The 54,055-nt window shown below is 63.7% G+C and carries 62 protein-coding genes and 1 riboswitch (2 of these 63 only partly in view); of the genes, 29 read left to right on the top strand and 33 right to left on the bottom strand.

Features of this window, described 5'->3' with window-relative positions; all coding sequences use genetic code 11:
* Positions 1-980, top strand: the 3' portion of a protein-coding gene (locus tag CH283_RS12855) for an MFS transporter (RefSeq protein WP_094638427.1). Its footprint begins 247 nt before the window's first position; only the last 980 of its 1,227 coding nucleotides appear in the window; its start codon lies beyond the left edge, outside the window; it ends in the stop codon at positions 978-980.
* On the opposite strand, the gene CH283_RS28275 is transcribed toward CH283_RS12855, so the two are convergent.
* The 5 genes from CH283_RS28275 to lysX form a co-directional block, all read right to left on the bottom strand.
* On the bottom strand, positions 969-1,226 hold the full coding sequence (locus tag CH283_RS28275; protein ID WP_176460239.1) for a DUF4190 domain-containing protein: 258 nt from the start codon (positions 1,224-1,226) through the stop codon (positions 969-971). The genes CH283_RS12855 and CH283_RS28275 overlap by 12 nt on opposite strands.
* 261 nt (positions 1,227-1,487) lie before the next feature.
* Positions 1,488-1,889 carry a PPOX class F420-dependent oxidoreductase gene (locus CH283_RS12845; RefSeq protein ID WP_094638429.1) on the bottom strand — a complete coding sequence of 134 codons (402 nt, stop codon included), beginning with the start codon at positions 1,887-1,889 and terminating at the stop codon, positions 1,488-1,490.
* Between the two features lie 169 nt (positions 1,890-2,058).
* Positions 2,059-3,063, bottom strand: a complete 1,005-nt coding sequence (locus tag CH283_RS12840; RefSeq protein WP_068045498.1) for a beta-ketoacyl-ACP synthase III — start codon at positions 3,061-3,063, stop codon at positions 2,059-2,061.
* Between the two features lie 100 nt (positions 3,064-3,163).
* Positions 3,164-4,060, bottom strand: a complete 897-nt coding sequence (locus CH283_RS12835; protein WP_176460238.1) for an alpha/beta fold hydrolase — start codon at positions 4,058-4,060, stop codon at positions 3,164-3,166.
* Positions 4,061-4,169: 109 nt separating this feature from the next.
* Positions 4,170-7,442 (bottom strand): bifunctional lysylphosphatidylglycerol synthetase/lysine--tRNA ligase LysX, encoded by a 3,273-nt coding sequence (gene lysX, locus CH283_RS12830; RefSeq protein WP_255183220.1) that lies wholly within the window; start codon positions 7,440-7,442, stop codon positions 4,170-4,172.
* 341 nt (positions 7,443-7,783) lie between these two features.
* Here lysX and CH283_RS12825 point away from each other — a divergent pair, with 341 nt between their 5' ends.
* The gene (locus CH283_RS12825) at positions 7,784-8,767 is read left to right on the top strand and encodes a hypothetical protein (RefSeq protein WP_094638553.1); all 984 of its coding nucleotides are present in this window, start codon (positions 7,784-7,786) and stop codon (positions 8,765-8,767) included.
* On the opposite strand, the gene CH283_RS12820 is transcribed toward CH283_RS12825, so the two are convergent.
* The 4 genes from CH283_RS12820 to CH283_RS12805 all read right to left on the bottom strand — a co-directional run bounded on the left by CH283_RS12820 (position 8,749) and on the right by CH283_RS12805 (position 12,426).
* Entirely contained in the window at positions 8,749-9,303 is a 555-nt protein-coding gene (locus tag CH283_RS12820; RefSeq protein WP_068045493.1) for a GNAT family N-acetyltransferase, read from the bottom strand. The two genes, CH283_RS12825 and CH283_RS12820, sit on opposite strands and share 19 nt — an antisense overlap.
* Positions 9,304-9,453: 150 nt before the next feature.
* The gene (locus CH283_RS12815) at positions 9,454-9,873 is read right to left on the bottom strand and encodes a TIGR03668 family PPOX class F420-dependent oxidoreductase (RefSeq protein ID WP_068045490.1); all 420 of its coding nucleotides are present in this window, start codon (positions 9,871-9,873) and stop codon (positions 9,454-9,456) included.
* Between the two features lie 15 nt (positions 9,874-9,888).
* Complete coding sequence (locus CH283_RS12810) at positions 9,889-11,268, bottom strand: putative bifunctional diguanylate cyclase/phosphodiesterase (protein WP_094638431.1); 1,380 nt, start codon at positions 11,266-11,268, stop codon at positions 9,889-9,891.
* 93 nt (positions 11,269-11,361) lie between these two features.
* Entirely contained in the window at positions 11,362-12,426 is a 1,065-nt protein-coding gene (locus CH283_RS12805; RefSeq protein WP_255183198.1) for a LacI family DNA-binding transcriptional regulator, read from the bottom strand.
* A gap of 47 nt (positions 12,427-12,473) precedes the next feature.
* Here CH283_RS12805 and CH283_RS12800 point away from each other — a divergent pair, with 47 nt between their 5' ends.
* The 4 genes from CH283_RS12800 (at position 12,474) to CH283_RS12785 (ending at position 16,686) form a co-directional block, all read left to right on the top strand.
* On the top strand, positions 12,474-13,673 hold the full coding sequence (locus CH283_RS12800) for an MFS transporter (protein ID WP_094638432.1): 1,200 nt from the start codon (positions 12,474-12,476) through the stop codon (positions 13,671-13,673).
* Between the two features lie 43 nt (positions 13,674-13,716).
* Positions 13,717-13,831, top strand: a riboswitch (cobalamin riboswitch).
* 19 nt (positions 13,832-13,850) lie between these two features.
* The gene (locus CH283_RS12795) at positions 13,851-14,879 is read left to right on the top strand and encodes an ABC transporter substrate-binding protein (RefSeq protein ID WP_094638433.1); all 1,029 of its coding nucleotides are present in this window, start codon (positions 13,851-13,853) and stop codon (positions 14,877-14,879) included.
* Positions 14,876-15,901, top strand: a complete 1,026-nt coding sequence (locus CH283_RS12790) for a FecCD family ABC transporter permease (protein ID WP_094638434.1) — start codon at positions 14,876-14,878, stop codon at positions 15,899-15,901. Before CH283_RS12795 ends, CH283_RS12790 begins: the two co-directional genes overlap by 4 nt.
* Entirely contained in the window at positions 15,898-16,686 is a 789-nt protein-coding gene (locus tag CH283_RS12785; RefSeq protein ID WP_094638435.1) for an ABC transporter ATP-binding protein, read from the top strand. Before CH283_RS12790 ends, CH283_RS12785 begins: the two co-directional genes overlap by 4 nt.
* A gap of 79 nt (positions 16,687-16,765) precedes the next feature.
* Here CH283_RS12785 and CH283_RS12780 read toward each other — a convergent pair whose 3' ends face one another.
* Positions 16,766-17,236 carry a nuclear transport factor 2 family protein gene (locus tag CH283_RS12780; protein ID WP_176460236.1) on the bottom strand — a complete coding sequence of 157 codons (471 nt, stop codon included), beginning with the start codon at positions 17,234-17,236 and terminating at the stop codon, positions 16,766-16,768.
* 60 nt (positions 17,237-17,296) lie between these two features.
* Between CH283_RS12780 and CH283_RS12775 the strand changes: the two genes are divergently transcribed.
* Positions 17,297-17,665 carry a glyoxalase gene (locus CH283_RS12775; RefSeq protein ID WP_094638437.1) on the top strand — a complete coding sequence of 123 codons (369 nt, stop codon included), beginning with the start codon at positions 17,297-17,299 and terminating at the stop codon, positions 17,663-17,665.
* Position 17,666: 1 nt separating this feature from the next.
* Here CH283_RS12775 and CH283_RS12770 read toward each other — a convergent pair whose 3' ends face one another.
* The 3 genes from CH283_RS12770 to CH283_RS12760 form a co-directional block, all read right to left on the bottom strand.
* Complete coding sequence (locus CH283_RS12770) at positions 17,667-18,983, bottom strand: CitMHS family transporter (RefSeq protein ID WP_094638438.1); 1,317 nt, start codon at positions 18,981-18,983, stop codon at positions 17,667-17,669.
* A 3-nt stretch (positions 18,984-18,986) separates the two neighbouring features.
* Positions 18,987-20,096, bottom strand: a complete 1,110-nt coding sequence (locus tag CH283_RS12765) for an isocitrate/isopropylmalate dehydrogenase family protein (RefSeq protein WP_094638439.1) — start codon at positions 20,094-20,096, stop codon at positions 18,987-18,989.
* A gap of 114 nt (positions 20,097-20,210) precedes the next feature.
* Complete coding sequence (locus CH283_RS12760) at positions 20,211-21,113, bottom strand: LysR family transcriptional regulator (protein WP_094638440.1); 903 nt, start codon at positions 21,111-21,113, stop codon at positions 20,211-20,213.
* Positions 21,114-21,218: 105 nt separating this feature from the next.
* On the opposite strand from CH283_RS12760, the gene CH283_RS12755 reads away from it, so the two are divergent.
* Positions 21,219-21,698, top strand: coding sequence for a tetratricopeptide repeat protein (locus CH283_RS12755; RefSeq protein WP_217901105.1), 480 nt, complete (start codon positions 21,219-21,221; stop codon positions 21,696-21,698).
* On the top strand, positions 21,695-22,126 hold the full coding sequence (locus tag CH283_RS12750) for a PPOX class F420-dependent oxidoreductase (RefSeq protein ID WP_094638441.1): 432 nt from the start codon (positions 21,695-21,697) through the stop codon (positions 22,124-22,126). Before CH283_RS12755 ends, CH283_RS12750 begins: the two co-directional genes overlap by 4 nt.
* Positions 22,127-22,233: 107 nt before the next feature.
* Here the strand turns inward: CH283_RS12750 and CH283_RS12745 are convergent, their stop codons facing one another.
* A complete protein-coding gene (locus tag CH283_RS12745) occupies positions 22,234-23,103 on the bottom strand; it encodes an AraC family transcriptional regulator (protein ID WP_094638442.1) in 870 nt (289 codons plus the stop codon).
* Positions 23,104-23,192: 89 nt separating this feature from the next.
* Positions 23,193-24,053: a helix-turn-helix domain-containing protein gene (locus CH283_RS12740; protein ID WP_094638556.1), complete on the bottom strand. Its 861-nt coding sequence runs from the start codon at positions 24,051-24,053 to the stop codon at positions 23,193-23,195.
* Positions 24,054-24,183: 130 nt separating this feature from the next.
* Here CH283_RS12740 and CH283_RS12735 point away from each other — a divergent pair, with 130 nt between their 5' ends.
* Positions 24,184-25,257 (top strand): aldo/keto reductase, encoded by a 1,074-nt coding sequence (locus CH283_RS12735; protein ID WP_094638443.1) that lies wholly within the window; start codon positions 24,184-24,186, stop codon positions 25,255-25,257.
* 7 nt (positions 25,258-25,264) lie between these two features.
* On the opposite strand, the gene CH283_RS12730 is transcribed toward CH283_RS12735, so the two are convergent.
* On the bottom strand, positions 25,265-25,729 hold the full coding sequence (locus tag CH283_RS12730) for a GNAT family N-acetyltransferase (protein ID WP_176460235.1): 465 nt from the start codon (positions 25,727-25,729) through the stop codon (positions 25,265-25,267).
* Positions 25,726-26,094, bottom strand: coding sequence for a cupin domain-containing protein (locus CH283_RS12725; protein ID WP_094638445.1), 369 nt, complete (start codon positions 26,092-26,094; stop codon positions 25,726-25,728). Before CH283_RS12725 ends, CH283_RS12730 begins: the two co-directional genes overlap by 4 nt.
* Positions 26,095-26,353: 259 nt before the next feature.
* Here CH283_RS12725 and CH283_RS12720 point away from each other — a divergent pair, with 259 nt between their 5' ends.
* Positions 26,354-27,079 (top strand): HAD-IA family hydrolase, encoded by a 726-nt coding sequence (locus CH283_RS12720; RefSeq protein WP_094638446.1) that lies wholly within the window; start codon positions 26,354-26,356, stop codon positions 27,077-27,079.
* Positions 27,072-27,314, top strand: a complete 243-nt coding sequence (locus CH283_RS12715) for a hypothetical protein (RefSeq protein WP_094638447.1) — start codon at positions 27,072-27,074, stop codon at positions 27,312-27,314. The genes CH283_RS12720 and CH283_RS12715 overlap by 8 nt, the downstream gene beginning before the upstream one ends.
* A 2-nt stretch (positions 27,315-27,316) precedes the next feature.
* Here the strand turns inward: CH283_RS12715 and CH283_RS12710 are convergent, their stop codons facing one another.
* Genes CH283_RS12710 through CH283_RS12700 form a run of 3 tightly spaced genes read right to left on the bottom strand, consistent with a single transcriptional unit; the run spans position 27,317 to position 29,398 of the window.
* Positions 27,317-27,748: a hypothetical protein gene (locus tag CH283_RS12710; protein ID WP_141215235.1), complete on the bottom strand. Its 432-nt coding sequence runs from the start codon at positions 27,746-27,748 to the stop codon at positions 27,317-27,319.
* A gap of 40 nt (positions 27,749-27,788) precedes the next feature.
* A complete protein-coding gene (locus tag CH283_RS12705) occupies positions 27,789-28,238 on the bottom strand; it encodes a MarR family winged helix-turn-helix transcriptional regulator (protein ID WP_094638449.1) in 450 nt (149 codons plus the stop codon).
* Between the two features lie 29 nt (positions 28,239-28,267).
* Positions 28,268-29,398: a Cmx/CmrA family chloramphenicol efflux MFS transporter gene (locus CH283_RS12700; RefSeq protein ID WP_094638557.1), complete on the bottom strand. Its 1,131-nt coding sequence runs from the start codon at positions 29,396-29,398 to the stop codon at positions 28,268-28,270.
* Between the two features lie 218 nt (positions 29,399-29,616).
* Here CH283_RS12700 and CH283_RS12695 point away from each other — a divergent pair, with 218 nt between their 5' ends.
* A complete protein-coding gene (locus CH283_RS12695; RefSeq protein ID WP_141215234.1) occupies positions 29,617-30,261 on the top strand; it encodes a hypothetical protein in 645 nt (214 codons plus the stop codon).
* A gap of 6 nt (positions 30,262-30,267) precedes the next feature.
* On the opposite strand, the gene CH283_RS12690 is transcribed toward CH283_RS12695, so the two are convergent.
* The 3 genes from CH283_RS12690 to CH283_RS12680 form a co-directional block, all read right to left on the bottom strand.
* A complete protein-coding gene (locus tag CH283_RS12690; protein ID WP_068045421.1) occupies positions 30,268-30,480 on the bottom strand; it encodes an oxidoreductase in 213 nt (70 codons plus the stop codon).
* Between the two features lie 14 nt (positions 30,481-30,494).
* Positions 30,495-31,565 carry a phospho-N-acetylmuramoyl-pentapeptide-transferase gene (gene mraY / locus CH283_RS12685; RefSeq protein ID WP_068045417.1) on the bottom strand — a complete coding sequence of 357 codons (1,071 nt, stop codon included), beginning with the start codon at positions 31,563-31,565 and terminating at the stop codon, positions 30,495-30,497.
* A 116-nt stretch (positions 31,566-31,681) separates the two neighbouring features.
* Complete coding sequence (locus CH283_RS12680; protein WP_255183197.1) at positions 31,682-32,506, bottom strand: helix-turn-helix transcriptional regulator; 825 nt, start codon at positions 32,504-32,506, stop codon at positions 31,682-31,684.
* A 46-nt stretch (positions 32,507-32,552) separates the two neighbouring features.
* Here CH283_RS12680 and CH283_RS12675 point away from each other — a divergent pair, with 46 nt between their 5' ends.
* Both CH283_RS12675 and CH283_RS12670 read left to right on the top strand, forming a co-directional pair.
* Positions 32,553-32,930 carry a VOC family protein gene (locus CH283_RS12675; protein ID WP_094638451.1) on the top strand — a complete coding sequence of 126 codons (378 nt, stop codon included), beginning with the start codon at positions 32,553-32,555 and terminating at the stop codon, positions 32,928-32,930.
* Positions 32,931-32,948: 18 nt separating this feature from the next.
* Positions 32,949-33,335, top strand: a complete 387-nt coding sequence (locus CH283_RS12670) for a VOC family protein (RefSeq protein ID WP_068045411.1) — start codon at positions 32,949-32,951, stop codon at positions 33,333-33,335.
* A gap of 4 nt (positions 33,336-33,339) precedes the next feature.
* Here CH283_RS12670 and CH283_RS12665 read toward each other — a convergent pair whose 3' ends face one another.
* From CH283_RS12665 to CH283_RS12650, 4 genes are all read right to left on the bottom strand, one after another.
* Positions 33,340-33,732: a VOC family protein gene (locus CH283_RS12665; protein WP_094638452.1), complete on the bottom strand. Its 393-nt coding sequence runs from the start codon at positions 33,730-33,732 to the stop codon at positions 33,340-33,342.
* Complete coding sequence (locus CH283_RS12660) at positions 33,729-34,250, bottom strand: mycothiol transferase (protein ID WP_094638453.1); 522 nt, start codon at positions 34,248-34,250, stop codon at positions 33,729-33,731. The genes CH283_RS12665 and CH283_RS12660 overlap by 4 nt, the downstream gene beginning before the upstream one ends.
* Positions 34,251-34,352: 102 nt before the next feature.
* On the bottom strand, positions 34,353-34,706 hold the full coding sequence (locus tag CH283_RS12655; RefSeq protein WP_094638454.1) for a PLD nuclease N-terminal domain-containing protein: 354 nt from the start codon (positions 34,704-34,706) through the stop codon (positions 34,353-34,355).
* Between the two features lie 152 nt (positions 34,707-34,858).
* Complete coding sequence (locus CH283_RS12650; protein WP_094638455.1) at positions 34,859-35,476, bottom strand: LysE/ArgO family amino acid transporter; 618 nt, start codon at positions 35,474-35,476, stop codon at positions 34,859-34,861.
* Between the two features lie 75 nt (positions 35,477-35,551).
* On the opposite strand from CH283_RS12650, the gene CH283_RS12645 reads away from it, so the two are divergent.
* Complete coding sequence (locus CH283_RS12645) at positions 35,552-36,406, top strand: LysR family transcriptional regulator ArgP (protein WP_176460234.1); 855 nt, start codon at positions 35,552-35,554, stop codon at positions 36,404-36,406.
* Between the two features lies 1 nt (position 36,407).
* Here the strand turns inward: CH283_RS12645 and CH283_RS12640 are convergent, their stop codons facing one another.
* Positions 36,408-36,812 (bottom strand): hypothetical protein, encoded by a 405-nt coding sequence (locus tag CH283_RS12640; protein ID WP_094638457.1) that lies wholly within the window; start codon positions 36,810-36,812, stop codon positions 36,408-36,410.
* A gap of 131 nt (positions 36,813-36,943) precedes the next feature.
* Here CH283_RS12640 and CH283_RS12635 point away from each other — a divergent pair, with 131 nt between their 5' ends.
* Positions 36,944-37,270 (top strand): hypothetical protein, encoded by a 327-nt coding sequence (locus tag CH283_RS12635; protein WP_094638458.1) that lies wholly within the window; start codon positions 36,944-36,946, stop codon positions 37,268-37,270.
* Here CH283_RS12635 and lat read toward each other — a convergent pair.
* Positions 37,267-38,595: an L-lysine 6-transaminase gene (gene lat / locus CH283_RS12630; protein ID WP_094638459.1), complete on the bottom strand. Its 1,329-nt coding sequence runs from the start codon at positions 38,593-38,595 to the stop codon at positions 37,267-37,269. The genes CH283_RS12635 and lat overlap by 4 nt on opposite strands.
* A 124-nt stretch (positions 38,596-38,719) precedes the next feature.
* Here lat and amaB point away from each other — a divergent pair, with 124 nt between their 5' ends.
* From amaB to CH283_RS12615, 3 genes are all read left to right on the top strand, one after another.
* Complete coding sequence (amaB, locus tag CH283_RS12625; RefSeq protein ID WP_094638460.1) at positions 38,720-40,255, top strand: L-piperidine-6-carboxylate dehydrogenase; 1,536 nt, start codon at positions 38,720-38,722, stop codon at positions 40,253-40,255.
* Positions 40,256-40,271: 16 nt separating this feature from the next.
* Entirely contained in the window at positions 40,272-41,486 is a 1,215-nt protein-coding gene (locus CH283_RS12620) for a hypothetical protein (RefSeq protein ID WP_141215233.1), read from the top strand.
* 81 nt (positions 41,487-41,567) lie between these two features.
* Positions 41,568-41,999 (top strand): hypothetical protein, encoded by a 432-nt coding sequence (locus CH283_RS12615; RefSeq protein WP_094638462.1) that lies wholly within the window; start codon positions 41,568-41,570, stop codon positions 41,997-41,999.
* Positions 42,000-42,086: 87 nt separating this feature from the next.
* On the opposite strand, the gene CH283_RS12610 is transcribed toward CH283_RS12615, so the two are convergent.
* On the bottom strand, positions 42,087-43,793 hold the full coding sequence (locus CH283_RS12610; RefSeq protein WP_176460256.1) for a cutinase family protein: 1,707 nt from the start codon (positions 43,791-43,793) through the stop codon (positions 42,087-42,089).
* 104 nt (positions 43,794-43,897) lie between these two features.
* On the opposite strand from CH283_RS12610, the gene CH283_RS12605 reads away from it, so the two are divergent.
* Genes CH283_RS12605 through CH283_RS12575 form a run of 7 tightly spaced genes read left to right on the top strand, consistent with a single transcriptional unit; the run spans position 43,898 to position 50,508 of the window.
* Positions 43,898-44,410, top strand: coding sequence for a GNAT family N-acetyltransferase (locus tag CH283_RS12605; protein ID WP_176460233.1), 513 nt, complete (start codon positions 43,898-43,900; stop codon positions 44,408-44,410).
* Positions 44,411-44,436: 26 nt separating this feature from the next.
* A complete protein-coding gene (locus tag CH283_RS12600; protein ID WP_094638465.1) occupies positions 44,437-45,336 on the top strand; it encodes a hypothetical protein in 900 nt (299 codons plus the stop codon).
* Positions 45,333-47,519: a heavy metal translocating P-type ATPase gene (locus tag CH283_RS12595; protein WP_094638466.1), complete on the top strand. Its 2,187-nt coding sequence runs from the start codon at positions 45,333-45,335 to the stop codon at positions 47,517-47,519. Before CH283_RS12600 ends, CH283_RS12595 begins: the two co-directional genes overlap by 4 nt.
* Before the next feature lie 43 nt (positions 47,520-47,562).
* Positions 47,563-47,796 carry an RNA-binding S4 domain-containing protein gene (locus CH283_RS12590; RefSeq protein ID WP_068045369.1) on the top strand — a complete coding sequence of 78 codons (234 nt, stop codon included), beginning with the start codon at positions 47,563-47,565 and terminating at the stop codon, positions 47,794-47,796.
* Positions 47,793-48,530: a class I SAM-dependent methyltransferase gene (locus CH283_RS12585; protein WP_094638467.1), complete on the top strand. Its 738-nt coding sequence runs from the start codon at positions 47,793-47,795 to the stop codon at positions 48,528-48,530. The genes CH283_RS12590 and CH283_RS12585 overlap by 4 nt, the downstream gene beginning before the upstream one ends.
* Positions 48,527-50,044 carry an NAD(P)/FAD-dependent oxidoreductase gene (locus CH283_RS12580; protein ID WP_094638468.1) on the top strand — a complete coding sequence of 506 codons (1,518 nt, stop codon included), beginning with the start codon at positions 48,527-48,529 and terminating at the stop codon, positions 50,042-50,044. The genes CH283_RS12585 and CH283_RS12580 overlap by 4 nt, the downstream gene beginning before the upstream one ends.
* Positions 50,045-50,052: 8 nt before the next feature.
* Positions 50,053-50,508 carry a GNAT family N-acetyltransferase gene (locus CH283_RS12575; protein WP_094638559.1) on the top strand — a complete coding sequence of 152 codons (456 nt, stop codon included), beginning with the start codon at positions 50,053-50,055 and terminating at the stop codon, positions 50,506-50,508.
* Between the two features lie 293 nt (positions 50,509-50,801).
* Here the strand turns inward: CH283_RS12575 and CH283_RS12570 are convergent, their stop codons facing one another.
* Positions 50,802-51,251 (bottom strand): Hsp20/alpha crystallin family protein, encoded by a 450-nt coding sequence (locus CH283_RS12570; RefSeq protein WP_068045348.1) that lies wholly within the window; start codon positions 51,249-51,251, stop codon positions 50,802-50,804.
* A 229-nt stretch (positions 51,252-51,480) separates the two neighbouring features.
* Here CH283_RS12570 and CH283_RS12565 point away from each other — a divergent pair, with 229 nt between their 5' ends.
* Together CH283_RS12565 and CH283_RS12560 are read left to right on the top strand one after the other, a co-directional pair.
* Positions 51,481-51,825: an ArsR/SmtB family transcription factor gene (locus tag CH283_RS12565; protein ID WP_094638469.1), complete on the top strand. Its 345-nt coding sequence runs from the start codon at positions 51,481-51,483 to the stop codon at positions 51,823-51,825.
* Positions 51,822-52,316, top strand: a complete 495-nt coding sequence (locus CH283_RS12560; protein ID WP_094638470.1) for an SRPBCC family protein — start codon at positions 51,822-51,824, stop codon at positions 52,314-52,316. The genes CH283_RS12565 and CH283_RS12560 overlap by 4 nt, the downstream gene beginning before the upstream one ends.
* On the opposite strand, the gene CH283_RS12555 is transcribed toward CH283_RS12560, so the two are convergent.
* Together CH283_RS12555 and CH283_RS12550 are read right to left on the bottom strand one after the other, a co-directional pair.
* Positions 52,286-53,305 carry a DUF5914 domain-containing protein gene (locus CH283_RS12555; protein WP_176460232.1) on the bottom strand — a complete coding sequence of 340 codons (1,020 nt, stop codon included), beginning with the start codon at positions 53,303-53,305 and terminating at the stop codon, positions 52,286-52,288. The genes CH283_RS12560 and CH283_RS12555 overlap by 31 nt on opposite strands.
* 164 nt (positions 53,306-53,469) lie before the next feature.
* Positions 53,470-54,055: the 3' portion of an NAD(P)/FAD-dependent oxidoreductase gene (locus CH283_RS12550; RefSeq protein ID WP_176460231.1), read on the bottom strand. The gene runs 560 nt beyond the window's last position; the window shows 586 of its 1,146 coding nt (coding positions 561-1,146); its start codon lies beyond the right edge, outside the window — the gene reads right to left on this strand; the stop codon is at positions 53,470-53,472.

Here is a 54,055-nt window from a genome sequence, read left to right as displayed (position 1 = left end):
ACCGCATCGGTCGAGTCCGGGCCATGACTGCGTCGATCCTCACCGCCACGACGTTGGGACTGCTGGTTCCGCTCTCGCCCTCGCTCGAAGTGCTGCTGGTCGTTCGATTCTTCGAAGGTGCTGCACTGGGCGGTCTCCCGGCCATCGCGATCGCGTATCTCAGCGAAGAGGTGCACCGAAACCACACCGCGCTGGCGGCGGCGACGTACGTTTCGGGGACGACGCTGGGTGGGCTGCTCGGCCGCATAGTCGCGGGGCCCGTTGCGGAATACACCAACTGGCGTATCGGCACGTTGACGGTCTCGGTGATCGCGGCATTGGCCGCCGCCCTGTTCGTGTGGCTCGCCCCTCGGCCACGAACGACACTGGTGCACAGCCAGATTCGTGACCTACCCGGTCGGTTGTGGGTCAACCTGCGCGAACCGGGGATGGCGGCACTCTACGGCCAGGGATTCCTGCTGATGGGCGGCTTCGTCGCGATCTACAACTACCTCGGATTCCGTTTGGAGGCCGTGCCTTTCGGACTCCCACAGTCCCTGATCAGCTTGATCTTCGTGGCCTACCTCAGCGGTACCGTGTCCTCGCGGGTAGCGGGCAATCTCGCGACGAAGCACGGGAGATCGGTGGTGCTCGCCGGATCGACCGCAACGATGATCGCCGGAGTGGCCCTGACGATGGCGTCGAACCTCGTCGTCATTCTGACCGGCCTGGTGATCCTGACCATGGGATTCTTTGCGGCCCACGCCATTGCGTCGGGATGGACCGGACAGCGCGCCGTGTACGGTCGCGCGCAGGCGACCTCGCTGTACAACCTCTTCTACTACGGCGGATCGTCCGTGGTCGGATGGATCGGCGGCGTCGTGTTCCAGTCCCTGGGTTGGAACGCGTTGGCGCTGTTCGTCATTGCGTTGGCACTCATCGCAGGCGTGTGGGCTGCATGCTTGAACGGCCGACTGGGGCGACCTGTTTCAGAAGGTTGATGCGCTTCCGGCAGCGATGGCAAAGATGATGATCGCTCCCACGATGACGACGAAGAGTGCGATCGACACGTAGCCGACGATGAGACCCGCTGTCGCGAACCCCGACCCACTCTCGCCGGTGCGCTTGATCTGACCACGCGAGATGTGGCCGCACACCACAGCGCAGATCGATGCAAGCAACGGAATGAACGTCAGACCGAGAATGGCCAACAGCAGCGACACGATCGCCAACGTGTTGGTGGACACGGGAGCCTGATACCCGCCCGCATACGGCGCATTCCCGTACTGGGGGTTGGCGTATTGCGGGTTTTGGTATTGCGGGTTTGGAGGGTACTGCGGGCTCTGGTGCTGCGCGTTCGGATCCCGGTACGGAGGGTACTGCTGCGAACCCCCATACGACTCGTCCTTCCTGGACGCGTCGAACGAGTCGCTGCCTTCACCCTGCGGATAGCCCATGGCGGGAGTGTGGCACCTCGAGACAGCCGTCGCAACAGTTCTCTCGCGACGCTACGTACCGAGTTTGCCCCAGCCCACGTACGCGTCGACAGTGACGTAACCGGTCACGCGCGGCTGATCCCGAACCGGATACGGATTGCCGGTGTAATGCGTCGAGATGCGATCGATATCCACCAGATCGGGATCGTCCTGCAACTCGATCGAGCCGTGCACCGTCACGTGCGTGTACCAACTGGCCTCGTCCAACACCGAAATCGAGACCTTCGGATTCGCCCTGATGTGCTCGAGACGCTTCCGAGACGCATCGAAATTGAGCACGACCTTCCCGTCTTCCCACAAATACCACGTGGGTGCGGTGATCGGCGTCCCATCGGCACGAACCACCGCCATGACCGCAGGATTGGCCTTCTTCAACAATTCAACAGCGGCATCGGGCAACGGAGGCTTGGGCATACGACAACTCTACGACTCAACCCCCGCTGCGGTCCTGCTTCAGCCCACACCGCCCCCGAAGTCCACTCGATGTGACATTGACTGCCGAAAAGGCCACTGAATGTCACATCAAGTGCACTGGGGGCTGCGGCTGCACTCGGGAATTGGTGCAGCGCGGGTGGATGTGCGACTACAGGTTGGGGAGTTTGACTACCTGTCCGGCGTAGGAGAGTCCGGCACCGAAGGCGAGTAGCAGTGCGGTATCTCCTGCTTTTGCTTTGCCGGTGCGCAGGAGTTCTTCCATGGCCAGGGGGATCGAGGCTGCCGAGGTGTTGCCGGTTTCGGCGATGTCGTTGGCGACCGGGGTGCCGTCGGCGAGGTTCAGGCTTTTGGCCAGCAGTTCGGTGATGCGGCTGTTGGCCTGGTGGGGGATGAAGGCGTGCAGTTCGTCGGTTTTGATGCCGGCGACGTCGAGTACTCGCTGCGCGGCCTTGCCCATTTCGAATGCGGCCCAGCGGAAGACGGAGATTCCGTTCATCCGGATCCAGGGGCGCTCGAGGCCCTCTTCGGTGATGTAGTCGTACCAGTCGGTTGTCTGGACGATGGCGTCGGATTGCGAGCCGTCGGAGCCCCAGACGGCGGGCCCGATCTCGGTTTCGTCGCTCTGTCCGACGACCACGGCACCGGCGCCGTCGGCGAAGATGAAGCGGGTGGTGCGGTCGTACGGGTCGGTGGTGACGCTGAGCTGTTCAGCACCGATGACGAGCACGTACTTGGAGGTTCCGGCCTTGACCAGGTCCGATGCGACGGCGAGGGAGTAGCAGAAGCCTGCGCAGCCGGCGCAGATGTCGAATGCGGCCGGCCCCTTGGTGCCGAGTCCGTGCGCTACTTTCGCCGCTGCTTGGGGTGTCAGTTCGAGATGCGTCGAGGTGGCGACGATGACGGTGTCGACCTGGTCGGCCGTGATTCCGCTGGCCTCGAGAGCCTTGCGGCCTGCCGCGATGGACATCTCGACGACGTTTTCCTTGGGTTCGGCGAAGCGCCGGTTCTTGATTCCCGAACGCGTCTGGATCCACTCGTCGCTCGAGTCGATGAATTCGCAGATCTCGTCGTTGGTCACGACTCGCTCGGGGCGGTGAACGCCGAGTCCGAGTAGTTTCGACTGTCGTCCCTGCGTCGTGCTGATCGCACCCATCTTCAATTTCCTCTCGTGCTACCGCGCCATCGCCGAGCTTCGGCTCGGGTCTTGGGCTGCGGGCTCGGTGACACACGTTACGTGCGTCGCCGCGAGGGGTTCACACCAGTTCGGTGATGAGGGCCGCGACCTCGGCGGGCTTGTCGATCATGGCGTGGTGGTGGGCGGGCATGACGACGGTGAAGTCGGCACGCAGATACGCGGCGAGCTTGCGTTGAGTTCTGATCCATCTCTTGCCCCACGGAGAGGGTCGTCCGGTGTGTGCGGCCGCAACGATGACGGGCACGACGAGTCGGAACTGCTTGCGAATGCGGTTCAGCTCGACGGCGAGATCCGGGTAGACGACGTCTTCGGTCAGCGCGGCGGCGAGGTAGGTGGGTCGGCGATAGATGTCGTCGACCCAGTCGAATGTCTCCTGCGGCGTGCCGTCGGGCGGCGTCGCCTGATTGAGGACGCGGCGCACGCGCGGTCCGAACAGCTTCTGCACGCCGGTTTTGCTGAGCACGGTTGCGATCAGGTGTGCGGTCTGGATGCGCACGGTCGGCGGGATGAAGCGGCGGGGGTCGGATTCTGCGCTGGAATCGAGCAACAGAATCCCGCGGATGCGCGACGGGTACAACCGGGCGACGGCTTCTGCGTAGAAGCCGGCAATCGAATGACCTGCGACGACGGCCGGCTCGGTGAGTCCGAGTGCGTCGAGGACGCCGACGATCCTGTCCGCCTCCCCGCGGACGGTGGGGGTGGCTCCGGCCGGAAGTGGATCGCTGAGTCCGAACCCGGGGCGGTCGAGAACGACCACGCGATGGTGTGCGCTCAGGATGTCGACGGTGTCGTTCCAGTCGAACCAATTGCTGCCGAGGCCTCCGCAGAGGACGACCGTGGGGCCCGTTCCGCGGACGAACAGATGTAGACGTTGTCCGTCCACCTCGACGTACTGACCGGGAGGATGTTTCACGGGAAACAACGCACTGCGTTCGACTCGATCCCCGCTGTCCATGTCTGGTTCTCCACGATGCTTTGCCGACCTGTCGTCTGTTTCACGCTCCAGTTTCCATCATCTTGCCGGTTTTGCACACCTGCCCTCGCGGACCGGTCGCGCAGGAAGGTCATTGACGCGGCTTGGCCAGCGGAAATGCGAGTGTCTCGCGAATGCTGCCACCGGTGATGAGCATGACGACCCGGTCGACGCCCATGCCCAGACCACCGGTCGGCGGCATTCCGTGCTCTAGTGCCTGCAGGAAGTCCTCGTCCAAGCTCATGGCCTCCTCGTCGCCGCCGGCCGCCAGCAGCGACTGTTCGGTCAGGCGCTGCCGTTGATCGACCGGATCGGTCAGTTCGCTGTACGCGGTCCCCAACTCGACACCCCACGCCACGAGATCCCACTTCTCCGCCACTCCAGGGATACTTCGATGCGGCCTCGTCAACGGCGACATCGACGTCGGGAAGTCCTTGTAGAAGGTGGGGAATTCGGTGTAGTCCTCGACGAGATGCTCGTACATTCCCTGTGCGACGGCTCCTGCATCCCATGTCTTCTCGTACGGAATGTCGTTCTCGTCGCACAGTCGTTGCAGTTCGTCGAGGGGAGTCGACGGTTCGACGGCAACGCCCAACTTCTCCGCGACGGCACCGTGCAGCGTCTTGACGGGCCACTCACCGGAGATGTCGATCTCGATCATCTCCCCGTTCGGACCGTCCGGGCGCAGGACGATCTCACGTCCGTGCGCCGCGACGGCAGCCCGCTGAATCAGCTCGCGGCACAGCACCATTGCGCGTTCGTAGTCGCTGTGGGCCTCGTACGCTTCGAGGATCGTGAACTCGGGATTGTGTTTGAAGTCCGCTCCTTCGTTGCGGAACACCCGCCCTATCTCGAACACCTTCTCCATGCCTCCGACGCACAGGCGCTTGAGATACAGCTCCGGGGCGATGCGCAGGTAGAGATCGAGGTTGTAGGCATTGATGTGGGTGACGAACGGCGCAGCGTTCGCGCCACCGTGCACCTGCTGCAGAATCGGGGTCTCGACTTCCATGTACCCGCGCTCTCCGAGCGAATCACGCAGGGATTTCACCACATTCGAGCGCGCGATCAGCAGAGCACGAGCATCCCGATTGATCGCCAGGTCCACATACCGTTGCCGCACCCGCGCTTCCGGGTCGGTGAGACCGCGATATTTGTCCGGCAGCGGATGCAGGCACTTGGCGTTCATTCGCCAGTCGGTCGCGAGCAGCGAGAGCTCGCCACGCCTGCTGTACCCGATGGCGCCGCTGACCTCGATGAGGTCACCCAGGTCGAAGTCGGCATCGAATTCTTCGATTCTGTCGCCGACGCGTTCGCGGTCGAACAGCACCTGGATGTCGGCCGACCAGTCTCGGATGACGGCGAAGGACACGCTGCCGTAGTCACGGATACGCAGAATGCGTCCGGCGATTCGCACCGTTGTACCCTGCGGCGACGCCACTGCCGCCTCGACCGTGTGGGTCGGGGGGTAGGCGACGGGATAGCCCTCGGTGCCCTCGCGTTCGAGGCGATCGAGCTTCGACATGCGCACGCGCACCTGGTCGGGACGCTTACGCCCCGGTGTCGGCTCGTCCGCGACGCTGTCCGGGCCACTGCCGTCGGGATGAATGTCGTCGGCGTCGGCCAGAGCGGCGGGGACCGCAACGTGGGAACCGGTGTGCTTCGACGCACGTCGGAAGGTCGGCAGGGTCAGGAAGCCTTCGGCGATGGCCGACGCGACGCCGACCTTGGGCAACACTCGATTGTCGGCGAAGCACAGGTAGCGCGGCTCCCATTCCGGCAGATACTTCACGTTCGAGCGATACAGCGCCTCGAGCTGCCACCACCGGGAGAAGAACACCAGCACGCTGCGCCAGATGCGCAGCACCGGTCCGGCACCGATCCGGCTGCCCTCCTCGAACGCCGCGCGGAACACCGCGAAGTTCAGCGAGATCTTGCCGACACCGAAATGATCTGCGCTGGTGGCGAGCTCGGTCACCATCAACTCGATCACCCCGTTGGGCGACGCCGGATCCCGCCGCATCAGATCCAGCGACGCACCGGTACGTCCCCACGGCACCAGCGAGAGAACGCCGATTACCTTCTCACCCTGAACCGCCTGCACCAGAAGACAATCGCCGTCGAGCGGGTCACCCAGCCGGCCCAACGCCATAGAAAAACCGCGCTCGGTCTCGGTATCGCGCCACGCATCCGCGCAGGCAATGATCTCCGACATCTCCTCCGACGAAATATCCCGATGACGACGCACGGTGACCACGACACCCGCTTTGCGAGCCCGGTTGACCGCCTGACGCACGGGGCGCATCTCGCGTCCATTGAGGTTGAAATCTTTGGTTTTGAGGATTGCTTCGTCGCCGAGTTCGAGGACGCTCAGGCCGGCCCGCTTGTATGCGGTGGCCCCGATCTCGCTGGCCCCCATGACAGCTGGGGTCCAGCCGTACTTCTCGGCCAGGTCCAGCCATTCCGAGATGGCATGCGGCCAGGCCTCGGGGTTACCGATCGGGTCACCACTGGCCAGACACACCCCGACCTCGACGCGATACGTCACTGCAGCCTTGCCGCTGGTGGCGAAGATGACGCCCTTGTCGCGGCGGGTGGCGAAGTAGCCGAGGGAATCGTCGGAGCCCCACTTGTCGAGCAGACCTCGCAGGGCGGACTCGTCGCGACCGGTGAGCGCATTGCTCGACCGCTGCGACCTGAACAACGTGACGATCGCCCCCAGCAACGCCAACGCTCCGAACAACCCCAACGCCGTGTTCACGATTCCGTTCGGCCTGCCGTCGAACTGCTCGTTGTCCACCGTCGCCAACGCCGTCACACGATTGAACGCCCACAGGAACGTCTGACTCTCCGGCAACGACCCGGGGAACAACGCAACCAGCGCCCAGCCGATGAGCGTCCCGACGGCCGCTCCGAGGACGAGAACCCCGAGCGCCTTCCACACCGCACCGCGACGCACCCGCGTGTAGAACTCCTTGCGCGCAGCGATCAACACCCCCGTCACGACGACATGGACAGCCAGCGCAACCCACGAGTTGACGTTCCCGTCCTGGATGCCCTCGACGACATTGGTGATCGCCAACAACACCAGATAGACCGTCAGCAACCACCACGCAATGCGCTTACGACTCGCCAACGCTGCAGCCAACAACCCGACGACCAGTGCCCACGACAAACTCGTATCGGGCGCATCGAAGTAGTAGTTGTCCACGTACTCGCGAGGAACATGAACCAGATAACGAAGAGTGGGCGACAGACTCCACAGAAACAACAACACCGCGAACACGCCGAGCACCAGCCCGGCGATATGCGGAACCTCACTCAACCGACCGCGCGCGGGTGGCACGAACGACCGCGGAACCATGGACCCGGACCGCTCCGAGGAAATCGCTGTCGCCGTCATATCTCACTCCCGAAGTCAGAATGCACTTGTGCAAAGTAGACGGTATCCCCGCCAACGCGAGTCAGGTGTCCATTGCCCGCACCCCCGCTCACTCAATGTGACCTTCAGTGGCCTTTTTGCCAGTCAATGGCACATCGAGTGGACCCCGGGTCGAGTGCGGGCAGCGGCTTGCCGAGTGCATTCGATCTCGGTGGGGCACTCCTGGGCGGAGGTTGTCCACAGGGCACCAGTTATCCACAGGGCAATGTGTTCCCCATCGTCGGGTCGGATTCGGGGTGCCTGGATTGTGCATCATCAAGGGCATGAAGCGGGGTGGAGCACGAATCGATGCGAAGGTGATTGCGGCTGCGTCCGATCGCGGTTTCATGAGGACAGCGCATCTCCTCGAGCTCGGGGTGGCGTCGAAGACAATTGTTCGACGCACCCAGCCGGACGGCAGCTGGTCACGGGCACTACCTGGGTTGGTGTTCTTGAAGAATCGCTCGCTGACGCCGATGGAGCGCGCCACCGCGGTGGCAATCTACTGCGGCAAAGATGCTGTCATCAGCGGTCGGGCAGGGTTGGCGTTGCATGGATTGGGCACGTCGGGCTCGTTGGAAGAGACTTTCGCCCTGATTCCCGAGCCGCAACATCGGAAGTCCGTGAGCTTCGCTGTGGTGGAGCGAACGTGGCGAATGCCGACGGCGGAGTTGAAGTCGGGACTCCGCGTTGCGCCGATCGTTCGGTGCTTGTGCGATGCGGTTCGGCGAATGAAGAATGCCGACCAGTGCATGGCGCTGATTGCCAACGTCGTGCAGCGAGGCGCGGCCACCGTGGATGCGATCATGAAGGAGCTAGACGCCGGTAGTACACGAGGAACGGCGATGCCACGACGGGTGTTGCGGGAGTTGGCAGCCGGCGCGCATTCCGTTGCCGAAGCCCAGGCCCAGAAGCTGTACGCGCGCAGTGGACTTCCGCCGATGCAGCACAACGTGGTCGTCCACGACGAGCGGGGAAAGTTTCTGTTGATCGCCGATAATTGGCTCGACGACGTGGCATTGGATTGGGAGATCGATTCGCTGGAGCACCACCTCTCGCCTGCGGCACACAAGGCGACGGTGGCGCGTCGTGAACGAGCGCAGAATGCCGGCCTCATCGTGGTGACACATCTGCCGAGTGATATTCGGGATGATCCGGAACGCGTATTGGCCGACCTTCGGGCGCGCTACGAGCAGGCCAAGGCTCGACCGCGACCGAACGTCACGGTCCGACCGCGAGCGGATCAGGCTTACCGCCGGTCGGGCTGATACACCCAGACCATGTGCTCGCCGGTCTCGGACGCAGCGGTGATCGGTTGATCCTCGATTCTGTCCAGAACGAAGCCAAGCCGTCTGGGTACGGCCTGACTTCTGAGATTCGCTGCATCACAATGAATTTCAACTCGGATGATTCCGTCCAGCCTCAAAGCCTCCCGCATGAGCGCCGCGACGGCCTCGCTGATCACCCCACGTCCCTCGGCCCGGGAGTCGAGCCAGTAGCCCAATTCGATTCCGTGCGGGCCGATTCGGCGATGCATCCCGATCTTGCCCAAAAATGCGCCGCCTTCGAGGTCGAAGATTCCGTAATCGAACATCTTCCCGGCATCCCACTGCTCGACGGCGTCGGCGATACGAGCGAGTTGCGCCGACGTTCGTGCAGCTTCTTCGGTCGCCCACCCCATCCAGGGCGAAAGGTGAACGAGATTGCGGCCGATCACGTCGCCAACAGCACCGGCATCGTCGGACTCCTCGCGACGAATGACGAGGCGATCGGTCACAATCCGTTCGGAAGGCGCGTCGTGCATGGTCAGCAGTGTGTCAACAATGCATCCAACTGGCCATCGAATTTCATTGCACTGTCACCCGCCCGCAGTCCACTCGATGTGCCATTGACGGGCGAAAAGGCCACCGAATGTCACATTGAGTGGTCAAAGGGGGCAGGGGCAGGGGCGGGGTCAGGAAGCCGACCAGGATCGCCAGGACAGTTTGTCGATGATGATGACTGGACCCTCGGGTCTGTTGTTTTTGTATTGACTGTATTTCGCGACCAGGGCGTCGGTGGCCGATGTGCTTTCGGCGCTGGAGGTTTCGGCGATGTGGGCGCTTCCGTCGGCGCGGATCCACCAGAGTTGGGACCAGTCGTCGGTGTAGTGGTCGACGATGAGGCTGACGGCGGGGTCGGCGCGGATGTTGTCGAGGCGCTGGAGTTTTCGGGTTGTTTTGGGTTTCCAGTCGATGGCGGTGTAGATGCGGTCGCCGGTGGGGGCGACGGCGAAGACGATCGGTACCAGGTGTGGTGTGCCGTCGGGGTTGATGGTGGAGAGTTGGGCTCGGGGTGCGTCGGTGAAGCGTTGGACTTCGTTATCGATCTTCACGTTCGGTTCCTCGGGTTATGCGGATTCGCTGTGGGTGCTGTGTCGGGTGATGAATTGTTCGAGTGCCGCAACGGGCATGGGGCGTCCGAGTAGGTGTCCTTGGCCGAAGGTTACGCCCATGTCGGTGCAGACCTGGAGTTGTTCCGGTGTCTCGATTCCCTCGATGACGGTGTCTTTGCCGAGGGTGGTGGTGACGTCGACGAGGGCTGTGCAGAGTGTGGTCATGGCGCGGCGTCGGTGCAGGTTGTCGCTGTCGAGGTGTTGGGTCAGCGATTTGTCGATCTTGAGGGTGTCGACGGGGAGGGTGGCGAGTCGTTCGAGGGAGGAGAAGCCGGAGCCGAAGTCGTCGATGGCGATGAGGACGCCGTGGCGTTGGACGTCGCGCAGTTGGTAGTGGACGGCGTCGAGGTCGTGCAGTGTCTGTGATTCGGAGAGTTCGAGGGCGAGCCGGCCGGGTTGGATGCCGTAGGTGTCGACGATGTCGATGACGTCGGTGGCGAGGCTTCCGGTGGCGAAGTGGGCTGGGCTGATGTTGACGCCCACTTGGAGGTGGATGTTGCGGGTCTGCCAGTCGGCGATGGTGTGCGCGACCTCGGCGAGAATCCACATGCTCAGTGGGACGATGAGGTCGGCGTCCTCGGCGAGGGGGATGAAGGTGTCGGGCATCAGTAGGCCGAGTTCGGGGTGGTTCCATCGGATGAGTGCTTCGGCCCCGACGACCGTTCCTGTCGTGAGCTCGACGATGGGTTGGTAGACCATCGTCAGTTCGCGCTCGACCATGGCGATGCCGCGCAGTCGTTCGATGAGTTCGAGTCGGGTGCGGTTGGTGTGGTGCAGCTCGTCGGTGAAGACGTGGTGTTCGTTGCGTCCGACGGCTTTGGCGGCATGCATTGCTGCGGCGGCGTTGTGAACCAGTTGGGTGGCGCTGATGTCGGTGTCGGTGCTGGAGGCGACTCCGACGCTGGCTGTGAGGGTGAGTTGGCGGTCGCCGAGCTCGAAGGCGGGCTCGAAGATGCTCGCGAAACCGGCGGCCAGGGCGCGCGCGGCTATGGAGTGGGAGCCTCGGGCGATGACGACGAATTCGTCGCCGGTGAGTCGGCCGATGGTGTCGCCGGGGCGGGTGGAGGCAAGGAGGCGATCGGCGATCATGCACAGCAGGTCGTCGCCCTGTGCGGGGCCGAGGGCGTCGTTGAATTCTCGGAATCCGTCGATGTCGACCAGCAGGACACTGAACTGGCGACCCGGGGTGCGTCCTTCGAGCTCGGCGGTGATGAGGGCAAGAATCTCGTCGCGGTTAGGGAGTCCGGTCAACGCGTCGCGCTGGGCCGCAGTTCCGGATGCGGTTCCGGACACAGCGGCGACATGACGGGGCGGCGCGTCGTGCTCTCGGCTCATTGTTCCCCCTCATGGCCGGATAGCCACGAGCGATACTAGCCCACGAGTCTGGTTCAGCGCCATAAACAGGGAACATCCCCTTTTATGGAGCTATTAGATCATGCTCTCCTTGGTTTGTCGGCCATTTGCGCGTCCTGTCGACAATCGTCTTTCGATGCTCCAGATCGCATCGTCCACGGTGTCGCTGAGTCCGAGAACCCACCGGGCCGCCGACCGGCCCTGATCGAACAGCGACTGCGCGACGGTGGTCAATCCGGCGTCGGCAGCGGCGGGGGAGTCGTCCCATCCGGTGACGGCCAGTTGCTCCGGAACGTCGATTCCGGATGCGGCCGCCGCGTCGAGCACTCCGAGGGCAAGTTCGTCGCTCATCACGAGCAATGTGTCGATGGCAGTGTCCTGCAACAACAGTCGCGCTCCTCGGTCGCCTTCTGCGCGGGCGTTGTCGGTGGTGAACAGCGTCGGAACCGTCGACCAGTCGATTCCGAACTGCACACAGGCGTCCCGATAGCCTTCGAGACGGGCTCGGGTCACCGGCATCGAAATGTCCGACGCGTCCGCGCCACGCACGATCGTCGATTCGCGTCGGGTATCAGGCCGGAGAGCGACGATGGCAGGGCGAGATCGGCTGTTCAACGCGACGGTGGCAATGGTTTCGGCTGCCGCTCGGTCGTCGATGGTGATCCAGTTCAGGCCGGGATGGTCGGGCCCGCCCTGGATGCACGTCGGCCTGCCGGTGTCGACGAGCACGTCGAGCAGGGGGTCGTCCGTCTCGGTGGTCCACACGACGTACCCGTCGACCTGTGCGTCTCGGATGCGTGCATTGTCGGTGTCGCGGTGCAGGTTCGGCAGCATGACCAGCGCGGTGTCCGCGTCCAGACATGCTTCGGCGATACCGGACAGAAAACGTCGAGCCTGGGGATCCTCGAATGCATAGGTGAGCTTCTCGCCGAGGACGACGCCGATGCTGTTGTGCCTTCCGCTGCGCAGCGACCGGGCCGTGCGGTTGGGACCGGCGTATCCGAGGGTGGCGGCTGCCTCGTACACCCGATCGCGTGTGGCCGCCGATACCCGGCTCGGTCGGTTGTAGGTGTACGAGACGCTCATGGTGGACACGCCCGCGGACGCTGCGACGTCAGCCATGGTCACCCGAGTGTTCACCGGCCCACTGTAGCGCGATGTACGGATTGTGTGTAACGATACACAGCATGTCGTCGCCGCTACCGAAACTGCTGGTGCTCGCCGCAGCCGCATTCATCTACGTCACTGCGGAAACACTGCCCGTGGGGTTGCTCCCCGAAATCTCCGGCGACCTCGGTGTCGGCGAATCCGCCGTTGGTCTCCTGCTGACGTTCTACGCGTACGGCGTTGCCGTGATGACGATGCCGCTGATCCGGTTCGTACGTGAGTGGCCCCGACGGCGTCTCGTCGTCATCACCGTTGCCGCACTGGCACTCTCGCAACTCCTCTCGGCGGTATCGGTCGGATATCCGATGCTGGTGATCTCCCGAATGCTCTGCGCGGCAACGCATGGCGTCTTCTGGGCTGTCGTCGCGCCGGTCGCGGCCTCGCTTGCGCTACCGGGTAAGCAGGGCAAGGCCATCGCGACGGTGTACGCCGGTACCTCGCTGGCATTGGTTGCCGGCAACCCGCTAACCGCTGCCCTGGGCCAATGGTTCGGATGGCGCACGGCCGCAACGATTCTCGGTGTGGTCGCCGCAGCAATCGCGGTGGCGCTCTACTTCGTCCTCCCGGCACTACCGGTCACCCGGGCGGCTTCGGAGACGAAAAAGACACCGCGGGTGCTCGACGGCACCCTGGCCGTTCTGTGCGGAGTGACGTTTCTGGCCGTCCTCGGTCATTTCGCCGCGTACACCTACTTCTCGGTGATCGTCGACCGTGCCATCGGGTCGGCCGGCACCACTCTGACTCTGATGTTGATGTTGTACGGGCTGTTCGGAGTGATCGGAATCTGGGTGATCGGCAGAACCTACGACCGGTGGCCTCGGTACTCGACCATCGCCGCCCTGGGCGCAGTGACCGCTGCGATTGCAGTTCTCTGGTGCGCCCTGATCGGAGCGCCGGGCAGCTTGGCCGTGTTCGCCGTCGGCGCGATCGCCTTGTGGGGACTGGCCTTCACCACCCTCCCGGTGTGCATCCAATCGGCAGTGGTCAGAGCGGCGCCGGCCGATGCGGACAAGGCGTCGGCGATCTATGTCGTTGCCTTCCAGTTGGCGATCGCCACGGGAGCCCTGGTGGGCGGCGTGGTGATCGACCTCAGCGGCATCGTGGCCGTCACGGCTGCTGCGACGGTGCTCGTCGCCGCCGCGATGATCGTAGTCGTGTTGGCACGCACCACCTTTCCGCGCAGCTACGCCCAGGAGCCGGTGGGCGCAGCGACACGCTGACCGTCGAGGTCCCCCGCACGATAGGGTCAGCATGCGACGAACGAGGGAATCCGGTGCAATTCCGGAGCTGGCGCGCAACGGTGACGGGTGAGAGCTCGAAGTCCGAATGCTCGGACGTCGTGATTCACCTCCATCCGCGGCTCCGCGACACGAGCCCTCAGCAGGAAGCTCTTCACGATGCGCACCACTCTCGCCGTCCTAGGCGCTGTCTCGATCCTCGTTCTCGCCGGTTGTTCGTCCACTGCGACAACCGACGCGGCCACCCCGACCACCGGAAACTATCCGCTGACGATCGACAATTGCGGCCGCGACGTCGTCGTCGACGCCCCGCCTCAGCGTGCGGTGTCGTTGAACCAGGGTTCGACCGAAATTCTTCTTTCGCTCGGCCTCGCCGACCGGATGGTCGGCACCGCCACCTGGACCGACCCCGTCCGCGCAAACCTCGAATCCGAGAACGCGAAGGTGCCCAGGTTGGCGGACAACAAACCCTCGCTCGAGGTGGTGCTCGACGCCGAGCCCGACTTCGTGTCCGCGTCGTTCGGCGGCACTCTCGGGCCCGGAGGAGTAGCCGACAGGGACCAGTTCGAGCAGCTCGGTGTGCCGAGCTACCTCTCTCCCACCGACTGCAACGGCAAGACCGACGACAGTGTCAACTCCGACGGCGCGCGTACGACGCCGCTCGAGATCGAGACCGTCTACCAGGAGATTCGCGACCTCGCAGCCATCTTCGACGTGCGTGATCGCGGCGAACGCTTGGTCGGCGAGCTGCAGGATCGCTTCGCGAAAGCATCAGGAGCCGTCGACGCCTCGGGTGTGACTTTGGCGTACTGGTTCGCCGACACCGATACCCCGTACATGGCCGGATGCTGTGGGTCGTCGGGAATCATCACCGGATCCGTCGGTGCCCAGAACATCTACGCCGACACCACCGACGAATGGCCACAGGTCAATTGGGAGAGTGTCCTCGATCGCGATCCCACCGCGCTCGTTCTCGCCGACCTGAGCCGGCGGAGCATCGCCGGTGATGCTCTCGACAGCAAGATCGCCTTCCTGGAATCGAATTCCGTCACCAGTCGGCTCACCGCCGTCGAGGACAAGCGGTACATCGTCGTCAACGGTGCCGACCTCAACCCATCGATCCGCACGATCGACGGGGTCGAGAAAGTTGCAGCGGCTCTGCAGAACTGGGGCCCGACCACCCCATGAGCCGGACAGATCGCGGATTGCTGATCCCGCTTCTGCTCGGTGGCCTCGTGGTGTTGGTGCTCTCGATCGGCGTGGCCGTGACGATCGGTCCCGCCAGTGTGTCGGTATCCGATGTGTATCGAGTGATACTGGGGCACATCGGGATCGGCACAGCCGGAGTGAGCCGCATCGAGGACGGTATCGTCTGGCAGTTGAGGTTGCCCCGAACATTGCTCGCGGCCATCTGCGGCGCAGGCCTCGCGCTGTGCGGTGCCATCATGCAATCGCTGCTGCGCAACCCGTTGGCCGACCCGTTCGTGCTGGGTATCTCGTCGGGCGCATCCACCGGTGCCGTAGTGGTCGCAGTGCTCGGCGTCGGCGGCGGCGCACTGTCGCTGTCCACCGGGGCGTTCGCCGGAGCGCTGCTGTCGTTCGTCTTGGTGATGCTGCTCGCCGCAGGTGCGGGCGGCGGCAACGACCGCGTCGTACTCGCGGGAGTGGCCGGTACACAACTGTTCTCGGCTCTGACGTCGTTCATCGTCATATCCTCGGCAGATGCCGAACAAACGAGGGGAGTGCTGTTCTGGCTGCTCGGCTCCCTGAGCGGTGCCGACTGGACAGACGTGGCACTGTGCGGCGGTGTGGCACTGCTGGGAATGGTGGTGTGCCTGTTCAACACCTCTGCCCTCGATGCCTTCACTTTCGGGCACGACGCGGCCGCATCGCTCGGCGTTCCGGTGAGATATGTCCGAATTCTGTTGCTGGTCATCACCGCACTGATCACGGCCGCCCTCGTCAGTGCCGCCGGAGCCATCGGATTCGTAGGACTGGTGCTCCCGCATGTTGCCCGCTTCCTCGTCGGCGCGCGCCACCGAAGACTGCTCCCGACGACGGTGGTGATCGGCGCAATCTTCATGGTCTGGGTCGACACGATCGCCCGAACGGTGTTCGCGCCACAGGAAATTCCCGTCGGAGTGGTCACCGCACTCATCGGCGTCCCGGCCTTCGCGCTCATTCTCTTTCGGCTACGGAGGTCCCGATGACACTGCACGCCAAAGACCTTCGGTGGACCCGTGGTGGGCATCCGATTCTCGACGGGATCAGCTTCGCGCCGGAACCCGGCGAGACCATCGGTCTGATCGGCCCCAACGGCTCGGGCAAATCCTCACTGCTGCGCATTCTCGCCGGCATCGTCGCCCCCGACAGCGGCGACGTGCTGCTCGACGGAGACAACCTCCGAACACTGCGTCGACGACGCATCGCCAGACGCGTGGCAATGGTCGACCAACACTCCGACACCGACGTCGACATCAGCGTCCGCGACGTCGTCCGCTTAGGCCGCATCCCACATCACGGCATCCTCGGCGGCGACGCATCCGACGACGACGCCGCCATCGCACGAGCACTCACCGACACCGCCATGGCATCGAAAGCCACCCGACGATGGCACACCCTCTCCGGCGGCGAACGCCAACGAGTCCAGATCGCCCGCGCACTCGCCCAACAACCCACCGAACTACTGCTCGACGAGCCGACCAATCACCTCGACATCCAACATCAACTCGACATCCTCACCCTCGTCGCAGGCCTACCCCTGAGCAGCTACATCGCCCTCCACGACCTCAACCTCGCCGCCATGTTCTGCAACCGCATCATCGTCCTGAACAACGGTGCCATCGTGGCATCGGGAACCCCGAACGAAGTGATCACCGAACACCTGGTGCGCACGGTATACAACGTGCACGCCAGCGTCACGAATGCCGACAATTACCCACAGGTGACCTATCGCCGCCCCACCCCTTCTTCCCCTGGGGTCCACTCGATGTGACATTGACCCCCGAAAAGGCCACTGGATGTCACATCGAGTACCGGCGGAAGTGGTGCACCGAGTCGAATGCCGGGCAAATCTAGAGTTGCCGCAGTTTCTTCTCGAATGCGTCGAGGCGTGTGGTGTCCTCGAAGAAGTCTTCCAGCGAGATGATTTTTCCCCAGCTCGTGCGGACCAGCAGCACGGTGCGGTTGTTGTGGATCTGGGTGCCGTCGGCTGCGTGGGCCTGGTCGTCGAAGCGGGCGAGCAGGGTCATACGCCAGGGTGCGCCGCCGCTGTAGATTTCGGTGATCTGGCCTTTGATTCCGGCAGCGACGAAGTCCTGGAAGAATTTTTCGATGGCCGGGCGGCCGCGGTGTGTGCCCGACCAGCGGCTGTCACCATCGGCGAACTTCAGCACTGCGTCGCGATGGAAGGACGACAGGAGCGGGCGGTAGTTGCCGTTGTTCAGTGCTTCGATGTCTCGCTGCAGCTTGAGTGTCAGCGCTCGCATCAGCAGGAGCTTGAATGCGAAGGCCGTCGAGATGCCGGCCAGAAATCTCAGTTGCATGCCCATACGTTTGCCTACCGTTCACCGGCGTGTCAATCGAGATGGCGGTACGTTCGTTCGATGATTCACCACGTGCAGGTCGCTTGTCCGGCGGGCGGCGAAGACCACGAGCGGGAGTTCTACTCAGGTGCTCTCGGATGGCAGGAGATCGCGAAGCCGCCGCTGTTGGCTGTCCGCGGCGGCTGTTGGTTTCGCGTGCCGGGAGTGGGCGGTCCCGATGGCGAGGTACATGTCGGCATCGAGGACGACTTTCGCTCGGCGCTGAAGGCGCACCCGGCATTCGTCGTCGATGTCGATGCGACTGCGGCGGCGTTGACATCTGCCGGCTACCCAGTGAATTGGGCCGACCCTGAGGAGATCCCCGGCCGACGACGGTTCCATACCAGCGACGGCGTGGGCAATCGGATCGAATTCGTAGCAGCACAGTAATTCACAGACCTACCGTGATGGCACCGGTCAGTATTGCGAAGGCGATATACATCAGCGACGCGGCCAGCACCCACAGGAATGCGAAGCGTTGGAAGTCGCCCAACGAGGCACGCACCAGGCCGAGCAGCACCCACAACGGTGCCGATGCGGGTCCGATCGAGTGGGCCATCTGGCCGATCACCGCAGCGCGAGCCATTTCCTCGGGTGGGATGGAATATTGCGCAGCCGATTCCGCGAGTACCGGCACGATCCCGAAGAAGTAGGCGTCGTTTGCCATGAAGAAGCTCAGCGGGATTCCGATCAGCGCGGCTGCGGCAGGGATCATGCCTTCGGAACCGTCCGGAATCAGTGAGATCAGCGCGTCGGCCATGGCGGTGGTCATACCGGTCTCGGTGAGGATGCCGGTGAATACGCCGGCACCGAGGACCAGTATGACGACGGGGACGGCGTTGGCAGCATGTGATCGGATCACGTCGCCCTGATCGGAGGGCTTGGGGTGGTTGACGATCAGCACGATGATGAAACCGAGCATGAAGAGCACCAGTAGGTCTGCGACTCCCAACACCAGCAGCACCAGCAGGGTGACCGTGAGTGCTGCATTCACCCAGGTTCGCCAGGTTGCCTTCGTCAGGAGCGTTCCATCCGAGCCCTCCTTGTGTGCGCCGGAGGACACGTGCGCGGCAACCTCGGCGATGCGCTCAGGGGAGATCTTCTTGCGTGCGCTGCGGCCCAACAGATATGCGAGCCCGACGATAGCCGCTGACATCAGCAACATTGCCGGCAACATGTGTACGAAGTATTCGGTGGCGTCGATCTGCAAGACGCTGATCGCCCGGGTCGCAGCCCCACCCCACGGGGTGGTGCCGGATATGGTCCCAAGAGCCATCGTCGCAATCGTGGCGATCACCAGCGGATTGATTCCGAGTTTTCGATAGATCGGGAGAAACGCAGAGCAAATGATCATGTACGACGTCGTGCCGTCACCGTCGAGTGCGACGAGAAGTGCGAGAACTGCTGTGCCGACACAGATTTTGACGGGATCTCCACCGGACAATCGGATGATTCCGCGTGAAATGGGGTCGAACAGTTTGGCATCCATCATGATTCCGAAGTACAGAACCGCAAACAGTAGAAGAATTGCGGTGGGAGCGACGGTTTCGATGCCCTCCGCCACCATGTCCGGCAGTGCTGCCCCCTGTCCACTGATCAACAGGACCACGATGGGGATGGTGACGACGGCAACCAGGGCGGTCGCCCATTTCTTGATGACCACCAGCATGAAGGATGCAAGAGAGACGAATCCGAGAAGTGCCAACATGATTCAGCGCTCCGATTCGATGTGCTCGATCACCGCTCGCGTGAAACGCTGGGTGGTTGCGGACCCGTGCAAGTCCGCCGTGCGGGTATCGGGACTGCCAACGGCGCTGTCGACGGCTCGATGAATGGATTGGCCTGCTGCGGTCAATCGTGCGTCGCCGCGTCGTTGTCCTATCCAGTTCAGAAGCATTGCGGCGGAACCGATCAACGACGCCGGATTGGCAATGCCCTGACCCGCAATGTCCGGAGCCGAGCCGTGTTGGGCTTGCGCGACGGCATGCGTGTCACCGACATTGAGTGATGCCGCCAGCCCCAAGCTGCCCGAGAGTTCGGTTGCCTCGTCGGACAGGATGTCCCCGAACATGTTGGTGGTGGCGATGACGTCGAAGGACTCCGGTCGACGGATGAGCAGCGCGGCGACTGCGTCGACCAGGAGCTCTTCGTAGTCGACGTCGGGGAAGTGCTGTCGGACGGCCCTGGCCGCCTCGAGGAACAGTCCGTCGCTCAGCCTGAGGACGTTGGCCTTGTGCACCACAGTGACTTTCGATCGACGAGTCCGTGCCAGCTCGAACGCTCGACGCACGATGCGTTCGGAACCGTGACGAGTCACCTTTCGTATGGCAAGCGCCAGGTCCGCGGTGGGCATGAACTCACCGCCACCAGCAAACATGGTGCGGTCGGCGTAGAAACCTTCGGTGTTCTCCCGGGCGATCACCAGGTCGAAGCTCTTGCCGAGCGGATTCGGCAGGGCCGGGACGGTCCTGGCGGGACGAATGTTGGCGTAGAGATCCAACTTTCGCCTCAAAATTCCCGATGGGTTGACGCCACCCTCCGAAGTCGGCGGGTAGTCCAGGTGCGAGACAGGGCCGAGGATGACGCCGTCGGCTGCACGTGAGAGATCGACGATGGCGTCGGGCATCGTTGTCCCCGATGCGTGAAGCGCGTCGAAACCGATGGTTCCGTCGGTGAAGCAGGCGGTGATCCCGTGTTGTCCGAGAGCTCTTTCGACAACCGCGGCCGTCGCCGCGCTGATTTCGGGACCGATGCCGTCGCCGGCGAGAACCACCAGTTCGACGGTGTTGTCAGGGTCGTGGGCTGGGTGTCCGGTAGTCACGATGTCTCCAGGTGTTCACGTCCGCACCGTTGCGGACTAGGCCACCGTTGTGACCTGTGGCATACCTTGCCGCTTGATCAGCGTGAAGACCAGAGATCATTTCTTACATGTGAATTAAGTAGAATTCACAGCTTGGAAGAGCGTGACGAGCACGGCTCGCATGGCATCCGATGCAGGGGACGGCGTCCGATGTCCGAGGCGGCACAGCAGGATTCGTCGCCGGGACAACTCGTTCAAGGCAATGGACTCGACGCCTTCGCGGAGGTATCGAGTGGTCATGGACGGTGCCACGGTGAGTCCCAGCCCTGCAGCAACCATTGCCTGAGATTCCATGTAGTCGTTGGACTCGACCAATACCTTCGGCTCGAAACCAGCTTTGAGGCAGGCTGATCGGAACATCGTGGTGATGGAGTGCTGCGATGCGCGGACGATCCACTGTTCGTCTTCGAGTGATTCGAGGCGGAGCGGACCTCTGCGCGACCAACCCGCTGGAACCAGAAGGACGGTGGCGTCGTCGGCGATGACTTCGGTCTCGACATCGTCGACCACCATCGGCAATTCCGGGTAGTCCCATGCCAGGGACAGGTCGACTTCACGGCCCAGCAGCATGGCGTGCAGGTCGCGCAGCCTCGACGACCGTATTCGCAGGTCGATACCCGGGTGCGCCGAACGGAATGCGGCCATGACGTCCGGGAGGAGAGACGCAGCGAAGGAAGGGAAGACGCCGAGGGTGATGTTGCCACTGCGCGCGTCGAGCAGATCGTCGAGGTCAGCGCGCAGGGCCGACAATTGCGTGTCGATGGCCGCGGCTCGCCCGGCCACGAGACGACCGGCTTCGGTGAGTCGCACTCCACGCGCATGTCGCTCGAGGACGGGCGTGCCGACGACGGCCTCGAGTCGTTTGACCTGCTGGGACACCGCCGATGGGGTGTACGTGAGCCGTTCGGCCGCGGCCGTCATGGACCCGCAACGGTCGATCTCCACCAGTAGCTTGAGCAGTGACAGCTCCACATCCATCCGTCGAGACTAGGCCGGGTCTGCGACGATGGAGGGCGTGACGACAGCACCTGTTCGAGTAGGTACGGTGCACCCGTTGAACGAGCTGCAGCAGCGGGATGCATCGTGGACCCGCTAGCGGCGTTCTGGCGCGACGCGGACGACTCCGATCCACTGCGGATGCGAATTCAGTTGGACCATCTGCTCGCGATCCCGTTGTACTCGGATGCTCGCGTGCTGTTCGAGCGTGCGTCGCTGGAGGACTTTCTGGGCGACGAAGAGGCGGCGGTGCCGTTGTACGAAGCGTCCCTGTCGGCCGGGCTGGATACAGACAGGGAGCACCAGGCTCGTATCCAACTTGCGAGCTCGTTGCGCAACGTCGGGCGTCCTCACGAAGCAGTGCAGGTGCTGCAGGATGCCGAGTTCTCGAATGAATACGTCGCTGCGCGTGACGCATTCATTGCCCTGGCATTCTGGGACCTGGGAGAACACGAACTCGCACTACGTAACGCGTTGCAGGCAGCGGAACCGGTGCTCGGCAAATATCGGCGAGCAGTCGGGGCTTACGCCGCTGACCTGTCCACTCGACCCGAGGAGAAGCCATGACCGCGAGCGCCTTCGACCCACACGACCTGCTCGAGCAGAGCAGAATCGGCGTGCTCGCCACCATCAAATCCAGCGGAATTCCGCAGCTGTCACCGGTGACGCCGTTCTACGACCGGTCAGCCGGCACCATCACGATTTCGGTCACCGAAGGGCGAGCGAAGACGGCGAATCTACGTCGAGATCCTCGCGCCGCGCTCGAAGTGACCAGTGCCGACGGCACAGCATGGGCGACAGCGGAAGGAACGGTCACCCTCACCGGCCCGGGATCGTCACCCGAGAGCCCCGAAGTCGATGCCCTGGTGGACTACTTCCGCGCCGCCGCCGGCGAGCACCCCGATTGGAACGAATACCGAGCCGTCATGGTCGCCGACCGACGAGTACTGGTGACCATCTCGGTGACACACGTCTACGGCCAATCGATCGCCTGACACCTGATCCAGTCCACTCGATGTGACATTGACCCCCGAAAAGGCCACTGAATGTCACATTGAGTGAACATGGTGGGCCGCGACGAGAGGGGAGGAGCGAGGGACGGCTAGTGGCTTCGTTGGACTGGAATCCAGAGTTCTCCCGCTCCCGAGGTCCAGTCGGGGGAGGCTTCTTTGACGGTCAGGATTTCCGGTCCCGGGGTTGTTTCGTAGGGGTTGGAGGGGAACCATTCGCTGAAGGCGTCGGCCCAGAGTTGTTGGAGTGCGGGGGCGAGTGCGGTGTCGCTGCTCGTCTCGAATACCGCCCAGGTCGATGCGGACACTGAGAGGGTGTCCCAGTCGGATGTTTCAGCCGAAGTGCTTGCAACGGCAAAGTAGTAGTCGAAGAGGCTGCCGTCTTCGCGTTCGGGTTCGAAGCCGTCGCTGACGAAGAGGATGTCAGGAAGTTCGGGCAGGTCTGCCAGTTCGAGTAGTTTTTCCCCGGTTCCAGGGGCGAGGCTCCGGTGAAATTCGGTCATTGCGGTGTTCTCGCCGCGGAACCGCAGTGGGATTCGGGTGGATTTGCCGATGATGTGAAATGCCGGCAGTTCGGTGATGCGGTATCGCATGGTGCTTCGTCCTTCGATGGTCAGGTGAAATGTCACGGCCTGTCTGGAACGAAGGACGGCTCCGGGTCGGCGGGCCTGAGATGGCGTGATGCCGTGCAGGTCTCGGAAGGCGCGGGTGAATGCGTCTGCCGTGTAGCCGTATTTGGTCGCGACGTCGAGCACCGCTGTACCGTCGAGAATGTCTGCTGCTGCCAATGTCATGCGGCGTTGCCGGATGTAGTGCGACAGAGGCAATCCAGCCAGTGCCGAGAACACGCGTCTGAAGTGGTATTCGGATGTCAGCGTGATGCGAGCGAGCTCCCCCGCATCGATCTCGCGGTCGAGATTGTTCTCGATGTGGTCGAGTGCCGCGTTCCATCGTTCGAGCATGTGCCGGTGACCCTTCCTTCGTTCTGTCCCAAACGATAGGAGCACTGCATCACCGGAGTCTCGACTTCCCGTGCCGCGAAAGGTCGGATTCAGATGGTGCGAAGGTGCCGGTGCCGTTGACGAGAGCGCAGGCGGTCGAGTTCATCGATCGCAGACCTTGATTGCGCGTCCGCCGGCCGGTAGACGATCATCCGTAGGTTCGGGTCACCCAAAGGGGTGAGGACATCGAATGTCACAGTGATCGGTCCGACGAGCGGATGACGCATTGGTTTGTCGCCTCGGTTCCGCACAGCTACTTCTCGGGACTGCCAATACCGGGAGAATTCTGCGCTGCCTCGTTCGAGTTCGTCGATCAACGCCGCGAGTTCGGCGTCGTGTGAATGATTCACCCAGGCGGCACGCAGATCGGCGACTGCACCGCGAACGACGTCGTCACGCACCTCGTAGAACCCGTCGAACCTGTTGTCCAGAAAGCACATTCGCAGCACATTCTGGTCGGCGACGGGGCGTCGGTCGATGTCGAGCAGCAGCGCGGCCATCACTTCGTTCGTTGCGAGGATGTCGAGTCGGTGATCGAGCACCATGGCAGGCAAGGGGGCGACATCGTCGATCAGCTGCCGAATGCCTTCGGGCACCTGTTGTGTGGTGGACCGTTCGGGTGCACGATGACCGGCGAGCGTGAACAGGTAGCCGGTCTGATCGGTGGACAGCTTCAATGCATTCGACAGCGACTGCACCACCTGAGCAGACGGTCGAACATCCCGTGCCTGCTCGAGCCGAACGAGATAGTCGACACTCACCCCTGCCAGCGCAGCGACTTCCTCGCGTCGCAGACCCGGTGTTCGGGACGCCCCGATCCGCGGCGGCAGGCCGACTTCCGACGGGGACAGCGCCTCGCGTCGGGCTCGCAGAAATGCCGCCAGCTCGTCTCGGCCCAGCTGCGTACTCACGCGATCCACAGTAGGTCACTGCAACGAGATCAGCCTGGTATCGCCCTTCCCAGGATGATCTCGTCCTTCCCGTCGGTCGACGGGACCGGGACTGTGGACAGGACCGAATCATGAACGAAGGGAGCACCCGATGACGCGCATGGACGAGTACCGACTGCTGGGCCGATCCGGTCTGCGAGTATCACCACTGTCGCTGGGAACCATGACGTTCGGCGACAACTGGGGCTGGGGTGCCGACAAGAAGGCCTCGAAACGCATCTTCGACGCGTATCTCGATTCCGGGGGAAACATGGTCGATACCGCCAATATCTATACCGATGGCCAATCGGAAGAATATCTCGGCGAGTTTCTCCGTGGACGGCGTGATTCGGTCGTCGTAGCGACCAAGTATGCGGCGACGCGTGATCCGTTGGATCCGAATGCCGGTGGGGGTGGCAGAAAGAGTCTTCGAGGGTCCGTCGAAGCGAGCCTGAAGAACCTGGGGACTGACTACATCGATCTGCTCTATTTGCACGCGTGGGACGGTATGACACCGAGCGACGAGATCATCGCGTCGCTCGGCGACCTGGTCCGCTCCGGAAAGGTTCTCTATCTGGGTATTTCGGATACGCCGGCGTGGGAGGTCGCGCGCATGCAGACTGTTGCCGACGTCCGGGGCTGGCCCTCGTTCGCGGCGCTTCAGATGGAATACAGCCTGATCGAACGAACCACCGAACGCGAATTGCTGCCCATGGCAGCAGATCTTGGACTCGGCGTCATTCCCTGGGCACCGCTGGGCGGCGGAGTGCTGACCGGCAAGTACACCGCGGCGGACCTCGCGGTGCCGGGTTCCGATGCGCCGGCGGGTACTCGACGCGATCATGCGAGGTCGAGCGGAACGCTGACTGCGCGGGGGCTCGCGATCGCGGACACGGTTGTCGGGGTCGCTCGCCAACTCGACGTGACTCCTGCTCAGGTGGCGTTGGCGTGGACGCTTCGGCATCCGTCCGTCGTCAGCTCGTTGATCGGCGCACGTACTCCGGAACAGCTGCAGCAGAACATCTCTGCCCTCGACGTCACCTTCGACGAATACCAACTCGACACTCTGCAAGCAGCCAGCGCTGTCGACCTCGGGTTCCCGCACGAGTTCCTGATGCGACCCATGGTGCGCGGCGTCACGACCGGCCGCACTACGGTTCGGCCCCGTCCCATCAGGACCTGGTGACCCGAAATCACTGCCTCGGAGGAGACCGGAAGGTCATGGGATCACCGTCGTCGACCAGTGTGAACCCGGCGCGCTCGAGCACCCGACGCGAGGCGCTGTTCGCCCGGTGAACCTGCGCTGCCATCGGGAGACCATCCGTATGATCCTGCGCAAGAGCGATCAGTTCGCCTGCGTAGCCACGACCCCACTGGTCCGGATCCACCCAGTACCCGACCTCGAAGTGGTCGGACCGTCGAATCAGGCTGAGCAGACCGACGGGGTGTCGATTCTCCTCGGTGCCGATGAACCACCTCGGCACATCCGGCGTTCGGGCGTCCCTCTCGCTCAGGGCGCGCGAGAAGCGCCTACCGAAATAGTCTCTACTCCAGGGCTTTCCGTCACCGACCCAACGGACGACGTCGGGATTCGATGCCATAGAGAACAGGAAGTCGGCGTCGGACTCCACTGCGGGTCGCAACAGAATTCGTGTCACAACTCTCGGATCTGTGAGGTCAGGCTCCCGCCCGCATCGCCGGTGTTGACGGTGCCTGATCGCTCGAACAGAAGTGCAGAGACTTCTTCGACGGCTTTGGGGCAGTGTTCGACGCCCGCTGGGACCACAAAGACGTCACCGGGACCGAGAACGACATCGTGGTCGCGAAGCTGGATGGTCAGTTCTCCGCTGTGGACGAAGAACATCTCGTCGGTGTCGGGGTGTGTGTGCCAGACGAATTCGCCGAGCAGCTTCACCACCTTGACGTCGTAATCGTTGATGCTGGCCAGGCGGTGAGGCTGCCAGGGCTTCTCGATCGTGTTCAGTGCTTCGGCGACGTTGCGCACCTCGTCGCCCTTGCCCATATTCATGGGTTCTGCCTTTCATCATCAGCCGATCGACTGTCACGATGAACTCTACCGTCGATCAGCTCGGATACAGGACCGATCTGAACAGCTCGATAGACTCTGTCGCGCAGTAGATTTGCTTCCCGGTCGGTCAGCGTCCACATCGACAGCCGGATAAGCGAGGGCACATGACGGGCAGTACGATGCTCATGACCTGCAGACGGTATCGGCACGAAGAATCGGCCGCCATCGAATTTTCGCAAGGAGGCCCGGCCACATGAATCTCGCCGACTACGACGTGTTGAGCTTCGATTGCTACGGAACGCTGATCGATTGGGAAACCGGCATCCTCGAGGTGCTCAGGCCATGGGCACAGGAAGCCGGTTCGCCGTTGTCCGACGACGAGCTGCTTGCGGCCTACGGCATCAACGAATCTCAGGCACAGCGTGATTCACCCGCTGCTCTGTACCCCCGGATTCTTGCCGAAGCCTTCGTGCGGACCGGTGACACGCTGGGAATACCTGTCTCGACCGAGTGGGCGGACAGGCTCGGGGCTTCCGTTCCGGACTGGCCGGCATTCGAGGACTCGGCCGACGCGTTGTCGTCCCTCGGCGAAAGCTACAAGCTCGTCATCCTGTCCAATGTGCATCGCGACGGCTTCGCGGGTAGCAACCGCCGCCTCGGCGTGCAGTTCGACGCCATCGTCACCGCCGAGGACGTCAAGGCCTACAAGCCGGCGGACAATCACTTCGACGCGCTCGACGGAGTTCTCGAGACGCTGGGTGTCCCACGATCACGACTGCTCCACGTCGCGCAGAGTCTGTTCCACGATCACGTGCCTGCCAAGCGCCACGGCATCCCGTCGGTGTGGATCGATCGGCGGCACGATCGCCCCGGCTGGGGAGCAACGCCGGAGCCATCCGAGGAACACAATGTCGACATGAAGTTCCCGAGTATGGCCGCTTTCGCAGCAGCGGCCCGCGAGGCCCGCGCGGATGCGTAAGGCCTCCACGTTCATCGGCTTCTCACTCGGGCTGATCGCGTCGATCGGTATCGTTCTGCAGGACGGCGCGCCGCGTCGAGTCAATTACGCATTCGTCGGCGGCGATTCGCAGTACTCGGACTTCCTGGGTATGCCTGGGCAGTTGGCCACCCTCGTCATCGGTTTGCCTGTTCTGGGCGCGGTACTCGGATTGGTTGTTGGCGTGCTGATTACGAGTGCGCGCAGGAGAAACTGACTCTAGGAGTGTTGTCCGCGAACGGTATTCGAGCGTGAAGGGCGACGGCGGAAAACGAGTACGCCGAGTCCCGCCAGTACGACGAGTTGTCCCAGCAGAACCGGCGCTGGAAGAAGCAGCAGATCCCATCCCGACGCCGTGGCCCGCGTCGACCATATGACGACGGCGAATACTCCGGCGCTGGCCGCTATGTGTCCGACGGCCATGAGAACGAATGGAGGCTTCCGCTTCGACGGACGAACCAGCACGCCGAGCCCGACCACGGCACCGAGAAGCGACGTAACGATTGCGACGACGGCCGGCAGTACCACCATGATCTCGAAGAGCGGCCCGGGCTCGATGACCCCGATGGAGGCCAGCTGCACAGCGGCATACAAGGCGATCGACGCCGAGCAGACGACCGAGATGGTCGAGATACCGACGAGTGCTCGCACAGCCGACAGTCTCGCACACGGGACCCGACGCGCCTGATCGTCACCAATGCCAGGCGTCACCTCCGACGTTCTGAATCGTCCGCTGCAACACTCGAATAGTCGTCACGAAATCTTCCTGGCTGATTCCCTGCATGCGTTCGTCCTGCAGCATCTGTTGAACGTCTGCGGCTCGCCGAAATTGTGCTTCACCTTCCGGGGTGAACGCCACGCGCGAATTCGATTCCACGACGAGACCTTTGGCGCGCGCGGACTCGATGGCATCGACGATTGCTTCCGGCGTGTCGTTGTGCCCGATCTTCTCGATGGTCTCGGCGCGATCGGCCCCCGCGGGGTGCAGCGAGATCTGGTGCAGGAGCCACCATTCGGCTTGCGTCAACCCGATTTGGTGTAGCGCGCCGCGGATCCGCGCTCGAATCGCCTCCCCGGCGCGCACGGTCCAGAATCCGATGGGTTGACGCTCGGGCGGTTGCATGGGTTTGTTGGATGTCATGAAATCGAGCCTAAAACCTGAACCGAACTTCAGGTCAAGACCGAGCGCAGGACGAGGGCCGTAGCCACCAAAACGGCGCTGGCGGCGAGTGGCCCGGTCGGTCCGAGTGCCGAGCTGTAGACCACTCCGCCGAGAGCAGGCCCTCCAGCGGCACCGATGTTCAGACTCGCTGTCGCGAACGAACCCGACATCGTCGGTGCGTCGACTGCCGTACGCATCACCTGGCTGACCAGTGTGCTGCCGAGGGCGAACGACAACCCGCCCTGAACGAACGCAAGCAGTAGAACAGCCGTCGGCAACTGCGCCAGGAGGGCGAAGCAGCACCATCCGCCGACAAGTGCTCCGCCGCCGATCGACACTATGCGGGAGGTGTATCGGTCCCCGTACTTTCCGGCGGCCCACACCCCGCACAGAGAGCCGACTCCGAACAATGCAAGCACCAGGGGAACCGATGCCGAACGCAACTCTGCACGTTCGGTGACGACAGGAGCCAAGTAGGTGAACGAACAGAACGTGGCACCGTTGATCAGAGCACACAGGACGAGGACGCGGATCAACGAACGATTCTGCAGCGCAACCCATTCGGTGTTCAGCAAGATGTTCGCTCGATCGTCCTGGTGGCGTGGTGCGGTGATTGCCACGGCGATCAACGCGGGCACCGAGAGAAACGCTATGCCCCATAGAGCCGCACGCCAGTCGAGGAGGGTTCCGACCACCGTGCCGGCGGGCACTCCGACTACCAAGGCGAGAGTTGTGCCGGCAAGGATCGTAGCGACGGCGCGCGAGAGACGGTCGGGTGAGGCCAACGCCGTAACCGTCGCCAAGGTGAGCGCAAGGAAGCCCGCGTTGGCGAATGCTGCGGCGATCCGGGAACCGAATAGCACTGCGTAACTTGTTGTTGTTGCACCGATTACGTGCATGGCTATGAAGACAACCAAGAAGCCAGTCAAGGCCAGGCGGGGAGGTAGGCGTCGTGTGGCAACAGCCATCGTGGGGGCACCGAAAATCATTCCGATGGCGAATGCCGAGGTCAGCATTCCCGCACGGGGGACCGTGGTGTTCAGATCGGTGGCGATATCGGTGAGCAGGCCGGCCAGCATGAACTCGGACGTTCCCTGGGCGAAAACGGCAGTGGCAAGCAAGAATACGAGCGGTGGCATGGAGGATTCTCCGAATGTGAGACGGGTCCAGGACAAGTGGACCGGCACACGGGTGCTCGCCGAACGTGTCGTTATCGAGTGCTTCGGGTTTGTCGAGCTACCGGGGTGCCGGTAGCTCGAATCTGGATGCCTCGGGTGAACTCACCGGCACACCGTAACGCGCGTTCTCTCCCGATGCCACCGAGTTTCCTTCGGATCTCGTGAGTAGAGTCCCGATCGTGGACAGGCCATCCGGTAAAGCGCTCGTGGCAGTGCTGGCCGCAGTCGGTGCCTCGATAGGTGCTGCCGCAGCGGTGGTGTGGCATGTCGCCGTAGTCGATCCGCAGGAACTGGGCGTGACCCACGCCCGCCCGAGTTGGTTTCCCGTGACGCTCTATCTCGTCGCAGCAGGGGTAGCAATCGGTCTCGTGGCTGCCTCGTTCCTCGTCGATTCGGGTCTGCGCATCGTTCAGGATCGTGAACGCAGCCGCGTACACCTGTTCGTGTTGTTGATCGTCGTGGGTGCGGCACTGGGAGCGGGCAGCGCACTCGCCTGGACGCACTGGCCACCGCAACCAACCGAAGCCGCGTCGGACTGGTCGTGGGAGCATCCGTTGAGTATCGAGATCAACTCGCCCCCTGCAGCCGACTTCGGCTGGACAGCGACGGACACCTACATGGCCGAAACTTATGTGACCGACGCGGTGTACGTGCAATATCTCGGCGACGACCTTGTCACATCGACCTTCACTCCCACCATCGGCGATCCGTGGCTGGTGTTTCCGATCGGTGGAGTAGCGATTGCAGCGTTGGCCGCATTGACGCTGTCGCTCAGAGATTTTCGCCTGACCGTGGTGTCGCGTTCGAATCAGGACGCTGTGTAGCGAGTCCTATTCGTCGGTGCGAAGTTCGTCGACCAAGGTGAACAGTCGTCCCAGGTAGTCGCTGTGAAAGACCTCGGTCGCACGGATCTTGGCGTCTCCGTCGAGGCCGAATTGAAGGTTGACGAGCTCGACCCCGATGGCGACGCGTCGAGCATCGAGTTGTTCGAGTTCGGCGGCGAGAGCGTCGACCTTGGCAACAGGCGACAGTTCTTCAGTCATCCCAGAATCGTAGGTCAGCCGACGGCTGCGAGGAATTCGCTGTAGAACAATCCGAGTCCCAGTGCCGACGCGATGGCCGCGAACAGCCACAGCCGGATGATGACCGTCGTCTCGGCCCAGCCGGCCAACTCGAAGTGGTGGTGGATCGGGGCCATTCGGAACGGCCGCTTGCCGGTGCTCTTGAACGACGCGACCTGGATGACGACGGAGGCACTCTCGGCGACGAACAGGGCTCCGAAGACGAGGGCGATCAGTTCGGTCTTGCTCACGATCGACAGGCCGGCGAGCAGTCCGCCGAGGGCGAGTGAGCCGGTGTCGCCCATGAAGATCTTGGCCGGAGCCGCGTTCCACCAGAGGAATCCGATGCAGGCACCCGCGGCCGCGGCGCAGACGACGGCGAGGTCGAGCGGATCGCGTACCTGATAGCACCCGGCGACCGAATTGGTCGCGCAGGACTGCCGGTACTGCCAGAACGTCATCACCGTGTACGCGCCGAGGACGAGCGTCATCGACCCCGCCGCCAAACCGTCGAGCCCATCGGTGAGATTGACCGCGTTGGACCACGCGACGACGAGGAAGACACAGAACAGGACGAAGACGATCGGGGCCATGGTGAAGAACGTGGATTGGCGTACCAGCGACAGTTCGACGTTGCCCGGAGTCAGCCCGTTCCCATTGCGGAACTGCAGCGCCAGTACCGCGAAGATCACTGCCGCACTGATCTGCCCGACGTACTTGCCGGTCGCCTTGAGTCCGAGGCTTCGTTTCATGCGGAGCTTGATGTAGTCGTCGAGGAATCCGACGACGCCGAGTGCCGTCGCGAGACCGAGAATCAACAGCGCCGACGCCGAGGGCCCGTCACCACCCATTGCCACGAGGTGCGAGCCCAGGTAACCGGCCCACAAACCGACGATGATCGCGACGCCGCCCATCGTCGGCGTTCCGCGCTTGGCGTGGTGACTTGCCGGACCTTCGACGCGGATCTCCTGGCCGAAGCCCTGCCGGGTGAACAGTGCGATGAGAAATGGAGTCAACAGAATCGAGACCGCCAACGCGATTCCACCGGCGACGAGAATGTTGATCATGCGTTGAAGCCCACTCTTCCTCTGTGCTGCTGTTCCCCACCACGATGCTTATCGGGCACCGCGAATACTGTGCCAAACGAATCGGCAAAAGTCGCATTGCGTGACGAAGGCGTTACTCACCGCTGGTATGCGCTCGGCGGCATTCCGACCAATTCGGTGAACTCCCGAGTGAAGTGAGCCTGGTCGAACCACCCGTACCGCACGGCCAGGTCTGTCAGCGGACCCGAGTAGCCGTTGTCGAGCTCGCTGAGGGCGTCGTGAATCCGATACCGCCCGAGTACCCACTTGGGCGTCGCGCCGACATAACGCTCGAACAGCCGCTGCAGTCGACGAGTGCCGATGCCACACCGCTGTTCCACCTGGGCGACGCGAACCAGCGTCCGATCTCCGAGCATGGTCGCAATGACGTCCAAGACCACCTCGTACTCCGGCTCGATGTCACGGGCGTAGGGCGTGAGAACCGCGTCGACGACGGTTCGGCAGTGGTCGGCATCGAAATGCCCATCCAGCTCGGCCAGTGCAGCGACGGTTTCGGACCGGAACGGGGTCGGTGGCGCCACCGGGACATCGCGCAGTGTTCTCGCCACGGTTCCGGTGAAACTCGCGTAGCCGCCGGGCCGGAACTTGACGCCGAAGACCCACCCGGACTCGGCGAGGACGACGTCGAAGCGACGCGTGAGGACCCCGGTCACGACCACCGGCTCGACAACGCCCTCGCGGGTCCAACCATGTTCGACGCTCAACGTGCAGGCCGGGTGCGGGAGCGTCGAGCTGTGATGAGTTGTGCCGGGCGGCAGTTCCCACTGCAGCTGCCAGTAGTTCTCGACCCACGGTTCCAACGATTCCGAACACGGTAGCCGTACGAGGTCGACATGCTGCGCCAGCTGATCGGGCCGCAGGACGCCGGACTGGGTGGCTGTCGCGTTTTTCCTATCCGGCACGCGGGTCAGTGTATGAGTCTGGTCCGACACGAGAAGGAGGAACACCATGACCGGAACACCTGTGGCCACTCTGAAGATGGTCACCCTGGATTGCGCCGATCCTCAGGCCAGCGCGGCATTCTGGTCGTCGCTGCTGGGCTGGAGCGTCGTGCATGCGGAGCAGGAGTACGCGATGCTGCAGGGGCCGAGCAGTGCGCTCGGATTCGGCCGCGTCGACGATTATCGACCGCCGCCGTGGCCGAATGCGAACGGCAGCAAACAGTTTCATTGCGATCTTGCTGTCGACGATCTGGACGCCGCGTCGACGGCTGCCGTGGAACTGGGCGCCACGCTGCCCGAGAACCAGCCCGGTGAGACCTGGCGCGTACTCCTGGACCCGGCCGGGCATCCGTTCTGTCTGACGAATGCCGCGAACTGGGGCTGACGGTCTACTCTTTTCGTTGTGAAACCGCGCCTGGCAGGAATCGAAATCATCGTTGCCGACATGGCGTCGGCGCTGGCGTTCTACCGCGTTCTCGGGCTGGATATTCCGGCCGAGGCCGACGGTGAGCAGCACGTGGAAGTCGACCTCGGCGGAGTCCGCCTGCTGTTCGATCTACCGTCGACCATCACCTCGTTCGATCCGTCTTGGACCCCGCCCAGCGGGGGCCATCGCGTTGCGCTCGCGTTCGACTGTGGGACGCCCGACGGGGTGGACGCGGCGTGGGCTGCGGTGACGAAAGCCGGGTACACCGGTCACCTGCAGCCGTGGGATGCGTTCTGGGGACAGCGTTATGCCGTCGTGCACGATCCCGACGGCACCACCGTCGATCTGTACGCGAACGTCTGAGGCGTCAGTTCGACGGAGCGACGATCTGAATCAGGTTTCCGCAGGTGTCGTCGAACACCGCGGTGATCACCGGACCCATCTCGGTGGGCTGCTGAGTGAACCGAACGCCGAGGCCGATGAGCCGATCGTATTCTGCTGCAACACTGTCCACCGCAAACTGTGTGAACGGGATACCGTCCGCGAAAAGAGCGTCCTTGAACGGTGCGGTTGCAGGATGACCGCTGGGCTCGAGCAGCAACTCGGTGCCCTCTGGATCCTGCGGTGAGACGACCGTGAGCCAACGATCGGGGCCACCCATGGCTACATCGTGTTTGACGACGAAGCCCAGTACCTCGGTGTAGAACGTCAGCGCCTTGCTCTGATCGTCGACGAAGACGCTGGTGATGTTGATTCTCATGCCGGTCCCTCACCTCTCGGCCCGCCGGCCAGTTCGACTGCGACGTCGAGGTGGCCGAGGTGACGGGCGTATTCCTGGAGTACATGCAAGCAGATCCAGATCAGCGTCGGCTGCTCGTCGCTGAATCGTCCACCGAGAGCTGCCAATTCGTCCATTCGGTGTGAGTTCAGTATCTCGTCGGTGAGGCGGGCGCCGTCGTCGAGCCTGGCCAGCAGGGTCTCGGCGTCCACGTCGGCCGGCACATGCCATGACCCGTCCTGCTCGTCACCCCACGGCGCGTCCACTGCGCGGCCGAGAAATCCCCAGACGAACCAACGCTGCTCCATGTGCACCAGATGGGTCAGCATCTGCAGCGGAGTCCATCCCGAGGGAACGGCCGTGCTGGTCAGTGCTTCGTCGCTCAGCGAAGTGATGCGTCGAACGAGCTCCCTGCGATAGAAGCGCAGGTACTCGCGAAACAACTCGGCGGGATCAGAAAGGGCGGAGTTCGGCTCGGGAAATGTCGTCAGCTTGGCCATCGCATACCTAGTCGTCGGGTAGTGAGCTGAGTGTCCACAATTCGGCTCGGCAGGCGGAAAACCGTCCGCAGACGAAAATTGTGGACACTGAGCGCTGTTGGCTCATTCGCTCTTACGCTGCTCGCGGGCGATGCGGCGCTGCTCTTCGGCCCGGGCGCGGCAACGGCGTAGGAATTCCTCGTCGCTCGCCTGCGATTGGGCAACGGCGCGTCCGGGTTTGGCGTCGTACTCGGGGTAGGCCGACGAGGTGCGTGGTGCGCCGCTGCCACCCCAGATGCCGCCGTTCTCGGGCCGGCCGACGACGAGCCACGCGATCGATCCGGCGAGCGGCAGAACGATGACGAGCAGCAGCCACACCATTTTCGGAAGGTGGCGGATGCCGGAATCGTCGGCGGTGATGACATCGATCAAGCAGAAGATGGACAGCAGCATGATCAGCAGGCCGAGGTACGGCACGGGAAATCCTCCAGGTTTGTCAGACCGCGCGGTCGGTCTTTCGCGACTATCAGATCACTCGTTGTACCGCGGATCAAGTGCGGGAGTGGAGCCTGCAGGAACGACCCAGAGTGGCGGGAGTGGAGCCTGCAGGAACGACCCAGTAGTTCGGTTCAGCCGAGCACCAGCAGTGCTGCCAGGGTCAGCATCATGATGCCGATGCCGAGGTCGAGTACTCGCCACGCCGCCGGCCTCGCGAACAGTGGACTGAGCACCCGCGATCCGTAGCCGAGCGCGGTGAACCACAGCACGCTGCCCAGCATCGCGCCGGCGGCGAACCACCATCGCAGTTCACCGGGCTGACGGTTCCCGATGGAACCCAGGAACACCACGGTGTCGAGGTAGACGTGAGGATTGAGCCAGGTCAGAGCCAGGCATGTGGCCACGGCGGCGATCAGCGAACCGCCTCCGTGTGCCTCCGCGGTCATGGTGGACGGCGTCCGAGCACGGTTCAGTGCCATCAGGCCGTAGACGAGCAGAAACAGTGCACCGAGAACGGTCACGACACGTAGCGCGACAGGAAACCGGTCGACGAGAACGCCGATTCCTGCCACCCCGGCCAGGATCAGAATCGCATCGGACAGTGCGCACACTGCCACCACCGGCAGTACATGGGCGCGTTGCAAGCCCTTACGCAGCACGAACGCGTTCTGCGCTCCGATGGCGACGATAAGGGAGAGTCCGACGCCCAATCCGGTGAGAGTCGATTGTGCGGCGGCGAGCGAGGTCATGACGGCAACGCTAGGAGCCAGTCGTGATTAGGTCCAGCGAATGTATTTCAGTAATGATCAGCGTAGCTTCATATTATGGAGATCGAGCAGCTCAGAGCTTTGCGGGCCGTGGTCGACGGCGGGACGTTCGAGGCCGCCGCTCGCGCGCTGTACGTGACCCCGTCGGCGGTGAGTCAGCGCATCAAGTCGCTGGAGCAATCCCTCGGTCGGACTCTGGTTCAGCGCAGCAAGCCGGTGGTGGTAACCCAGTCGGGCGTAGCAGTGCTCCGTTTGGCGCGCCAGATCGACACTCTCACCGAGCAGACTCGGGCAGAACTGAGTGACGACGGCGTCGCTGCGCCCATTTCGCTTGCCGTCAATGCGGATTCGTTGGCGACCTGGGTGCTGCCCGCGCTCGCGCCACTGGCGCGCAACACCACCTTCGACCTGCATCGGCAGGACCAGGACCGGACCGCGCAGTTGCTGCACGACGGGATCGTCTCCGCTGCAATAACCTCCGTGGCCGATCCGGTTCGTGGCTGCACCGTTCGACGCCTCGGTGCGATGCGCTACCGGCCCTCGGCCACGCCGGAGTTCATCGATCGGTGGTTCGCCGCTGGAGTGACGGCAGAGGCTTTGCGTTGTGCTCCGGTGGTCGTCTTCGATGCAGACGACCGATTGCAGGACAACTACTTACAGCGCTTCGGTGTCGACCCACACGAGCCGCCGCGTCACCTGGTGCCGGCTTCTTCCGACTATGCGCGAGCTGTCGACCTCGGCTTCGGCTGGGGCCTGATCCCTGATCTGCAGGCCCGTGACTCGCTGAAGTGCTTCGACGACAACGGGATCGACGACGTGCTGCTGTACTGGCAGCAGTGGTCGCTGTCGTCTGTCGCACTTCAGCGAGCGGCGGACGCCGTGGCAGCGGGTGCAGAACGAATGCTGCTGTAATTCAGGCCGGACTGTCGTTCGGGACGACCTTGGGCAGTCCGTCGCCGACGGGATCGAGAATCGCAGCTGATCGGGCACCCCACCGCTCGTGAGCCGACTGCCGCGACATTCCGACGGCCGTTCCGATCGTCGCCCACGTTGTGCCCTGAACCCGAAGCACCACAATGGTTTCGATGCCATCGAGGCCGGCTGCGAGTTGCACACGCAGGCTCAACAGATGCCACGCGACGCTTCGCCGTGCGGGCAGGTCGGTCGATTGCTCGGCCTCCCAGTCCGGTGTGCCCGGCAGGGGCCCTGTGCCGATGATCTCGTCGGCGATGCGACCGGCCTCGGTGGCTGCTGCCGTCACGACGGCCCGCGCGCCGGCAGTGATATCTGCCTCGGTTGCGAGGGTGATGGGATCCATGACCGACCTCCTGTGTCAGGAAAAGCCTGACAGCAGGAGGTCAGATTGTCAAGAATTACCTGACACGGGGAACGAAAAGGGTGAGCCGAAAATCGCTGTACCCGACAAGTTGCCGTTGCTACTTTCGGCGGATGACCATTCGCTATCACGTGACCTCGGTACTCAACCGTGAGTCGATTCGGCGGCACGGACTCGACTGGCGTCGTATGGGTGCCGCTCGCGGTATTGCCGGTAGCAACCAACCAGAGCAGGCGGGTTGTTTTCTGGCAGCCGGTGCGTGGGAACGTGATTGGTTCGTGGGCATGAACAACACCGGTGGACCGGTCGATGTCTGGGAAGTCAGTGGAGTCGAAGACGATGATCTCGTGCAGTCGCCGGAGAACTTCTACTTTCGTCCCGGTGTCATTCCGACGTCACAGATTCGGTTGGTGCAGAGAGACATCCCTCCCGAGCGCTAGAGCATGCTCAGCACCCGGTCGATGGACTCGACTGCCTGTGTCAGTTCGGCTTCGGTGATGGTCAGTGCGGGACGGAATCGCACTGCAGCGTCACCGCAGCCGAGCGCCAGTACATGTTCCTCGGTACGCAACAGCTCGATCACTCGGTCGCGGGTGGAAGCGTCGGGCAGGGAGAAGGCGCACATCAGACCTCGTCCACGTACTTCGGATACCACTGTGTGTCGAGTTGCCAAGTCCTGCAACATTGTCAGCAATACGGCTCCGAGTTCACCGGCACGAGGAATGAGCTTCTCGGATTCGACCACTTCCAGGATTCGACGCGACCGCACCATGTCGGTCAGGTTGCCACCCCACGTCGAGTTGATGCGGGAGCTGACAGCGAAGACGTTGTCGTCGATGTCGTCGACGCGACCGCCGGCCATGACGCCGCAGACCTGAACCTTCTTGCCGAAGGCGACGACATCCGGGACGACGTCGAGCTGCTGGAATGCCCATGCGGTACCGGTCATTCCGGCTCCGGTCTGTACTTCGTCCATGACGAGCAAGGCGTCGAACTCGTGGCAGAGCTCGCGCAGCTTCTGCAGGAAGCGCGGCCGGAAGTGGTGATCTCCACCTTCGCCCTGGATGGGTTCGATGATGGCGCAGGCGATGTCGTGCGGGTTGGCCTCGAAGGCCAACCGAGCCGCCGCCAACGATGCGTCCTCGAGTTCGTCCATGTTCGCGTCGGATCGGATGAACGGGGACGGGATTCGCGGCCAGTCGAACTTCGGGAAGCGCGCGACCTTGTTGGGGTCGGTGTTGGTCAGCGACATCGTGTAGCCCGAGCGTCCGTGGAACGCATGCTCGAAGTGCATCACCTGAGAGCCCAAGGACGCGTCCAGACCATGACTTTCGTTCCATCGCGATTTCCAGTCGAATGCGACCTTCAACGCGTTCTCCACGGCCAGGGCGCCGCCCTCGACGAAGAACAGGTGCGGCAGTCGATCGTCACCCAGGACGCGAGCGAACGTGTCGACGAATCGAGCCATGGGGACGGTGTAGATGTCGGAGTTGCTGGGCTTGTTCATCGCCGCCTGCATCAGAGCGGCCCGGAAGTCCGGGTCGTCGATCAACGCCGGATGGTTCATGCCCAGCGCGTTGGACGCGAAGAACGTGAACAGGTCCAGGTAGCGGGTGCCGTCTCTGGCGTCGACCAGCGTGGATCCGGTCGATGCATCGAGGTCGAGCACCAACTCGAAACCGTCGGCCAGCAGGTGTTCACCGATCACGTCACGGACGTTGGCGGCATCGATGGTCACTCCGGTGCGCTGTAATACTTGCGTCATAAGGACGAAGATACGCGTTAATATTCCGTAAGCAAGTCCGTAAGACAGGAAAATATACGGTTCGAGCCTCGATCGGTAGGCTCATCTCCGACGGTTCGGTTCTCTCCACGGAAGGTGTACGCGCATGTCTGCATCCATCACCCACGACGAGTTGAGTGTGCGCACTCGCGCGATCCTCGACCGGCTGGGTGCCACGATCGCGCTCGACGCCCCCGCGGGACCGGACTCGATCATCGCGCGCTCGCCCATCACCGGCGGAAACCTGGCGTCGCTGGCATGTGCTTCGGCGGCCGATGTCGAGACCGTCGTCGCCGATGCGCGCACCGCCTTCGTGTCGTGGTCGCAGGTGCCTGCCCCCGTGCGTGGTCAGGTGATCCGGGAACTGGGCGAACTGCTGCGCGTTCACAAGGAGGATCTGGGCGCGCTGGTGTCCATCGAGGCCGGGAAGATCGTCTCGGAGGGGCTCGGTGAGGTGCAGGAGATGATCGACATCTGCGACTTCGCCGTCGGACTCTCCCGTCAGCTGTACGGCAACACGATCGCCACCGAGCGGCCCGGGCATCGCATGATGGAGCAGTGGCATCCGCTCGGTGTCGTCGGCGTCATCACCGCGTTCAATTTCCCTGTGGCGGTATGGAGTTGGAATACCGCTCTCGCTCTCGTCGCGGGAGACACGGTGATTTGGAAGCCCTCGGAGAAGACTCCGCTGACGGCCGTCGGTGTGCAGGCGCTGTTCGAGCGTGCCGCCGCCGCAGCCGGAGTGGACCCCAAGATCGCGCAACTGCTGATCGGTGACCGCGCGTCCGGCGAAGCGCTGGTGGATGATTCGCGTGTTGCGTTGGTCTCGGCAACCGGTTCGACGCGGATGGGCCGTGCTGTCGCGCCCCGTGTCGCCGAGCGATTCGGCCGGGTGTTGCTCGAGCTCGGCGGAAACAATGCAGCGATCGTGACGCCGTCGGCCGATCTCGATCTTACGACGCGTGGGCTGGTGTTCTCGGCCGCCGGGACAGCAGGTCAGCGATGCACCTCGCTCCGACGCGTCATCGTGCATTCCTCGGTCGAGGACGAGTTGGTCCGCAAGTTGGTAGCGGCATACGAGACGCTGTCGATCGGATCTCCCTTGGCCACAGACACTCTGGTGGGTCCACTGATCGATGCCACCGCATTCGCCGGTTATCAGAAGGCTCTCGAGGCGGCGGTGTCCGACGGCGGAACGGTCGTGGTCGGCGGCGAGCGAGTGAACGTGGTCGACGAGTACTCGTTCTATGTTCAGCCCGCGATCGTGACGATGCCCGCACAGACCGACATCGTCAAGCACGAGACGTTCGCGCCCATCATGTACGTGCTGACGTACGACACCCTCGACGAGGCCATCGCATTGCACAACGATGTGCCGCAGGGCCTTTCGTCGTCGATCTTCACCACCGATCTGCGCGAGGCGGAGCGCTTCCTGTCCGCCGCCGGCTCGGACTGCGGCATCGCCAACGTCAACATCGGACCCTCCGGCGCGGAGATCGGCGGCGCCTTCGGCGGTGAGAAGGAAACCGGTGGCGGCCGCGAATCCGGTTCGGATGCATGGAAGGCCTACATGCGGCGAGCGACGAACACGGTCAACTACTCCAACGAACTGCCCCTGGCGCAGGGAGTGAAGTTCGGCTGACGGCATGATCGGCAGTATGAAAGTACTGTCGATGCTCCTGGCCGGTCTTTCCGTTGGCTATTCGATCAGTGTGATGGCACTCCGAGAGCCGCTTCTGTACAACGATTTCGGCATCGGTGCGTCGGCAATTGTCGACGGTGTGGTCGTGCTCGCCATCGCAGCAGCAGCTACCGCAGTGGTGTTGGCACGCTCGGGCGGACGAGCCGCGCCCTGGATCGCGGTTGCCGCACTGCTGGTGATCGTCTTCGAATCTCTCGGCATGGCTCCGGGTTTGCTGGGCGATTGGGCGGCGGCGCTCAGCGCTGGTGTGCTGCTCGGTACGTCGGCGATCCTGGCCGCATCTCATCGGGGTGCACAGGCCGCTCTCGCGGTCGGACTCCTCGCCGCCGCGCGGGTGGGTGCCGAGCTCGGAACGCTCCTGACCAGCTCGTCCGGCCGTCAGTTCGCCTGGGAGGTCGCCGGCCCCGAGGACGCGGTGGTGCCCCAGAGGGCAGCCATCGCGGTGGTATTGGCTGTGCTCGCCGCGGTATTTCTCGTGGCCGGATATCGAACCTCGTCGGTTGCAACGTCGCAGGCGAGCACTCGAACGCTCGCGGTCGGTATCGCATTGCCTCTGGTGGCGGGCGGGTTCGGTTGGTGGGCCACCGAATACCGCGACAGCACCCTCGTGTGGTTTCTCGCGCTCGCCGGGCTGACCGTAGCGGCGCTCGTTGCTGCTTGGCTCTTACCGAAGCGCGACGGCTCGCTGATCCTCGTGTTGTTCGCCTCGTGGGCGGCCGGAGTCTCGTCATTCGATTTTGCCGACAGGTCCTACGCCTCGGTCGGTCTGACGGTGTTTCTGCTGGCCGTAGGCGGACTGATTGCCTGCCGCTTCCCGCAGATCTACCTCGGGCTTTTCGCGTTGCTGATGGTCGCGGCCGTGGATTTCGCGCAGAACATGGGCGTCGGTCTTCCCTTGTCCATCCAGCAGTGGGTGGTGCCCTTCATCGCGGCCTATGTGCTGGTGTCTGCATTGCCGACGGCACCGACCTCGTTGGCGGTCGGTATGACCGTTCCCTTCACTATGGCGTTGACAGTCACGATCTACGGGGGTAGTTACGGCCCGCTGGATTCGGCAGACGACTTCGAGTTCTTCGGTTCGTCGCAGCCGTCCGCAACCGCACTGTCGATCGGCGGCCTCGTCGTGCTCTCGGTCTGCGCGGCTGGGGTGTGGCTGCTGCGTCGCAGATAGCGGCACGCCCGAAACGCCCAACAGTCGCCGGTCTGCTCATCGGCTTGACAGGTCTGAGGACCTCGGCCGATCGTGCATCTCATGTCCGATCACAGCCGGAACACAGATCTGCCCGACGACGTCTCCGACGTGACTTTGGGTTTCTGCGTCGCCGTCGCGATGTTTCTGCCGTCGTATTTCGGCGCGACGCTCATCACCGACGCGTTGCTGGGCCGGGCAGGTCTGCCGCTGTCCCCGCTCCTGTGGCTGGTCGTAGCGGTACCTCTGGCGATTGCCATGGTGCATGTGGAAGACCGGGTCCAGAGTCGTTCTGACTGGAACCGAATCGAGTGGTTCTGGTACACCGGCGGCGTCGGTGCACTGACTCTGCCGCCGCTGGGGCTGGCGCTGCTCGCACCGCTTCCGACGTTGACCGGTCTCGACCGGGGCGGTCCGTCGATGGTGGTGTTCGTAGCAGTGGCGCTTCTGATCGTGGGCATCGTGGTCCGGGGGAAGCTGCGCGGCACGGCCTGAGTCACGGCCACTTCATGTGACAACACACGAGCCCGCCCACCGAATGAAACAGGTGGACGGGCTCGTGAGCGTTCTGCACGCACTGGACTACGGCGCAGGTACAGCCTCGGTGGTCGTGGGAACCACGGTCTCGGGTGCTGTCTCGACAGCGGTTTCGGTCGCGGTGACGCAGACCGGCGGTGCGCCCTCGGCGGGTGTCTCGCCCTCGACTGCGACCGTGCACTCGGGGGTCGTTGCCGTCTCGGTGGCGGGGGCCGGAGCCGGTGCCGGACTTTCAGCGGCCGGTGCCGGCGCAGCCGGAGCTGCCGGGGTCACGACCGGGCTGGTGGTGACAGGTGCGGTAGTCGTGGCCTTGGGGGTGGCCGTTGCCGAGGTGGTCACCGGTGCCACGATGGTTTCCACCGCTGCTCGTCCCGCCTTCTCCTGCACCTCTTTGGTCTTCACCGGCTCGCCGCGGTTGGCTTCCTCGGCGAGTTCGGTCAGCCATGCCGCGGCGTACTGCACCGAGGTCAGCGGCTTGCCGTTGGCGGCATCGGCGTCGCGCCAGTAATCGAAGTGGTGTCCCGTGCCGGGTCCCAAGGTCAGGCCGTACGGATCGTTCATGATGACCGGAACGGTGTTCTGATTGGACGAGATGAATCCGGTGATCTCGCGGAAGATCTTCTGCGGCAGGTACACGAGGTCGATCATCTGACCGGTTTCGATCGGTTCCTGCTCGCCGTCGACCTTGGCCGAGACGGGAGTCGTGACCGTGCCGGGCTTGTAGCCGGGCTCGGACACCTTGATCAGCACGTCGAGGAATGTCTCGTCGCTCTGCATCCAGTTGGGCTGCGAGGCGATGTCGTTGAAGGCGTTGACTGCGATACGTCCCAGGGCCAGTGCGAGATCTGCTCCGGTGGCGGGGGTGAGCTGCTCGTTCTGCAGTGCGTCGGCATTGACCTGACGACCGACGTTGGCGGCCAGATGAATCAGTGACGTGTTCTCCGGCAGTGCGCAGGTGAGGTCGCCGTCGGAGCAGAAGGACGCCACTCGGCCGTCGAGTGCTCCGAATCCGCCGGACGTGCCGGGCAGTGCGCCCTGTCCGGGAACTGCGGTGTTGCCGTTCTGGTACTTGGTGTCGAAGCCGTCCGGGTTGCCGAACGGGTTCTCGGCACCGGGGAACGGTCCGTCTCCCGACACGCGGCCGGCGTCGGCGAAGATGACGACTCCGACGACCTGGTTGGGATCGACGATTCCGTACGTGCCGTCGGCCGATACGACCTGGTTGCCGACCTCCATCGCGGTGCGGCGGGCAACGTCTGCGCCCTCGCTGTAGCCGACGATGGCGAATCGGGTGTCGGGGCAGGACGCCGAGATCGTCCGCATGATGGTCTGTGAGTTGGTGACGCCGGTCTGCACGGCGTTCTCGTAGCTCGCCAGGTCTGCCGGGTACTCGACGTACACCGCGGCGTAGGAGTCGGGAACCACGTTGCCGTTGTTGGGGGCTCGCACGGCCTGGTCGATCCAGTCGCTGGAGTAGTCGCCGGACATCGCTGCGGGGAGCCGCTCGCCCTCGGGGGTGGTGAGCCACTTGACGCCCTCGCGCGGGGTGTCGCCGCGACCGCCGATCGCGATGCTCACCATGTCGTAACACGTGGCCGTCGACACCAGTTCGATGGATGCTTCGGTGGTCGTGGAGGGAGTCGACCACGGTGCGGCCACAACTACTCCGGCACCGAGGGCTCCGATCGCGAACGCGCTCAACGCAACGCGCGCACGCTTCGACTTGCCAACATTCATGTTTTCGATCCCCATCATGTCCGCCCGAACTGATCCCGACTGCAGTTGCCAGTGGGTTACCCGGCATTTCGTCCTCGGGATGGTTCGCGTTACAAAGTGGATGATTTACCGTCGTGCGCATGACAATTCACCCTCGAATTACATCGATGGAATTCGACCTGTCCGACGGGTCGACGTGCGTTGTGCGTGAAGCGGTGGCGTCGGATCTCGAATCGATCGTGGCATTGCTGGTCGACGACCCGCTGGGTGTCACGCGGGAGTCCGCAGACGAGATGGATCGATATCGCGCAGCGCTGGAGGACATCTCTTCGGACCCGCGAAACCTGCAGGTCGTCGTGGTGCACGGTGACGCGGTGGTGGCAACGCTGCAACTGACCTTCGTTCCCGGGCTCTCGCGCGGAGGCGCACTGCGGGCACAGATCGAAGCAGTTCGGGTAGGCGCGCAGTGGCGCAGTCGCGGACTCGGCGGTGCGCTGATCAGGTGGGCGATCGACGAGGCCGAGCGCTGGGGATGCGCTCTGGTGCAGCTGACCTCCGACGCCAGTCGAACGGACGCTCATCGCTTCTACACCCGACTCGGCTTCGTCGACTCCCACGTCGGTTACAAGATGGCCCTCGGAACTACCGCTTAGATACCCTGGGGGGGTAGGGTAGTGCTGTGAACTCAGCACGGCAGGAACTCGACGCACCCACCAAGCTCGTCGGCTTTGTCGTCGGGATCGCGTTCCTGTTCCTGGCGGCGCTGTTCGTCGGGGACAAGATCGGACCCGACGCCCAGGCGACCCCGACCGCGTCACACACCGGTCACGACGCGCACGACGAGCCGGCTGCGGCTGCGATGCCTGCCGGGCTCCAGGCCACCCAGGACGGCTACACACTCGAGCTCGAGCGATCCGTCGTCGAGTCCGGACCGGACGTACCGGTCACCTTCACGATCAGCGAACCGGATGGGTCTGCGCTGACCGACTACGACGTCATACACACCGAGGAACTGCACCTCATCGTCGTTCGACGCGATCTGATGGATTTTCAACACGTACATCCGACGCGTGACGCGTCGGGAACATGGTCGACGGCTCTCGATCTCACCCGGCCCGGGCCCTACCGTCTGTTCGCCGACTTCACCCCGACCGGCGGCGAGAACATCACCTTGGGAGCGGAGCTGACCGTTCCCGGCGACTATCGACCGGAGCCCCTGAGTGCGCAGCCCCCGAGTACACCGAATGTGACATCGAGGGTCGACGGTTACACCGTGACGCTCGCCGGTGCAGTGACTGCGGGCGAGAACTCGACCGTCTCTCTGACTATCGATCAGAACGGACGCGAGGTCACCGACCTGGAGCCGTATCTCGGTGCCTACGGACATCTGGTGGCCCTCCGCGCCGATGACCTCGCCTACCTGCACGTCCACCCCGAGGACGGGCCTCCGGGGCCGACGGTCGACTTCACCGTCGACGCGCCGACCGCGGGAACATATGCGCTCTATCTGGACTTCCAGCACCAGGGCGTCGTCCACACAGCCGAATTCACCATCGAGGCACAGGAGGGTGGGGCATGAGCCAGGAAACGGAACTTCTCCTCGGCGGTATGACGTGCGCGTCGTGCGCCAACCGCATCGAACGCAAGCTCAACAAGCTCGACGGGGTGTCGGCGACGGTCAACTACGCCACCGAGAAGGCCCGCGTCACCAGTGACGGCGTGGCCACCGAGGACCTGATCGCAGCCGTCGAAGCCGCCGGCTACACCGCATCCTTGCCGGCTGCCGAACCGGCGGACGAACCCCCGACCGATCCGCTGAAGCAGCGATTGATCCTCTCGGCAGTGCTCAGCCTGCCGGTGATCGCAATGGCGATGGTCCCGGCGTTGCAGTTCACCAACTGGCAGTGGCTCTCGCTCACGCTGGCCGCTCCCGTCGTCGTATGGGGAGCCTGGCCCTTCCACCGCGCTGCCTGGACCAATCTGCGGCACGGCACCTCGACCATGGACACCCTCGTCAGCATGGGAACCCTTGCGGCCCTGGGGTGGTCGCTGTACGCGCTGTTCTTCGGCACCGCAGGAACGCCCGGCATGACGCATCCGTTCGAGTTCACGATCGCGCGAACGGACGGGGCGAGCAACATCTACCTCGAGGCCGCGGCAGGCGTGACCACCTTCATCCTGGCCGGACGATGGTTCGAGAGCCGATCCAAGCGTCAGGCCGGGGCGGCGTTGCGCGCCCTGATGGACCTCGGTGCCAAGACCGTTGCTGTACTGAAAGACGGCAAGGAACAGCAGATTCCGATCGAGCAGTTGGCCGTCGGCGATCTGTTCGTCGTTCGCCCGGGTGAGAAGATCGCCACCGACGGAACCGTCGACAACGGTTCCTCGGCCGTCGATCGGTCGATGCTGACCGGTGAATCCGTGCCGGAGGAAGTCGGCGTCGGCGATGCGGTGGTCGGTGCAACGGTGAACGTCGGCGGCCGAATCACGGTGCGAGCGAGCAGAGTCGGTGCCGATACTCAGTTGGCACAGATGGCGAAAGCAGTCGAGGACGCGCAGACCGGCAAGGCGCAGGCGCAGCGTTTGGCCGATCGTATCTCCGGCATATTCGTGCCGATCGTCATTGCGATCTCGGTCGCGACACTCGGATTCTGGCTCGGTGCAGGCAATTCCGCGGCAGGCGCGTTCACCGCTGCAGTCGCGGTGCTCATCATCGCGTGCCCGTGCGCGCTCGGCCTGGCCACACCCACCGCGCTGATGGTCGGCACCGGACGGGCCGCGCAACTCGGCATCCTGATCAAGGGGCCCGAGATCCTCGAATCCACCCGTCGCGTCGACACCGTCGTCCTGGACAAGACCGGCACCGTCACCACCGGTGAGATGACTCTGCAGTCGGTGCACGTGGCATACGGCGAGGACGAGGACGTGGTCCGCGCCGTGGCGGCGGCGTTGGAAGCGGGTTCGGAGCACCCCATCGCCCGAGCCATCGCGAGTGCGACCCCATCGATGACCGTCGAGGAATTCACGAGCCTCGAGGGCCTCGGGCTGCAGGGTGTCGTGGACGGCCGTGCCGCAGTGATCGGCCGTCGCTCGCTGCTGGCCGACTGGTCGATGCCACTGCCGGCGGAACTGGCCGACGCCTTCGAGACCGCCGAGAATCAGGGACGCACCGCCGTCGCGCTCGGCTGGGACGGCAGGGCTCGCGGAGTGCTTGTGATCTCCGACTCGGTCAAGCCGACCTCGAAGCAGGCCGTCGCGGAACTGCGCGCACTCGGCCTGACTCCGGTCATGCTGACCGGCGACAACGAGGCCGCCGCCCGCACGATCGCCGCCGAGGTGGGAATCGATCAGGTCATCGCCGGCGTCCTGCCGTCGGGCAAGGTCGATGCCGTCCGAGAACTGCAGGCGTCGGGCAAGGTCGTGGCGATGGTCGGCGACGGTATCAACGACGCGGCCGCGCTGGCGACGGCCGATCTGGGACTTGCGATGGGTACCGGCACCGACGTGGCGATCGAGGCAAGCGACCTGACGCTCGTGCGCGGTGACCTGCGGGCCGTCGGTGATGCCATTCGGCTCTCCCGACGCACGCTGAGCACCATCAAGGGCAACCTGTTCTGGGCGTTCGCCTACAACGTCGCTGCAATTCCGCTCGCCGCTGCGGGCCTGCTCAACCCCATGCTCGCCGGTGCCGCGATGGCGTTGTCCTCGGTGTTCGTGGTGAGCAACAGTCTCCGATTGCGCAGGTTCCGCTCCGCGATGTGACTCGTTGGTAGCAGCGAACGGCGCGCTAGTACAGGATGGAGACATGTCCGACGCACACGATGTCCCCATTCGCGACGAATCGATCAGGCTGGGTCAGTTCCTCAAGCTCGCCAACCTCATCGAATCCGGCGCCGAGGCCAAGGGCGTCATCTCCGACGGTTTGGTGAGCGTCAACGGGGACGTGGATGTGCGGCGCGGACGGCAGTTGCAGCACGGTGATGTCGTATCGGTCCAGGGTGGGCCCTCGGCCCGCGTGAGCAAGGAAGAGGCACTGTGAAGGTCGGAAAGAGCGGACTGCCGCGAAACGAAGTTCCCGGGGCATTCGACGTCGGCGCGAAGGCGTACGACCGACTTGTCGGAGCGAACCCCGGTTACCACGAGCACCTGCTCAAGTCGGCCAAGCGGCTGCGGATCCCCGATCTCGGTGCCGGCCTGCGCTTGCTCGACATCGGTTGCGGTACCGGTGCATCCACTGCCGCGTTGCTCGAAGCCGCCCCGCACGCAGAGATCGTCGCCGCCGACGCATCCGCCGAAATGCTCGAGGTCGCTCGGAGCAAGGACTGGCCTTCGAACGTGACGTTCGTGCACTCACGAGTCGAGGATCTGGCCGTGAACGGGGTCGACGGTCCGTTCGACGCGATCCTGGCTGCATACCTCATCCGGAATGTCGACGAACCCGACACCGAGCTGAAATCGCTTCTGGCGCTGCTGCGTCCGGGCTCGACCATCGCGTTCCACGAGTACTCGGTACACGATTCGCTCCGCGCCAGGATCTCCTGGAACGTGGTGAGCTGGGGCATCATCATTCCGCTCGGCTGGCTCGCGACACGCGACGCCACCCTGTACCGACACCTATGGCGCAGCGTCGTGACCTTCGACGGCGCGTCGGCCTTCATGCGACGGATGCAGCGTGCGGGCTACACCGGCGTCGCGAGAGAAACGATGACCGGGTGGCAGAACGGTGTGGTGCACACGTTCCTCGGCTCTCGTCCCAGGGAGGAAGAGCGTTGACCGACTCCAAGAAGGTCACCCATGCTGCCGCGCAGGGATATTCGGATGCCGGTCAGCTGGCTGATGTCCCGCACGTGGTGGTGGTCGGCGGCGGTATCGCAGGCCTGAGCGCCGCGACAGCACTGGCCGAGCGTGGTGTGAAGGTGCACCTGGTCGAGCGCGAGAGCTACCTCGGTGGCCGCGTCGGCGGGTGGGACACGACGCTGGAGGACGGCTCGCCCGCGACCATGAGCCGCGGCTTCCATGCGTTCTTCCGGCAGTACTACAACCTGCGAAACCTGTTGCGCCGCACAGATCCAGGGTTGTCTCGGTTGCGTCCGGTCGACGACTACCCGCTGATCGACGGCGACGGCCGGATCGACGGCTTCAAAGGGTTGCCCGACACTCCACCACTCAACGCGTTCGCGTTCGTCAAGCGCAGTCCGACGTTCCGGTGGAAGGACCTCACCGACCTCAACGGCATCGCCGCCCTGCCGCTGATGACGGTGAGTGTGCCGAAGACCTTCGACGAGCTGGACACCACTCCGGCCGCAGAGTTCCTGCGCAACATCAACTTTCCCGAGGCAGCACGGCACCTGGCCTTCGGTGTGTTCTCCCGCAGCTTCTTCGCCGATCCCGAGAAGATGTCTGCTGCCGAGCTGGCGATGATGTTCCACATCTACTTCCTCGGCTCGTCCGAGGGCCTGATCTTCGACGTTCCCCGTGACCCGTATCCACAGGCGCTGTGGGACCCGCTGGGGGAGTACCTCACCGGACTCGGAGTCGACATCAGAACCTCCACACCGTGCGGTGAGATCACCCGCGGCGGCCTGCGAAAGTTCCGCGTCGACGCGGGCGGCATCATCGACGCCGACGCGGTGGTTCTCGCCACCGACATCGCCGGATTGCAGCGTGTGCTCGAGCAGTCATCCGAGCTCGGTACGCCCGATTGGCGCAAACAGGTTGCAGCCCTGCAGAACACACCGCCGTTCCTGGTGCACCGCGTGTGGTTGAGCAAGGCCGTCAACGCCGACCGTCCCGCCTTCATCGGCACCGGAGGCATGCCCCCGATCGACAACATCAGTGTCCTCGAACGCTTCGAGGACGAAGCGGCGCAGTGGGCTGCCCGCACCGGCGGCTCCGTCGTCGAACTGCACGCTTATGCCGCCGAGGAATCCGAGGAGGTCACCAGGCAGCAGCTGATGGATCGGATGCACCAGATCTATCCGGAAACCGCTGATGCAGAGGTGATCGCCGAGCGATCCGAGTGGCGCGACGATTGCCCCATGTTCGGCCTCGGCGCGTTCGCCGAGCGGCCGACCGTCCGCACTCCGGAACCTGCTCTGGTACTTGCGGGTGACGGCATTCGTATCGATCTGCCGGTGGCGCTGATGGAACGTGCGGCCACCACAGGGCTGCAGGCCGCGAACACACTGTTGGCGAGCTGGGGCATCACCGGACACGACATCGAAACAGTGCCGACCAGTGGACGATTCAAGATGTTCGACGCCATCGAGAGACTCATGAACAGGTGACTTCGGACATGCGGATCGAGTTCGACGATCTGTCGCGTCCGGACGTGCACGCGCTACTCACCGAGCATCTCGAGGACATGCACGCCACCTCGCCTGCCGAGAGTGTGCACGCCCTCGATCTGTCGGGCCTACGCGGGCCTGGCGTTACCGTCTGGACCGCCTGGGAGGCAGATGCACTGCTGGGAATCGTTGCTTTGAAGAAGCTTTCACCCGATCATGGTGAGCTGAAGTCGATGCGCACCTCGGCGGTAGCGCGGGGACAGGGTGTGGCATCGCGGCTGCTCGGCTTCGTATTGGACCAGGCTCGAGAACGGGGCTACGTCAGGGTGAGCCTGGAGACGGGAACTCAGGACTACTTCGCCGCCGCCCGCAGATTGTATGTGCGACACGGATTCGTCGAGTGTCCGCCGTTCGCGGACTACGTGGTGGATCCATCGAGTGCGTTCTTTTCGTTGTCCCTGTAGACGTTCCGATGAGAAGGGCCGGCACCGAACACTCGGTGCCGGCCCTTCTCATCAGGCTGCGTGCTGTGTGTGCGGGTAGAGATCGTCGTCGAGAGGTACGGCTCGACACTGATCGAGCGCATCCGCCGTCGAGCATTCCCTCATGCTCGTCTCCACGCCCACAACCGTGCGCCACCAGCGCTCACGGTCGGTCGATTCTGTCCACACCACCGCCTCGGACTGCATAGTGCATCACCCCAATGGTTTTCGTGATCTCTTCGCCGGAGGGTCTGGGATGCCGGTGTGTTCTCGGATCAGGTCGATTCGTGAGCGATGGACTTCTGCTCGCCGGCAATCTCGCCATGTGCGATGTCGACCTTGCGCGGCTTCGCACGTTCTGCGAGGGGAATCGTGATCGACAGAACGCCGTTGTCGTACGACGCAGAGATGCGCTCGGTATCGACGCCGTCGCCCAGCGAGACCTGGCGACGGAACGTGCCGGCGAATCGCTCCGAGGTGATCCACTGCACGCCAGTGCTTTCCGGGGCGGATCGGTGAGCGGTGAGCGTCAACGTACCGCGATCGACGTCGACATCGATCGATCCGGGGTCGACGCCGGGCAGATCGGCACTGAGCACGTAGTGGTCGTCGACTTTGTAGAGGTCCATCGGCATGAATCGCGGGGCGCGGTCCGAACCGGAAGAGGCACCCAGCATGGCCGAGGTGAGGGAATCGACATCACGGAACGGATCGAAACGAAGCACAGCAACCACCTCCTGTACCCAGATGCACTCACCCCTGTGGTGAGTCGCTCCTCAACTGTGCAGAACAGAAATTAGCACTCTCACCCCTGGAGTGCCAAGAGGGATTTCGAAGGTTCTCAGAAATTTTTCAGATCCAATAGTGCTGTGCCGCAGTGGGCGTCGCGATCGCACGAGCTCGTTCAAACACTTAGCCCTTGCGCTAAGTATTGCGGGAGCGATAGTGTGCCTTATGGCTCAGTATTCGACCGTTCTCGACGATGTATTTCAGGCACTGGCCGACCCGACCCGGCGGGCAGTGTTGAGCAGGTTGGGATCCGGACCGGCCACGGTGGGCGAGCTCGCCGAACCGTTCGACATGACTCTCCCGTCGTTCATGAAACACATTCACCTGCTCGAGCGCAGTGGCTGGATTCGCACGCGCAAGGTGGGCCGCGTACGTGCATGCACGATCGAGCGAACCAATCTGGATGCGGCCGGTCACTGGCTGCAGGAACAACGCGCCGTCTGGGAATCCCGGACGGATCGCCTCGAAGACTTCGTCACCCGGACCTCGAATGGAAGTGAACCGCAATGACATCGATCGATCCTGCTACGGACTTGACCATTTCCCGCGTCATCAGGGCTCCACGGGCAGCAGTGTGGAGTGCGTGGACGGACCCGTCGAAGTTCGCGAAATGGTGGATTCCCGCACCGGCACTGTGTCGCGTGGATGCCTGGGATCCGAAGCCCGGCGGAGCATTCCGCACACTGATCAGTGAATCCGGCGATGCCTACGAGCCACACATGGACGGCTGCTTTCTCGCCGTCGACGACGGTGAGCGCATCGTCTTCACCAACTCGCTCGTCGAGGGCTGGCGGCCGGCACAGCAATTGTTCATGACCGCGGTGATCACCCTCTCCGACCACCCCGACGGAACCGATTACCACGCCCACGTGATGCACCGCAATGAAGAAGACCGAAAGATGCACGAGGAGTACGGCTTCCACGACGGCTGGAGCACCGTCATCGCACAACTCGCCGAGTTCGTCGAGGGTCAGGCGCGGCCCTGCGACCGCAACTCGTAGCGGCGCTCGGCGTAGTCGAGGTCGTCCTTCCACAGCCGTGCAGCAGTGAAGTTCATCGCCGGCCGCAACAGACCGGATGCCTTGCGTGCCATCTGGAATCCCGGACGATCCGAGCTGGCGATCGTGGCCTCGATGACGGCGGTGCGCGGTGTGCCGTCGGCTGCGGGAGCGAGCGGCGTCGCATGCGTTTCGACGACGCTGCCCGCTCCTTCACCGTCGAGAATGCGCATGACGATGGTGCGGGGACCGGGACAGACGAACTCGGCCCGCACCGGAACTCCGACGCCCCGGCTGACACGGAAGGTCACGTCGACGAGGAAGCGGTCGTCCTCGTCGGGCACATCGATGTCGGTGGGCGCGCTGACGACCTTCAGTCTCGCGAACGAGTACGGGTGGAACCACGCACCGTGCCAGGGGTCGAGTCGATTGGCGATGATGTCGTCGGGCTCGCACTTGCCGACGAGGGTGACCACTCCGGCGATGGCAGTCGAGGCCGGCGGGCGGATCGGGACCACGGGGACGGGCGTCGGCTCCTCACCGCCGAGCTCGTCGAGACGAACCCACACCAGAACCCCGTCGTCGAATGCGGGAACCGGACGCCAACCGGGCTTGCCCTTCGGCCCGAGCGCAAGACCGTGCCAGCGGCAGACCAACGTGTCGCATTCGATCTTCGCGGTGTCCAACGCGGCACCGAGATGCGGACATGCGCCCGGCCCGATGTGCACCTTGCCTGCCGAGTCACGCCACGCGACCAGTTCGGTGGTGCCCACGTAGCGGCCGAACGGCTTGTCGGCCTTGACGTCGCGACTGGCAGCGAACACGAACCAATTGCCCGAGGTCCGCGTCTTCGCACGCTTCAAAGCAGACTCGATGACCTGCGGATTCGCGCCCTTCCAGGTGGGCTCCTGCTTGGCCCACGACTCCGACGGCAGCGGCTGCAACGGCATCGTCTTCGGCCAACGTCGTCGTACTGCATCCAGCGCGGTCATTGTTGCTCCCAAAGTCGACAATCGATTCCCGTGTTCTTTCACCATTGTTCCCGTTCGTGGGTACTCAATGTGACATCTGGTGGCCTTTTCGGGGGTCAATGTCACATCGAGTGGACTCGGGGAGCGGTTGCGGGAGGGTGTCGGCGGAGGGGAAGTGTGGATGCTCAGGTCACCAGGTTCGCGGTATCGACTACCTGGCGACGCCATTTGCCGAATGATCGGGGCGAGGACACTGCGAGTACGGCGACCGGGTGATTGTCTTGTCGGTAGAGCGCGACGAAGGGTCCGGTGGCGGGGTCGCCTTCCACGATTTCGGCGACGCAGTGGGGTTCGTGGTGTCCGGCGAATTGGATTCGTGCGGCGTATTGGTCCGACCACACGTACGGCAGTCCGGTGAATCTCTTGGACCCACCGGTGAGGAGCGCTTCGACGGCGACGGCCGGTCGGGTGGCGGCGGAGGTCCAGTGTTCGTCGCGTCGAATCACCCCCGCGGCATCTCGCACCGCAGCGCAGTCGCCGACGGCAAGCACAGCCGGGTTCGAGGTGATGCCGCGCTGATCGGTCACCACCCCGCCGCAGATCTCCAGTTCGGACCCATCGAGCCAGCCGACGTTGGGCACCGAGCCCACTCCGAGCACGACCACGTCGGACTCTATCGTCGTGCCGTCCGCCAATTCCACCGCACGCACCCGCCCCGCCTCGACGCCGAATCCGGCCACCGACACCCCGGTCAGTAGCGTCGCACCGGCG

Source organism: Rhodococcus sp. 05-2254-2 (assembly GCF_002259095.1).
In the GTDB taxonomy this organism is placed as follows: Bacteria; Actinomycetota; Actinomycetes; order Mycobacteriales; family Mycobacteriaceae; genus Rhodococcoides.
Note: the sequence above shows the minus strand (reverse complement) of the source record. Positions and strands in the feature narration are given on the sequence as shown.

What these genes read in the sequence shown, in the direction of transcription:
- CH283_RS12845 (WP_094638429.1), bottom strand. Translation starts at nt 1,889, where the DNA reads ATGCCCAAGCCTCCGTTGCCCGATGCCGCTGTTGAATTGTTGAAGAAG.
- CH283_RS12840 (WP_068045498.1), bottom strand. Translation starts at nt 3,063, where the DNA reads ATGGGTGCGATCAGCACGACGCAGGGACGACAGTCGAAACTACTCGGA.
- CH283_RS12835 (WP_176460238.1), bottom strand. Translation starts at nt 4,060, where the DNA reads ATGGACAGCGGGGATCGAGTCGAACGCAGTGCGTTGTTTCCCGTGAAA.
- lysX (WP_255183220.1), bottom strand. Translation starts at nt 7,442, where the DNA reads ATGGTTCCGCGGTCGTTCGTGCCACCCGCGCGCGGTCGGTTGAGTGAG.
- CH283_RS12825 (WP_094638553.1), top strand. Translation starts at nt 7,784, where the DNA reads ATGAAGCGGGGTGGAGCACGAATCGATGCGAAGGTGATTGCGGCTGCG.
- CH283_RS12820 (WP_068045493.1), bottom strand. Translation starts at nt 9,303, where the DNA reads ATGCACGACGCGCCTTCCGAACGGATTGTGACCGATCGCCTCGTCATT.
- CH283_RS12810 (WP_094638431.1), bottom strand. Translation starts at nt 11,268, where the DNA reads ATGAGCCGAGAGCACGACGCGCCGCCCCGTCATGTCGCCGCTGTGTCC.
- CH283_RS12800 (WP_094638432.1), top strand. Translation starts at nt 12,474, where the DNA reads ATGTCGTCGCCGCTACCGAAACTGCTGGTGCTCGCCGCAGCCGCATTC.
- CH283_RS12795 (WP_094638433.1), top strand. Translation starts at nt 13,851, where the DNA reads ATGCGCACCACTCTCGCCGTCCTAGGCGCTGTCTCGATCCTCGTTCTC.
- CH283_RS12790 (WP_094638434.1), top strand. Translation starts at nt 14,876, where the DNA reads ATGAGCCGGACAGATCGCGGATTGCTGATCCCGCTTCTGCTCGGTGGC.
- CH283_RS12785 (WP_094638435.1), top strand. Translation starts at nt 15,898, where the DNA reads ATGACACTGCACGCCAAAGACCTTCGGTGGACCCGTGGTGGGCATCCG.
- CH283_RS12780 (WP_176460236.1), bottom strand. Translation starts at nt 17,236, where the DNA reads ATGCAACTGAGATTTCTGGCCGGCATCTCGACGGCCTTCGCATTCAAG.
- CH283_RS12775 (WP_094638437.1), top strand. Translation starts at nt 17,297, where the DNA reads ATGATTCACCACGTGCAGGTCGCTTGTCCGGCGGGCGGCGAAGACCAC.
- CH283_RS12770 (WP_094638438.1), bottom strand. Translation starts at nt 18,983, where the DNA reads ATGTTGGCACTTCTCGGATTCGTCTCTCTTGCATCCTTCATGCTGGTG.
- CH283_RS12760 (WP_094638440.1), bottom strand. Translation starts at nt 21,113, where the DNA reads ATGGATGTGGAGCTGTCACTGCTCAAGCTACTGGTGGAGATCGACCGT.
- CH283_RS12750 (WP_094638441.1), top strand. Translation starts at nt 21,695, where the DNA reads ATGACCGCGAGCGCCTTCGACCCACACGACCTGCTCGAGCAGAGCAGA.
- CH283_RS12745 (WP_094638442.1), bottom strand. Translation starts at nt 23,103, where the DNA reads ATGCTCGAACGATGGAACGCGGCACTCGACCACATCGAGAACAATCTC.
- CH283_RS12735 (WP_094638443.1), top strand. Translation starts at nt 24,184, where the DNA reads ATGACGCGCATGGACGAGTACCGACTGCTGGGCCGATCCGGTCTGCGA.
- CH283_RS12725 (WP_094638445.1), bottom strand. Translation starts at nt 26,094, where the DNA reads ATGGGCAAGGGCGACGAGGTGCGCAACGTCGCCGAAGCACTGAACACG.
- CH283_RS12720 (WP_094638446.1), top strand. Translation starts at nt 26,354, where the DNA reads ATGAATCTCGCCGACTACGACGTGTTGAGCTTCGATTGCTACGGAACG.
- CH283_RS12715 (WP_094638447.1), top strand. Translation starts at nt 27,072, where the DNA reads ATGCGTAAGGCCTCCACGTTCATCGGCTTCTCACTCGGGCTGATCGCG.
- CH283_RS12705 (WP_094638449.1), bottom strand. Translation starts at nt 28,238, where the DNA reads ATGACATCCAACAAACCCATGCAACCGCCCGAGCGTCAACCCATCGGA.
- CH283_RS12700 (WP_094638557.1), bottom strand. Translation starts at nt 29,398, where the DNA reads ATGCCACCGCTCGTATTCTTGCTTGCCACTGCCGTTTTCGCCCAGGGA.
- CH283_RS12690 (WP_068045421.1), bottom strand. Translation starts at nt 30,480, where the DNA reads ATGACTGAAGAACTGTCGCCTGTTGCCAAGGTCGACGCTCTCGCCGCC.
- mraY (WP_068045417.1), bottom strand. Translation starts at nt 31,565, where the DNA reads ATGATCAACATTCTCGTCGCCGGTGGAATCGCGTTGGCGGTCTCGATT.
- CH283_RS12675 (WP_094638451.1), top strand. Translation starts at nt 32,553, where the DNA reads ATGACCGGAACACCTGTGGCCACTCTGAAGATGGTCACCCTGGATTGC.
- CH283_RS12665 (WP_094638452.1), bottom strand. Translation starts at nt 33,732, where the DNA reads ATGAGAATCAACATCACCAGCGTCTTCGTCGACGATCAGAGCAAGGCG.
- CH283_RS12660 (WP_094638453.1), bottom strand. Translation starts at nt 34,250, where the DNA reads ATGGCCAAGCTGACGACATTTCCCGAGCCGAACTCCGCCCTTTCTGAT.
- CH283_RS12650 (WP_094638455.1), bottom strand. Translation starts at nt 35,476, where the DNA reads ATGACCTCGCTCGCCGCCGCACAATCGACTCTCACCGGATTGGGCGTC.
- CH283_RS12645 (WP_176460234.1), top strand. Translation starts at nt 35,552, where the DNA reads ATGGAGATCGAGCAGCTCAGAGCTTTGCGGGCCGTGGTCGACGGCGGG.
- CH283_RS12640 (WP_094638457.1), bottom strand. Translation starts at nt 36,812, where the DNA reads ATGGATCCCATCACCCTCGCAACCGAGGCAGATATCACTGCCGGCGCG.
- CH283_RS12635 (WP_094638458.1), top strand. Translation starts at nt 36,944, where the DNA reads ATGACCATTCGCTATCACGTGACCTCGGTACTCAACCGTGAGTCGATT.
- lat (WP_094638459.1), bottom strand. Translation starts at nt 38,595, where the DNA reads ATGACGCAAGTATTACAGCGCACCGGAGTGACCATCGATGCCGCCAAC.
- amaB (WP_094638460.1), top strand. Translation starts at nt 38,720, where the DNA reads ATGTCTGCATCCATCACCCACGACGAGTTGAGTGTGCGCACTCGCGCG.
- CH283_RS12620 (WP_141215233.1), top strand. Translation starts at nt 40,272, where the DNA reads ATGAAAGTACTGTCGATGCTCCTGGCCGGTCTTTCCGTTGGCTATTCG.
- CH283_RS12615 (WP_094638462.1), top strand. Translation starts at nt 41,568, where the DNA reads ATGTCCGATCACAGCCGGAACACAGATCTGCCCGACGACGTCTCCGAC.
- CH283_RS12610 (WP_176460256.1), bottom strand. Translation starts at nt 43,793, where the DNA reads ATGGGGATCGAAAACATGAATGTTGGCAAGTCGAAGCGTGCGCGCGTT.
- CH283_RS12605 (WP_176460233.1), top strand. Translation starts at nt 43,898, where the DNA reads ATGACAATTCACCCTCGAATTACATCGATGGAATTCGACCTGTCCGAC.
- CH283_RS12595 (WP_094638466.1), top strand. Translation starts at nt 45,333, where the DNA reads ATGAGCCAGGAAACGGAACTTCTCCTCGGCGGTATGACGTGCGCGTCG.
- CH283_RS12590 (WP_068045369.1), top strand. Translation starts at nt 47,563, where the DNA reads ATGTCCGACGCACACGATGTCCCCATTCGCGACGAATCGATCAGGCTG.
- CH283_RS12575 (WP_094638559.1), top strand. Translation starts at nt 50,053, where the DNA reads ATGCGGATCGAGTTCGACGATCTGTCGCGTCCGGACGTGCACGCGCTA.
- CH283_RS12565 (WP_094638469.1), top strand. Translation starts at nt 51,481, where the DNA reads ATGGCTCAGTATTCGACCGTTCTCGACGATGTATTTCAGGCACTGGCC.
- CH283_RS12560 (WP_094638470.1), top strand. Translation starts at nt 51,822, where the DNA reads ATGACATCGATCGATCCTGCTACGGACTTGACCATTTCCCGCGTCATC.
- CH283_RS12555 (WP_176460232.1), bottom strand. Translation starts at nt 53,305, where the DNA reads ATGACCGCGCTGGATGCAGTACGACGACGTTGGCCGAAGACGATGCCG.